The following is a 57,401-nucleotide window of genomic DNA, read 5'->3' as shown; positions in this document are numbered from 1 at the left end:
CACGATGCGGGCCTATGTCGACGCCCAAAGGGAATATTCTTCCGCCGACCACGACGATGACGGCGTCCTGGAATATGCCCAGAAACTGATCAGCAGCGACGGCAAAACTGACGGTCTCTACTGGTCGCCTGATCTCGGCGAGGGTGACAGCCCGGCGGGCAACGCCCTCGAAGACAATGCGGCGCTTGATAAAGCGAAGGCCGGCGAGGGCTATTACGGCTATCGCTACAGGATTATCGAAAGCCAGGGGCCGAACATCGCGGGCGGAAAGTTCGATTACGTGATCAACGGCAACATGATCGCAGGATTCGCACTGATCGCCTGGCCGATCCGGTATGGCGAAACCGGCGTGCACACGTTCCAACTGAATGCTAACGGCACGGTCTACCAGGCCGATCTCGGTCGGGAGACCGAAAAAATAGCCGCGGGCATCAGGAGCTTCAACCCGGATGACAATTGGGACGTGACTGATGATTGAACACGGTCGCTCGTGTTTGGAACCAAGTCCGCTCCACGTCGTTGCCGCTTCGTATCTGACAATGATGCAAAGGAGGAAACGATGATTTCCGCAGATCAGATCCGTGAACATATGGAAGTTCGGGCTGCCGACGGCACCCATGTCGGCACAGTCGATCATCTCGACGGCCCCACGCGCATCAAGCTGACGAAGACCGACTCGGGAGATGGCAAGCACCACTTGATCCCGCTCGATTGGGTCGACCATGTGGACGCCCACGTCCACCTGTCGAAGAACGCCAGGGATGTCCGAAGCCAGTGGGCCACCATCAACTGACAGCCTGTCGGCTGCGGCTCGCGGGCCGCAGCCTCCTTGAACAGAATGATCAGAGCATGATCTCGTCCGAAAACCGCTCACATTTTTCGGCATCAGGCACTTAACGGAGCCCGCCAAGCAAAAGGAGATCGATATGCCAGCCAAGTCCAAGGCCCAGCAGAAGGCGGCAGGCGCCGCGCTTTCGGCCAAGCGTGGCGAGACGCCCAAGAGCGAACTCAGAGGCGCCTCGAAACAGATGGTCGAATCCATGAGCGAGAAACAGCTCGAGGAATTTGCCTCAACCAAGAGGAAGGGCAAACCTCAGCACGTTTCGAAATGAGAGATGTGGAACCGCCGCCGGCGTGTCACCGTGAAGCTCATGTCGTGGTCGTCTTCATGGAGAAATCCGCGACCTCATGCGTGTTCGAAAGCGCGTTCAGGATCGCGCGTGCCGATGCGTCTGGGTCCCTGGCGAGCCATCGCAGCTCGAACGTCACCTCGGCGCCGCTATCGGCGGTTCGGTGGAGTGACAGGAGGCCTGCATGGCATCTGAGCGGATTCAGTACTCCCGATAGGTCGGGGATATTGCCGTTCGAGGCGCGGACGACAAGCGTCGCCTTCTGTTCGCAGCGCAGCCATGTGTCCAGCCGCTTCAAGGGCGACAGGACGATAAAGCCAACCGCCGTCGCCGCGATGCCGGTCAGGATCTGACCGCCGCCGAAACAGAGGCCCACCACCGTCATGAACCACAAGGTCGCCGCCGTCGTGACCCCGGTCAGTATGTCGCCGCGTTTGAGGATCGCTCCGCCGCCGATGAAGCCGACGCCCGTCAGGACGCCGAGCGGAAAGCGCAGCACGTCCATCTGCGTGAACGAGCCAGGCGTCTTTCCGTATGTCGACAGAAGAAGGTTTGCCTGGATCATCGCCAGGCAGGCGGCAAGCGCCACCAGGATCGTGGTTCTGAAACCTGCCGCATGACCGCCGCGCTCGCGATCAAGGCCGATGAGGCCGCCGGCAATCAATGTCAGCATGATCCGCGCGCCGATATCCCACCAGCCTGGCGTCAGCGGCATGGCATCCGTCAGGAGCGGAGGCATGTTTTGGTCCAGACTTTGTCCTGGCCCTCTCGCTGCTCGCCGGGCATTTGCTCCTCCTCGGCCGTGGTTATCAGAGTGTATACGATGCGCCACGGCGCACCGTGGTATAAACGCCATGCGGCGCAGGACGTTCCTAACGCTCCAAGTTGGGGGCGTGACAGGAAAAGCGGCCGTCGATGGGCCCGATTGGCGGTTCGTCTGCAGTCGGTGTATGGTTCCAACAGAGATCTGGGCAATCGCCCATCAGCTACGAGACCGCATCGCGCTAAAACGGAGTCCGAGATTGGCCGTCGCTTTCACCAAGGAAGAGAGTTTCGAAACCGCTTCGGAAACCCTGCTGCCCGATCGTCCGATCTCGCCGCATCCGAACCTCGTCACGGAAGCGGGATTGAAAGCTCTGGAATTGCAGTTCCAGCAGGCTCGCGAGGCCTATGATACTGCGACCCCAATCGAAGACGTGAACGAACGGCGGCGGCAGACGGCCAATCCCTTGCGTGATCTTCGCTACTTAGCCGCAAGACTTCGCACCGCTCAGCTCATTCCTGCCCCTACGTCAATCGATACCGTCGCCTTCGGCAGCACGGTGACTTTCCGTCGTGACGACGGGCGTGTGCAGACCTATCGCATCGTCGGAGAGGACGAGGCTGATCCGAAGGCCGGGTCCATTTCCTATGTCTCCCCGGTGGCGCGGCTCCTGATGGGCAAGGCTGTTGGGGATATGGTGGAGACAGGCGGCCAGGAACTGGAGATCATCGCCATAGCATAGGAGAGCGCTATTCGCGTAGAGACCTGCGAGTTCGGCAGCCGCACCGCTTACGTCTGACAAAAGCGCACTCGGTCCCCGAGATGAGTGACGCCTCAGAGATTGCGTTTCGCGACCTTGATGACCTCCCGTGTCAGCTCCGCCAAGCGATCGGCGGCAAAGCGGTTTATCTGCCAATAGAGCGGGACGTCCAACGGCGTATCGGGAACCAACTCCACCAGCCGTCCCGATAACAGATGCTCGCGGGTCAGCTGGGTCGGGTTCATTCCCCAGCCCATGCCGGAGAGGCTGGCCTCGACGAAACTTTGCGGCGACGGCAGCCAGTGGGTGGGGTGGTCGAGATCGTGTCCGAACATCCGCCTGATCCAGCTGCTTTGCAGCCTGTCCTTCTGATTGAAGGTTAGCGCCGGGGCGCTGCGGATTGCCTCTGATGTCACGCCATGCGGAAAGTGACGGGCGACGAAGTCGGGGGTTGCCGTCGCATGGTATCTGAGAACGCCGAGTGCAAAACGCCGGCATCCGCGGACCGGCTTTTCCAGGCTGGTGACGGCGGCGATCACACGCCCACGCCGCAGCCATTCGGCGGTATGGTCCTGGTCGTCGACGGCGACGTTCAGCAGATAGGAAGAGCTCCTGGTGAAATTCGCCATGGCCTCGACGAACCACGTCCCGAGGCTGTCGGCGTTCGTCGCGATTTGAAGCGTGACCCTTTGGCGGGGTTCGTCGGGATCGACGAGTGCCGGCAGCTGCCCGAAGAGTTCTGCTTCGAGCATGCTGACATTCTCCATATGGCGGCAGAGCCATTCTCCCTTTTCCGTCGCCGTGCACGGCGTGCCTCTGACGATGAGGACGACGCCGAGACGTTCCTCGAGCTGCTTCACGCGCTGGGAAATGGCCGAAGGCGTAACGTTCAGCACGGTCGCGGCTCTTTCGAAGCTGCCTGTCTGGACAATGGTCGCAACTGCGCGAAGAGCGGGATAGTCGAGCATGGATTAGTTTTACTTTATTGGAGTAAGGTGGATTAATTAGCCTAATTCTCCCAATCGCGATAGCGCAACATCACCGAAATGAGGGGCGTTGGCCGAAGCGATGAATTTTTCGATTTATGGAACCGGCCTGATGATGGGCCTCAGCCTGATTGTCGCCATCGGTGCGCAGAACGCCTTCATTCTCCGCCAGGGCTTGCGCAACGAACATGTCTTCGCCATCTGCCTCGCATGCGCGGTATCGGATGCCGCGCTGATCGTGCTTGGCGTGACCAGCCTTCAGCAAATCGCTGGGTTGATGCCCTGGCTCGATCCCGTCATGCGCTACGGCGGAGCCGTATTTCTGGTCTGGTACGGGGCAAGAAGCCTCTATTCCGCCTTGCGGTCGTCCACCGCTCTCACGGCCGCGGAAGCCAAGCCATTGAGCTTCCGGCAGGCGCTGGCAACCTGCCTCGCACTCACCTGGCTCAATCCGCATGTTTATCTCGACACGGTGGTGCTGCTCGGCACGATATCGACACGATATCCCGGAGAGCAGGCTTCTTTTGCGGCAGGGGCGGTGACGGGTTCTTTCCTGTTCTTCTTCTCGCTCGGATATGGCGCTACACGGCTGCGGCCGATCTTCTCGAAACCCTCATCCTGGCGCGTGCTGGAAACGCTCGTCGCTTTCACGATGTGGATCATTGCGTTCAAACTGCTGGGCGGGCTGTGATCGCCGTTCGGCCGCTGCGGCGCAGGTCGAGCGGACGTCGCAAGTGGACCGGCATCAATCTGGCCAGCTCAGCGAATTCAAAACGATGAAGCGTCTCTACCGCGTCCCATCGCATGCGCGGCGCTCCGGGAGGGTCAACTCCATTTCGCGCTGGCAATCCGCCAGCAGATGTGGCGGAAAGCGCCTTAACTCCCGGAGCGCATGCTCATGGTTGGCATCCCTGCGTCTCTGCGCCTTGAATGCGGAAAGGGCCTGTACGATATTCCACATGCTTGTTTGAGACATGTCGGGCCTCCTTGGCTGCATTTTGCTGCCGACACGCGAAATATCGGGTTCAATTGACATTCAATCAAACAAAATGATATGGGGTTATAAATCAGAAAAATTGAAAGATGCGACGATGAGCATTCCCTTTCGCCGTCCCATTCCGCTGCTCGACAACGATGTATTGCGCACCTTTGTTGCCATCGCCGAGACGGGCAATTTTTCGACCGCCGCCGAGGCGGTCTTCCGCACACCGTCGGCGGTGTCGATGCAGATCAAGAAACTTGAAGAGCAGCTTGGTGCGACACTGTTTCTGCGCGACGCACGCTCGGTTTCGCTGACGCGCCATGGCGAGATGTTGCTGTCCTATGCCCGCAACATCCTGGCGCTGTCGAACGAAGCGGTGTCGCGCTTCATCATGCCGGAGCTCAGCGGCGTCGTGCGGCTCGGCGCGCCGGAGGATATCGGCGAACGGCTGCTGCCGAGTATTCTGAAGAGTTTCGCCGAGAGCTATCCCGGCATCATGGTCGACGTGACGATCGACATGAGCATGGGGCTGAAGAAGCGCATGGAGGAGCAACGGCTCGACCTGGCGTTGATCAACTGTGCGACACGGCCGTTCCCGACGGGCGGTGAGGTGGTGTTCCGCGAGCGTCTGGTCTGGGCCGGCGCCAAGTGTGGTTCGGCGCATCGCCGCGATCCCCTGCCGATCTCGATCTGGGAGGATGGCTGCATCTGGCGCCAGGAAGCGCTCTCGCAGCTCGAACGCAACAAGCGGCATTATCGCGTCGCCTATCTCAGCGGCCACACGATGGCGCAGCGCGCCGCCGTGCTTTCCGATCTCGCCATCGCACCGTTGCCGCTTTCCTATGTCAACGAGGACATGGCGATCCTCGGGCCTCAGGAAGGGCTGCCGGAGCTCGGCGCCTTCGATATCCGCCTGCTGACCGCCTCGCAGGAATCGGGGCCGATCGAGACGGTGGCCGACAGCATTCGCGGCGCCTTTGCCGAGAGAGCGAAAGCGGTCGCCGCCTAGCAGCATCATAGCCAGTGAACCTTTTGGTTTGTCGTGCGTTATTGGCGCGGGACGGCAATTGTCGCCGTTCGGGGTTGATTTCAAACAAGGATATCCGAGATGACGACAACGGCCAAAATTGCCGCAGCCTTGATGGTTCTTCTTGCCCTTTCTTCCTGCGGCAACACGATCCGCGGCATAGGAAAGGATACGGCAAATACCGTGAACGCCACGCAGGATGCCGGCCGCTCGGTTGACCGCGCCGCGAAGAAGTAATGACGATTCAGCTTTCTTCCGAGGATTGCCGGATCAGATATTGACCGCGGGATCAGATATCGGCCGGGGCCGGATCAGATGACCGAGTTCGGATCATTCTAAGGGGTGACTGAGGGATAAGCCTTTTCCAGCCCGCCGGATCGGTCGAGACCGGTCCGGAAGGCCTGGTAGGCGGGATGCTGGCTGGAGCGGGCAGCTTCCGTCAGCCGGATCTGCAACCGTTCCGGCGCCTGGGTTCCGAGCCAGATTCCCAGATTTTCGAGCTTCAGCGAGTTCAGGAAACGCGATCCGGCGGCAAGATCGAGATGGCGGCGCAGGCCGTCGAGCAGGTTCTCGTCCTGGGCAGCGTTTTCCATGAGCAGCGCCAGATACGACTTGTCGGTCTCCGACAGCGCAGCGAGCTTTTCCGCAACGGTATCGCGGTCGGGAAAGGGAATCATCGAATCGTCCATGCTTGATCGTGTTCTTGCCGTTATAAGCTCGCCTTGACCTTCTCGGCTACATCGACCGGCACCCATTTGGTCCACAGACTCTCGTAATTGCGAAGAAAATAGATCGCGGCACCCTCATTGCTTTCGCGGTTTTCGTCCTGCCAGGCGAGCACCTGATTGATCGTCGCATTGTCCCATTTGCGGGTCTTGAGATAGGTCGTGACAGGCCCGGCGCGGCTGGCGAAGGACCTGGTCATCAGTGTGAAGGCGCGCGAGACGGGGTAGGAGTTGACCTCGGGCCTGGCGCAGCCGGCAACTGCGGTACAGTGGTCCCATTCGCTCTTGTTGTGGCCGACGCCGAAGCTCAGGCGCGTCATGTCGTATTTGCCGAGGATGGCGGTCGGCGCCCAGTAATAACCGAGCCAGCCGACCTTGTTGTCGAAGGCGCGGGCAATCGATGCATCGAGCCGTTCGGGACTGCCGGTCTCGACGAGCTCGAAGCCCTTCTTGTCGGCGGCAAGCGCCTTGAACAGATTTGTGGTCGATATCTGGCAGCTCCAGTCGGCGGGGCAGTTGTAAACTGCGCCTTTCGATGGGTCGTCCTCGGCGGGGAAGAGTTCGGGATGTTTCAGCGCGTCTTCGACCGAGCGGATGTCGGGGTGGGCGTCGGCGATAAATTTCGGAATCCACCAACCCTCGACGGCGCCGTCAGCCAGGATTTCGGCCCCCTCCACTAACCGGCCGCTGTTGACGGCCTGATCGAGCAGGGACCTGACGGAATTGATCCAGTATTCCGAGGCGATGTCGGGGGTGCCTTTCTCATTCATCGAGGCGAAAGTCGGCAGAGTGTCGCCATCGACAATGGTGACCGAACAGCCGTATCCCTTTTCCAGGATGATCTTGTCGAAGCTCGCCGCGATGCCTGCCGAGGCCCATTTCATTTCGGCGATCGAAACGCTGCCGCACTCAGCGGCTTCAGCCGGCGCGACGGTAGAAAGAGCCGCCGCAAAGACGGCCGGAATCAGAAACGTCTTCATCGTCATTCCCCGAATTCTTCTTAGGCGGACGCGCAGGCTCTGAAATCCACCGCCAAATCTCTCCGGCACCCGAAGGGACAATGCCTGCCGGGCGATACCGCGACAGGCTTTCCGGTTCATGGGCATGCCATGTTCAATAATGGAGCATTTTGATGAAGCCTACGCGTTCGCTCGCAGAAATCAACCATCTTCTGCTCATGGTTGCGTGACTAAATTATTGAATTCGAAGAATTTATGTCAGCATCCCGAAAATGGCGCCCTCCGGCGAAATACACGCTCTTCGCGACCGGCGGCGGATTTTCGGCAGATATTTTGGCGAGAATGTCAAAAAAGATCAAAATTAACATTTGCGTAAGCCTTCAATAACTCTCCGGTAAGAATGTGCCGTTATCAGTTGGGGCGTGGCAGCAATGACCGCCGCTTCTCCGGTTCAGGTAGTGCGTACCGGAGAAAGCGAGCTTCGCCGTGTAAGGGCGAAGACGCCTGAGTTTTCGGCAAACCGCGCAGAGCCAAGGCCATGCGCGGTTTTCGCGTTTGCGTGGGAACTTGCACCGAGCCAAGTCTTGCGCCGGGCCAAGTCTTGACCCGAGCCAAGCTTGACCCGAGGTTGCCGCCCATTGTAGGCCTCGCCTGAACGAGAGGCGAATGCGGGCCATCATGGCAAGAGCGATCATGCTGCAGGGGACCGGCTCCGATGTCGGCAAGACGGTTCTGGTTGCGGGCCTTTGCCGGTTGGCGGCCAATCGCGGGCTGACCGTCCGGCCGTTCAAGCCGCAGAACATGTCGAACAATGCGGCGGTCGCCGATGATGGCGGCGAGATCGGCCGGGCGCAGTGGCTGCAGTCGTTGGCCGCGCGGGCGCCATCCACAGTGCACATGAACCCGGTGCTGCTCAAGCCGCAATCGGAAAATGGCAGCCAGATCATCGTGCAGGGCAGGGTATTTGGGCAGGCGAAAGGACGCGATTATCAGCGGCTGAAGCCTCAGTTGCTCGGCGCCGTGCTCGAAAGCTTCGAAAGAGTGGCCGATGGCGCCGATCTCGTCATCGTCGAGGGCGCCGGATCGCCGGCTGAGATCAATCTCAGGGCCGGCGATATCGCCAATATGGGCTTTGCGACGCGTGCCCGCGTGCCGGTCGTGCTTATCGGCGATATCGACCGCGGTGGTGTCATCGCCTCGCTGGTCGGCACGCATGCGATCCTCGATGATGGCGACCGGGCGATGATTGCAGGCTATATCATCAACAAGTTCCGCGGCGACGTCTCGCTGTTTGACGAGGGCATCCGCGCCATCGAGGGTTTTACCGGTTGGCCGTGTTTTGGCGTCGTGCCGTGGCTGAGGGGGGCTGCGCGCCTGCCGGCCGAAGATTCGGTTGTGCTCGAACGGCTGGCGAGGGGCGGGGCGGGCGCGCTGAAGATCGCCGTGCCGGTGCTGCCGCGCATCGCCAATTTCGACGATCTCGATCCGCTGAGGACCGAGCCGGATGTCGAACTGGTGTTCGTGCGATCAGGCGAGCGGATACCTGCCGATGCGAGCCTCGTTGTGCTTCCCGGCTCGAAATCGACGATATCGGATCTCGCTGACTTCAGGGCGCAGGGCTGGGACCGCGATCTCCAGGCGCATGTCAGGCGCGGCGGCCGGGTGATCGGCATCTGCGGCGGCTATCAGATGCTCGGCCGCATGGTGCGCGACCCGCTCGGCATCGAGGGCGGGACGCTCGAGACGCCGGGGCTCGGGCTGCTCGACATCGAGACTGAGATGGCACCGGAAAAGACCGTGCGCAACAGCCAAGCCCGCTCGACCGAATATGACGCGCCGCTCGCCGGCTACCAGATCCATCTCGGCATCACCCGCGGCCCGGATTGCAATCGGCCTTCGGTAATCATCGACGGCGCGCCCGACGGGGCGCTGTCGGCCGACGGCCGGATCATGGGCACCTATCTGCACGGGCTCTTCGGCAGCGACGCCTACCGCGCCCGACTGCTTCAAAGCTTCGGCCTATCAGGCGAGCGGAGGAATTACCGCGAGAGCGTCGAGCAGGCGCTCGACGAGATCGCCGGAGAATTGGAACGTCTTCTCGATCCGCGCTGGCTGGCCGGGTTGATTGGCTAGGCTGGGTGTGTCGTGGGCGGCTGCCGCATCGTTCCTAGTCTGTGGGATGACAAAGATCGCGGCTGGCTCCCTCTTCCCCCCAGCGGGGAGAAGGTGGCCCGAAGGGTCGGATGAGGGGGCGATGCGGCACTACGTCATTGATTGCCCGTCGCTTTCGCTCAGCGCATTCGCGGCTCCGCCGCTCACCCCCTCAACCGCCTGCCGGCACCTACTCCCGATGGGGAGAAGAGAATCGTGGCGGCGCGCCGCGTTCCCCCTGCAGCAAAGAAGGGACTGACCAGACTGATGCGCGGCATGGCGGTCGAGTTCGGCCCGGACGGCATCACCAGCAACGCGATTGCGCCCGGCTGGTTTGCTACCGAGACGAATGCGGCGATGGCTGCGAACGAGGAATTGATGCCCTTCGTGCGCCAGCGCATCACGGTCCAGCGCTGGGGACGCCCAGACGAGATCGCCGGCGCGGCGCTGTTTCTCGCAAGCGCCGCCGCTTCCTTCGTCAACGGCGATGTGCTGACGGTCAACGGCGGCATGACGGTCAGGATGTGAGATATTCGTAGGCGCTACGGCACCGTCTTCATTTCTGCAGCACTCTCCGTTGCCCTTCGTCGGCAGGCGAATGACGGCAACGGCAGGTATCATTCCCTCTGGCCTGTGGTTGTCGTTGCCGGAGTCCGTGGCTAGAAATATCTGCCTGACTCGACTATTGGTTGACGTGCAACGCCCCCGTTGGTCATCGCCGTCCATTTGCCCGATTTCCGACGATAGACTGCGTCGGTCATGTGGAGATTCAAAAATTAACGATCATATTCAGTGGCTTATAGAACAGGGAATCACTAGTGAGCATATTGGCGATCTCGTCGCCGGCCTGTGCGACCGGTTGATCGCGGACGGCTTTCCCATCTGGAGGGCCAGCATCACTATGCCATCCATTCACCCTATGTATCGCGGCGTTTCGGCCAATTTCATCCGGGGCGGTGCAACGGTCCTTGAAAATGCGGCGCATGGCAGCGTGGAAGAGCGCAATTTCGAGAAAACGCCGATATTCTACCTGTTGAGCCGCGGCGAAAGAACGGGGCGTTGGATACTGGCGAAGGGTGAAGGTTTCGACTATCCGCAGCTCAAGGAATTCGCGCTCGCCGGCGGCACGGACCACGTGGTCAGCCTTTTCGAATTCCCGAAGGAAGTCGCGCTACGCGGGCTCGGCTTCTCGCTGACCAGCGATGCGCCGGGCGGATTTTCCGATGATCAGCTGGCAACAGTCAAAGCGCTTGTCCCAGCGCTGGGGCTGGCGGCTTACCGTGTGGCGGCATCGAAAACCGCCACCGATATCCTCGCGGTCTATACCGGCGCCAGAACGAGCGCGCGCATCCTGGCCGGGGAGACCCAGAGGGGAACGGGCGGTTCCATCAATGCCGCGATCCTGCTTGCGGACCTCAGAAATTTCACTGCCTTGACCGAGGTCTATCAACCCGGCGAGATCGTCGGGTTTCTGAACGAACATTTCGAGCTGATCGATCGGCATGTCGAGGAAAATTCCGGCGAAATCCTCAAGTTCATGGGCGACAGCGTGCTGGCGATCTTTCCGACCGACGCCGACGACCCACAGAAGGCTTGCATGGCCGCGCTGGCTTCCGCGAAGAATCTGCTGAAAGCAAACGAGGCGCTGAACCGCGAGCGGACGCAAAACGGCGGCCCCGATATCGGCGTCGATGTCGTCCTTCATCTCGGCGAGGTTTTCTACGGGAACGTTGGCGCCCGCGGCAGGCTCGATTTCACGGTGATCGGCAGGGCCGTCAACGAGGCCTCGCGGCTTGAAAAGCTCTGCGGCACGCTAGAGCAAGACCTGCTGATGTCGGAGAGCTTCGCGACCACCTGCGCCGTGGCCTGCGAGTATCTGGGTTCGTTTGAATTGCGCGGCGTTTCGAAGCGGGCAGAGGTGTTCAAGCTCGCCGGCCCCGGATCATAGCGGCTTAGATCTCGCCGGAGACCTCGCGGCGGCGGCGGTCGAGTTCTTCGCTGTAGCGGCGCAGCGTAAAGCTTTCGCTGAGCTGGCCGATCACCTTGCGTTCGATCAGGTTGTTGACGACGGCGAGCGCTTCGCTTTCGCTCTTGTCGAAGATCGCCGCCGCCTGTCTGGCATTCATCTGCGGCTGCAGGAAGTCGTTGCGGTAGTGGATGAAATCGGCAAGCGTCTTGCCCTCGTCCTGAGCGTCGGTCGGGTTGGCGTAAATCTCCGGCACCAGCACCAAGCCCGCATATTTGTCGCTCTCCTCGACGAGGATGACGCGCTGGGTCGAGCCGATCGGGAAGGCCTGCTTGAATTCCTCCAGCGTGATGCCCGCCTTCGCCTTTTTGACGTCGGCGCGCATCAGCTTGTCGACCGTCAGATTGCGGATCCAGCCGACGTCGTGGGCGCTGCGGATGCTTTCGCCGCGCAGATGGAACCGCCATGTGGCGAAGGAGTAGCCGAAGGTCGAGCGCACGACGAGGGAGGAGGTGATGACGGCAGCGAGCACCAGCGCCGTGATCGGAAAATCGCCGGTGATTTCGAGCGCCAGGAACGTCATGGTCAGCGGCCCGCCGATGACGGCGACGGCAAGCGAGCTCATGCCGACCACGGCATAGATGACGGGCGTCAGCGTCGCATCGGCGAAGTAGGGGCCACAATAGGCAAAGAGCTTGCCGAGCAGCGCGCCCATGAACAGCGAAGCGAAGAATAGCCCACCCCTGAAGCCGGAGCCGATCGAGATCGCCGAGGCGAAGGATTTCAAGAGGAAAAGGCCGATTAGCGTCGGGATTGCCACCTCACGGGAAAGATTGAGATGTAGCGCGCCGTGGCCGGCCGAGAGCACTTGCGGCGAGATCATAGCCAAGAGCCCGACGATGATGCCGCCGAGTGCCGGACGGAAGGGTGGGGCGATTGAGCTCTTGCGCGCCAGCTCCTCGACAAAAGCGACGCCCTGCATGATCAGGATGCCGACACCGGCGCAGAAAGTGCCGAGCAGCAGCGCTGGGATATAATCGGCCGGCACGACCGAGCCGAAGCTGCCGATATCGATGGTGAAATCGCTGCCGGCAAGCAGCCTTGCGATCAGAGTCGAGACAAGGGCGGAGACGACGACAGGCGTCAGCGAGACGATCGTATAGGAGCCGATGATCAGCTCGAAAGCGTAGAAAGCACCGGTCAGCGGCGCGTTAAAGGCGGCGGCGATGGCGCCCGCCGCGCCGCAGCCAACCAGGGTGCGCAGGTCCGAGCGGCGTAGCTGCAGCTTCAGGCCGAATTTCGAGGCGAGGCCGGCGGCAAGCTGGGTATAGCCGGCCTCCAGGCCGACCGAGGCGCCGAAACCGTTGGAGATCAGGTTCTGCACGGCAACGATGATGCTGTCGGTCAGGGACAGGCGGCCGCCATGCAGCGCATTGGCCTCGATCGGGTCGACCATCGGCTTCTTGCGCCGTTTCGCCAGCACTAGAAGCAACAGGCCGAGCAGGGCGCCGCCGATGACGGGGGCGGTGAGCAGCAGCATCTTGCTCTCGATCTCGGACGCGCTCAGCCGTTCGCTGTCGGCGATGCCGAAGACCAGCTGATGCAGCTCGTTGGAGACGTAGCTCATGCCGGTGACGGCAAGACCCGAGATGATGCCGACGACGGCGCCCGCCAGCGACAGGCCGACCTCGCTACGGCGGGTCAGCGCCCGCAGGCGTCCCGGATCGAAGAAAACACGCAGCGCGCGGAAACGGCGCCGATCCAATTTCATAAGCATGGCTAGACAACTAGGCGGGGAGAGGCCCGGTCAAGGGCGGAGATGATCGCGCAGTCCGCTTGCGACGCAATTGCGGCGAAAACTCGGCGGGCGGGATAAATATTTGTGACGTAAGTCTCTGATAAATGACGATGTTTAGGTAGAGTAAGTCGTGTTGGAGCAAGCATACCGGCTGGCCGTCAACTGGTCGACCGCCAAGGTCGGTTGACTTCACCCCTGCGCTTGCCTAACCATCCCGATAACGGATGGTCGATTGACCATCCTGACATAACGGATGGTTCCGGATCGGTGTTACGCCCTTCCGGATGAAAAGGGAATGTGACGGGGCGGACCCAAGCCGGGCGCCTTCATCACAGCCGACCCCGCGACTGTAGAGCGGTCAGGGTCTTCCATCCGGCACTAAGCCCTTCCGGCCGGCGGCTTGCAATCATGCAAGCGGGCAGGATAGGCGATATGCCGGAAAAGCCACTGGAAATGCATGGTGATCAACCGGGGTCGGACGCCTCTCAAGTCTACGAATCGTCCACCTTTTCACTGATGCGGCCGGGAAGGCGAGGATGATCCGCTGGCACGATCAGGGCGACCGGTTTCCGGTCTGCCCCGATCGCGGCCGATAACCGCGAGCCAGGAGACCTGCCATGCGTGCCGGGCGAGAAGCCCACACCTGGGCACTATGCCCGTTGCCAGCACGGAGGTTGTCTTGGCTGAACGATTGAATTCGGCGCGGCCTGGTGCGGCGCTATTTGCTTCCTCTTCTCCCCGGCGGGGAGAAGGTGGCCCGAAGGGTCGGATGAGGAGGCCGCACGGCACGCCCTTCATCATTGCCCTTCGCTTGCGCTCAGTGCATTCGCGGCTTCGCCGCTCACCCCCTCAACCGCCTGCCGGCACCTTCTCCCCGCTGGGGAGAAGAGATGTGCGGGGGCGCCTCGCTTCCTCTCATTCGCGAGGGGGGATCGAAAGACGGGTTGAGACCTGTGGCTCGGTGCATGTGCGAGGCACTTTCCTCTCCTCCCTCATTCCTGTGCTGGTCACAGGAATCCAGTGCGCCCAAGTCCTTGGGCGCGAAAGAATCATTTCACGACAGCACAGAGTCATTCACGGCGCGGACGCGCCGTGGCTGGATTCCTGTGACGAGCACAGGAATGAGGGAGCGTGGTGGAACGTTGCGTTTCCTCTGGAGGCCGCTTTCGCATGACGGCCTCCCCATCCAACACCGTCTTCATCCTCGGCGGCGCACGTTCCGGCAAATCCCGTTTCGCCGAAGACCTCGTCACCGCGACCGATCTGGATCGCCACTATCTCGCGACCGGCCGCGCGTGGGACGAGGAGATGCAGGCGCGCATCGCCCGACACCAGGCCGACCGCGGCCCGTCCTGGACGACGCATGAGGAGCCGCTCGATCTCGTCGGCAAGCTCACCGCCATTGACGGCGAGGGGCGCATCGTGCTCGTCGACTGTCTGACGCTCTGGGTCACCAATCTGATGATGGAGGAGCGGGACATGGCGGCGGAATTTGCTGCCCTTGCCGATTTTCTGCCTGCCGCGAAGGCGCGGCTCGTTTTCGTTTCCAACGAGGTCGGCCTCGGCATCGTGCCCGACAATCGCATGGCGCGGGATTTTCGCGATCATGTCGGCCGCTTGCACCAATCGATCGCGGCGAAGGCCGCCGAAGTTTATTTCATCGCGGCAGGCCTGCCGTTGAAAATGAAGGGTTAAGTCCGTGAACCAGCAGAAGATTCCCGCAACCGTGATCACCGGCTTCCTCGGCGCCGGCAAGACGACGCTGATCCGCAACCTGCTCACCAATGCCGGCGGCAAGAAGATTGCGCTTATTATCAACGAATTCGGCGATCTCGGCGTCGACGGTGATGTGTTGAAGGGGTGCGGTGCGGAGAATTGCACCGAGGACGACATCATCGAACTCACCAATGGCTGCATCTGCTGCACCGTCGCCGACGATTTCATCCCGACGATGACCAAGCTGCTGGAACGCGAACATCGGCCCGACCATATCGTCATCGAAACCTCGGGCCTTGCCCTGCCGCAGCCGCTGGTCGCCGCCTTCAACTGGCCCGATATTCGCACCCAGGTGACCGTCGATGGCGTCATTACGGTGGTCGACAGCGCCGCCGTCGCCGCCGGCCGTTTTGCCGACGACCATGATGCGGTCGATGCGCGCCGCGCGGAGGATGAATCGCTCGATCACGAAAGCCCGATCGAGGAACTGTTCGAGGATCAGCTCACCTGCGCCGACCTCATCGTGCTCAACAAGACAGACCTGATCGATGCTGCCGGCCTTATCAGGGTGCGCGACGAGGTCGCTTCCCGCACCGTCCGTAAGCCGGTCATGATCGAAGCACGGAATGGCGAGGTGTCGGCCGGCATCCTGCTCGGCCTCGGCATCGGCACGGAGGACGATGTCGCCAATCGCAAGTCGCATCACGAGCTGGAGCATGAGGACGGTGCGCCGCACGATCATGACGAATTCGACAGCTTCGTTGTCGAGCTTGCCTCTGTTGCCGATCCCGCTGGCTTCATCGAGTCCCTGAAGACTGTTATTTCAGCCCATGACGTGCTGCGCCTCAAGGGTTTCGTCGACGTCTCGGGCAAGCCGATGCGCCTGCAACTCCAGGCCGTTGGCAGCCGCATCGACCATTATTTCGACCGCGCCTGGGCAACTGGCGAAAAGCGCGCCACGCGGCTCGTCGTCATCGGCCTGCACGAAATGGATCAGGGCGCGGTGAGGGCGGCGATCGAAGCGCTGGCGTAACCCGATGCATCTGCTTCTGGCTCAACAAGGGACGATCAGCGACGGTGAGGAGGCAATCGACCTCGGGCAGTCCCCGGGCGATATCCTGTTTCTGTCGGCGGCCGACAGCGAGCTTGCCGCGATCGCCGCCGCCTATCGCGATCGCCGGACAGCACCTTCGCTGCGACTCGCCAGCCTGATGAGCCTCAAGCACCCGATGTCGGTCGACACCTATGTCGAGCGCACCGCGCGGCATGCGAAGATGATCATCGTGCGTGCGCTCGGCGGCGCCAGCTATTTCCACTATGCGCTGGAAGCGCTGCATGCGGCAGCCGCCCGCGCCGGTGCCCTGATCGCCGTGCTGCCGGGCGATGCCAGGCCGGATGCGGGGCTGGTGCCGTTCTCTAATGTTGATCTCGACGATCTCAATGCGCTCTGGGCCTATCTGATCGAGGGCGGCGATGCCAATACGCAGGCGTTTCTTGATTATGCCGAGGCGATGCTGGCGGATGGCGAAAAGCCGGCGCCGGCGGTGCCGCTGATGAAGGCAGGTATTTGGTGGCCGCGGCGGGGGGTGATCGGGGTCGAGGCGTGGCGGCGGACTGTTGCGACGCCTGCACAGATGTCTTTGGGTGTGGCACCCCCCTCTGTCCTGCCGGACATCTCCCCCACAAGGGGGGAGATCAGGGATGAGAAGTCTCGCTCCATCTCCTCGGCCGAAGGTGCGGCATCCTCCAACGTTTCTCTTGTGCGAAGCCCTAGCGACTTGCCGATCTCCCCCCTTGTGGGGGAGATGTCCGGCAGGACAGAGGGGGGTATCCCGAACCCGGTGGCAGACGCAGGATCCCAACCCATCGTCGCCATCAGCTTCTACCGCGCCCTCGTCCAAAGCGGCGAGACTGGGCCGATCGAAGCTCTGATCGAAGCGCTGATGACACTCGGCCTGCGGCCGCTGCCGGTCTTTGCCTATAGTCTCAAAGATCCGGTTTCGACAGGCATTCTCGAAAGCGTATTTTCGGCGCTGAAACCTGATGTCGTCATCAACACGACGGGCTTTGCGGTCTCGGCACCGGGGGCGGACCGGCAGCCGACGGTGCTGGAGGCGAATGAGGCGATCGTGCTGCAGGCGATCCTGTCGGCCTCGTCGAGGGAGGCATGGGCGGCTTCTTCGCAAGGCTTGTCGGCGCGCGATCTCGGCATGAACGTGGCGCTGCCTGAAGTCGACGGTCGGGTGCTGGCGCGGGCGGTCTCTTTCAAGACGGCGGCGCGCTACGATGCTGCCGTCGAGACGAATATCGTCGCCAGCCAGGCCGACGCCGGCCGTGTGCGTTATACGGCGGAGCTCGCCGGCAATTGGGCACGGCTGCGGAAGACTTCCGCCGGCGACCGGCGCATCGCGCTCGTCATGGCGAATTATCCGAACCGCGACGGTCGGCTCGGCAACGGCGTCGGCTTGGATACGCCAGCCGGCACCATCGAGGTGCTTCGCGCCATGCGGGCGGCGGGGTATCCGGTCGCCGAGATTCCCGCCGACGGCGATGTGCTGATCCGCCATCTGATGGAAGGGCCGACCAATTCCGGTTCCGACGGAAAGATCATCCGCGAGACGCTTTCCCTGAGTTCGTACCACAGCTTCCTGGAATCTCTTCCTAACAAGATTCAGAATGAGGTGAGAGCCCGCTGGGGAAGCCCGCAAGACGATCCGTATTTTCGCGAGGGCGTCTTCGCCCTGCCCTTCGCGCGCTTCGGCGAGGTCCTCGTCGGCATCCAGCCGGCGCGCGGCTATAATATCGATCCGAAAGAGAGCTATCATTCGCCGGATCTCGTGCCGCCGCACGGTTATCTCGCCTTCTACGCTTTCCTGCGCCGCGAGTTCGGTGCGCATGCCGTCATCCATATGGGCAAGCACGGCAATCTCGAATGGCTGCCGGGCAAGGCGCTGGCGCTGTCTGAAAGCTGTTATCCCGAGGCGATCCTCGGACCGCTGCCGCACCTTTATCCCTTCATCGTCAACGATCCGGGCGAGGGTACGCAGGCCAAGCGCCGAAGTGCTGCTGTGATCATCGATCATCTGACGCCGCCTTTGACGCGGGCCGAGAGCTATGGGCCGCTGAAGGATCTGGAGGCGCTGGTCGACGAATATTACGAGGCATCCGGCGGCGATCCCCGCCGCATCCGGCTGCTCAGCCGCCAGATCCTCGATCTCGTGACCGATATCGGTCTCGACCGGGATGCCGGTATCGCCAAGGGCGAAAGCGAGGGCGAGGCGCTGAAGAAGCTCGATGCCTATCTCTGCGACCTCAAGGAAATGCAGATCCGCGATGGGCTGCATGTGTTTGGGGTCTCGCCCGAGGGGCGGCTGCTGACCGACCTCACTGTGGCGCTGGCGCGGGTGCCGCGCGGGCTTGGCGAGGGCGGTGATGCGAGCTTGCAGCGGGCGATTGCTGGAGATGCGGTGAAAGATCTCTCCCAGCTGAAGGACCCCTCCCCAACCCCTCCCCACAAGGGGGAGGGACTTACCTCTGCGCTTGCTGCAGCCCGTATTGCCAAAGCGGATGTTGAGACGGGGCGCCCAGCAAGCCCCTCCCACCTGTGGGGAGGGGTTGGGGAGGGGCCTTCTTTCGACCCTCTCGACACCGACATGGCCGCCATCTGGACCGGGCCACGTTCTGAGATCCTCGCTGACCTCCTCGATACCCCATGGCGAACCAACGGCGACACCGTCGAGCGCATCGAACTGCTGGCGGCGAAGTTCGTTTCCGGCGAGAGCAAATGCCCCGAGGACTGGAAGGCGACACGGGTGGTGCTCTCCGAAATCGAAACCCGCCTCAAACCCTCCATTCTCGCCTGCGGCCCCGCCGAGATCGCAGGCCTGCTCGCCGGTCTCGACGGCCGCTTTGTCGCGCCCGGACCCTCCGGCGCGCCGACGCGCGGGCGGCCCGATGTGCTGCCGACCGGACGGAATTTCTACTCCGTCGACAGCCGCGCCGTGCCGACGCCGGCTGCCTACGAACTCGGCAAGAAATCGGCGGAGCTGCTGGTGCGCCGCTATGTGCAGGATCACGGCGAATGGCCTGTCTCCTTCGGGCTAACGGCCTGGGGCACGTCGAACATGCGCACCGGCGGCGACGATATCGCCCAGGCGCTGGCGCTGATCGGCGTCAAGCCGCTCTGGGACATGAGTTCGCGCCGTGTCACCGGCTACGAGATCGTTCCGCCGGCAATGCTCGAGCGGCCGCGCGTTGACGTGACGCTCCGCATTTCCGGCTTCTTCCGGGATGCCTTTCCCGAGCAGATCGCGCTGTTCGACAAGGCGATCCGCACCGTCGGCGCGCTGGAGGAGGATGCTGCCGACAATCCCATTGCCGAGCGCATGCGCGGCGAGGCGGCAAGGCTTGGTGCCGCCGGCCTCGACGAAGTCTCGGCAAAACGCCGGGCGGGCTACCGCGTTTTCGGCTCGAAACCCGGCGCTTACGGCGCCGGCCTGCAAGCGCTGATCGATGAAAAGGGCTGGGAGCGGCGCGCCGATCTCGCCGAGGCCTATCTTGTCTGGGGCAGCTATGCCTATGGTGCCGGCGAGGAGGGCAGGGCCGAACGCGGCCTGTTCGAGGAGCGGCTGCGCTCGGTGCAGGCTGTCATCCAGAACCAGGACAATCGCGAGCACGACCTGCTCGACAGCGACGACTATTACCAGTTCGAGGGCGGCATGGCCGCCGCCGCCGAGCAGCTCGCCGGCGCGCGCCCTTCGATCTATCACAACGACCATTCCAGACCGGAAAAGCCGGTAATCCGTTCGCTGGAAGAGGAGATCGGCCGCGTCGTGCGTGGGCGCGTCGTCAACCCGAAATGGATCGCGGGCGTCATGCGCCACGGCTACAAGGGGGCAGCCGAGATCGCCGCCACCGTCGATTATCTCTTTGCCTTCGCAGCAACGACAGGTGCGGTCGGCGAACATCATTTCGAGGCGGTTTACCAGGCCTTCGTCGCCGATCCCGGCGTGCGCGATTTCATGATCGAGAAGAACCCGGCGGCATTTGGCGAGATGAAGAAGCGGCTGCTCGAAGCGATCGACCGCAGTCTCTGGACGCCGCGCAGCAATTCGGCCCGGTTCGACTTAAATCAAAAAAATAGAGCATGATGTCGTCCGAAAACCGCTCACACTTTTCGGCATCATGCTCTAGCCAGACAACAGAATGAGGTGACCCAATGAGCGACGAGACCCCGGATAGCGAGATCGCAGAAGGCGGAGTTGGCAAGGACGACGCCCGCCATGCCGAGAAGATGGCGAAGAAGAAGGCCGCGCGCGACAAGATCATGGCGACCAAGACCGATGGCAAGGGCCTGATCATCGTTCACACCGGCAAGGGCAAAGGCAAGTCGTCTGCCGCCTTCGGCATGATCTTCCGCCATATCGCCCACGGCAAGCCGTCGGCCGTCGTGCAGTTTATCAAGGGCGCGATGTGGACCGGCGAGCGCGACCTGATCGAGAAGCATTTCTCCGATCTCTGCCAGTTCCACACGATGGGCGAGGGCTTCACCTGGGAAACCCAGGACCGCGCCCGCGATGTCGCCGCAGCGTCGGCTGCCTGGGAAAAGGCCAAGGAGCTGATCCGCGACGAGCGCAATTCCATGGTGCTGCTCGACGAGATCAATATCGCACTGCGCTACGACTACCTCGATATCAACGATGTCGTCGCCTTCCTGAAGAGCGAGAAGCCGGCCATGACACACGTCGTGCTGACGGGGCGCAACGCCAAGGAAGAATTGATCGACATCGCCGATCTGGTGACCGAGATGGAGCTCGTCAAACACCCCTTCCGCTCCGGCATCAAGGGCCAGCCGGGCGTGGAGTTCTGAACATCAGGACCGGCTCCCGTCGGCAAAGCGCGCGGGCAACGTTGTGGGCCTCGCGCTCTGCGCTAAACATTCACGTGAGAGAGTCTCTGTTGGAATCTTTGTGGGCTGTTCGTCATGGATGAAGTCCGATTCGACATCGTTCGGCGCCTGGTGCTCGGGCTCGGCTGCGAGCGTGGTGCACCGGCACAGGAGGTGCTGGCTCTAGCCGAACAGGCGCTTCGTAAGGCCGGGGTCAGCGGGGAGGCACTGGCGGCCGTTGCCTCGATCTATACCCGTAAGAACGAGCCGGCGGTGCTTGCGGTGGCGGCGCATTTCTCGGTGCCGGCGGTATTCTTTACCGCCGCACGGCTGGAAGGGGAGACGCCGCGGCTGAAGAACCCGTCGGAGATCGTCTTTGCCCGCGTCGGCTGCCATGGCGTTGCGGAGGCGGCAGCACTAGCGGCAGCGGGCGCCTCGGCCGAGCTTGCCGTTGCCAAGATCAAATCTGCGCATGCGACGGCGGCATTGGCGCAGCGGGTCGCAGAATCTGTATCAAATCAATAAAATAGAGGATGATGTCGTCTGAAAACCGCTCACACTTTTCAGCATCATTCTCTGGCGCTATGATGGCGCCAACGCGCGGCGCCGTCCGGCTGCTTCACGGTTCACATCTAGAGGATATCTCATGCACAAGGTCATTTATGACACTGACCCTGGCGTCGATGACGCCATGGCGCTTCTCTTCCTGCATCGTCATCCCGAAATCGACCTTCTCGGCATCACCACGGTTTTCGGCAACGCCTCGGTCGAGACGACGACGCGCAATGCGCTCTTCCTCAAGCGCGAATGGAATATCCCGGCACCCGTTTCCAAAGGCGCCAGCGTCACCATCGATTCCGCGCGCGCGGAGCGGCCATGGCCGGCCATGGTGCATGGCGAGAACGGCCTCGGTGGTATCGACGTGCCCGAGACGATCGACCTGCCGCTCGATCCGCGCCCGGCGCATCGCTTTATCATTGACACGGTGCGCGCCCATCCGGGCGAAGTGCGACTCGTCGCCGTTGGCCGAATGACCAACCTGGCGCTGGCGCTGAAGGAAGATCCCGAGATTGCGACGCTGGCCAAGGACGTCGTCATCATGGGCGGCAATTTCTATGTGCCGGGCAATGTCTCTCCGGTCGCCGAGGCCAATATCCACGGTGATCCCGAAGCTGCCGACATCGTCATGACCGCGCCCTGGAAGGTCGCCGTCATCGGCCTCGACGTCACCGCGATCACCACGATGAGCCGCAGCTATCTCGGCGAGATGGCGGCCAGGGGTGACAAAGCAGTCAAGCAGCTCGACGCGCTCTCGCAGTCCTACATCGATTTCTACAAGCACGCGGTTGAAGACGGCATGATGGTGCATGACAGTTGCGCCTGCGTCTATGTCGTGGTGCCGGAGCTGTTCTCGTCGATCTCGGGTGCGGTGCGCGTCGTCTGCGGCGGCATTGCCGACGGTCAGACGATCGTTAGGCCGGACGCCCGGCGTTTTCCGCCTGACGGCGCTTGGGATGGGCTGCCGAGCCAGGTCGTCTGCACCGGTATTGAATCGGAGAAGGTCCTCGACCTCATCCGCAACACGCTGCTTGCAGCCTGACGGATGGGAGAGCCGGCGCATCGCGCCGGCTTTCGATATACGATAATATATTCATATTGTTGTGCGGGTTTTTCGAGAATTCGAATCCGCCACTTCGCAAAGTGAGACATGGTCATCTCAGCAACTTCAAGTGAGGTGATGGGCGCGGCGTTGACCTTGGCCTTTGCGGGGCCTAGATCAGCAGAATGATCGATGCCGCATTCTCCCATCTTCCGGCGCTGGAGTCGGGCAGCGTCTGGCTCGTCGGCGCCGGCCCCGGCGATCCCGGCCTTTTGACGCTGCTTGCCGCCAAGGGGCTTTCCGAGGCCGACGTCATCGTCCACGATGCGCTGGTCAACGAGGAATGCCTGGCGCTGGCGCGGCCCGAAACGCTGGTGGAATATGCTGGTAAACGCGGCGGCAAGCCTTCGGCGAAACAGCGCGATATCTCGTTGCGGCTGGTGGAACTGGCGCGCGCCGGCAAGCGGGTGCTGCGGCTGAAGGGCGGCGATCCCTTCGTTTTCGGCCGCGGCGGTGAAGAGGCGCTGACGCTGGTCGAGCACAACGTCCCTTTCCGCATCGTTCCCGGCATCACTGCCGGTATCGGCGGGCTTGCCTATGCCGGCATCCCGGTGACGCATCGCGACATAAACCATGCCGTGACCTTCCTCACCGGCCATGATTCCTCCGGCATCGTGCCCGACCGGATCAACTGGGAGGCAATCGGCCGCGGCTCGCCCGTCATCGTCATGTACATGGCGATGAAGCATATCGCCGAGATCAGCGCCCGCCTGATGGCCGCCGGCCGGCTGCCGTCTGAGCCCGTTGCCTTCGTCTGCAATGCCGCCACCGGCCGGCAGCAGGTGCTGGAGACGACGCTCGGAGAGGCGACCGAGGCTGTGGCTGTCTCCGGGCTGGAGCCGCCGGCGGTGGTCGTCGTTGGCGAGGTGGTGCGGCTGAGGGCCTCGCTCGACTGGCTCGGCGCACTCGCTGGACGGCGGCTGCAGCCCGATCCGTTTCGCCGGCCCGGCAAGGTGCGGGCATGAGCGGCCTCCTGATCGCAGCCCCTTCCTCCGGCGCCGGCAAGACGACGGTAACGCTCGGGTTGCTCCGAGCGCTTCGCCGGCGCGGCATTGCGGTCGCGCCCGGCAAAGCCGGCCCCGACTATATCGATCCCGCCTTCCATGCGGCGGCGAGCGGCACGCTCTGCCTGAATTTCGATCCCTGGGCGATGCGTGGGGAATTGATCTCGGCCAATGCCGCCCTTCATCGTTCCGGCGACCGCATCCTCGTCATCGAGGCGATGATGGGGCTTTTCGACGGAGCCGCCGACGGAAGGGGAACTGCGGCCGACCTTGCCGCTCAGCTCGGGCTTTCGGTGGTGTTGGTCGTCGACGCCTCGCGCATGTCGCAGTCGGTGGCGCCGCTCGTTTCCGGTTTTGCCGGTTTCCGTGCCGATGTCCGCGTCGCCGGCGTCATCCTCAACAAGGTCGGCAGCGGCCGGCACGAAGCGATGCTGCGACAGGCGCTGGAGGCGATCCGCATGCCCGTCATCGCCGTCATCGGCAGCGACAAACGGCTTTCTTTGCCAGAGCGCCATCTCGGGCTGGTCCAGGCCGGCGAACATGCCACGCTCGACGCTTTCATCGACCATGCCGCGGATGCGGTCTCCGAGGAATGCAATTTCGAATTCCTGCTGCGCATTGCAAAGCAGGGGCTCAACCGGCCATCGGCCGCCAATATCGACCGGCTGCCGCCGCTGGGCGCACGCATCGCCGTGGCCCGCGATGTCGCCTTTGCCTTTTCCTACGAGCATATGCTGCTCGGCTGGCGCCGCCGGGGTGCTGCGATCTCCTTTTTCTCGCCGCTCGCCGACGAGGCGCCGGCTGGCGATGCCGATGCGATCTATCTGCCCGGCGGTTATCCCGAGTTGCATGCCGGGCAGCTGGCAGAGGCACAGAATTTCCGCACCGGCATGCTCGATGCGGCAGCGCGCGGCATCAGGATTTACGGCGAGTGCGGCGGCTACATGGTGCTTGGCGACGGGTTGATCGATGCGGAGAGCAAGCGCCATCAGATGCTCGGCCTGCTGCCGGTCGTCACCAGCTATGCGGAGCGAAAGCGCCATCTTGGCTATCGCCGAGTTGTGCCGCTCGACGGCGCCTTCTTCGCACGGATGATGACGGCCCATGAATTCCACTATTCCAGCGTCGTCTCAGAGGGCGAGGGCAAGCGGCTGTTTCAGGTACAGGATGCGCTCGGAACCGATCTCGGCATGGCCGGGCTGCGGCGCGAGCAGGTGGCGGGCTCCTACATGCATCTGATCGACCTTGCCGGAGCCTCCGCATGAGCGCACCGGTCGCCCATGGCGGCGGCATCACCGCCGCTGCCGCCGCCTTCGGCGGCAGGCCGGAAGACTGGCTCGATCTTTCCACAGGCATCAATCCGTGCCCCGTCGCGCTGCCTGACATTCCGGCGCGAGCCTGGCACCGCCTGCCGGACCGGCACCTCATCGATGAGGCAAGGCGCGCGGCGCGCGACCACTACGGCAGCGGCGAGATTCTGCCGCTACCAGTGCCCGGCACACAATCGGTGATCCAGCTTCTGCCACGCCTGGTCGAGGCGGGCAGGCTGGTTGGCGTCGCGGATGAGCAAGTCGATGTGACGGACAATAGGGTTGTCGCGACGGACGATAGGATCGCCGTGACGGACAATAGGATCGCCGTGGTATCGCCAACCTATGGCGAGTATGCGCGCGCCTTCACCTCGGGCGGCTTTACCGTCGACGCTGTCGATAATCTCGCCGCGATCGGGATCGAGCATAGGCTGGCCGTCGTCGTCAATCCGAACAATCCTGACGGACGGGTATGGCCGGCCGAAACACTGATTGCTCTGCACGACAGGATGAAGGCAGCAGGCGGGCTTCTCGTCGTCGATGAAGCCTTCGGTGATACGGATCCAGCGCTCAGTCTTGCATCCCGTGCGCCGCAGCTTACCAATCTCATCATCTTCCGCTCCTTTGGCAAGTTCTTTGGACTTGCCGGCCTCCGGCTCGGCTTTGCGATTGCGCGCGGCGATATTCTCGCGCGTTTCGAAGACTGGCTCGGACCTTGGGCGGTCTCCGGACCGGCCCTTTCGATTGCCGGTTCGCTGCTGCGATCGGACGTTTCTGCTATCCGCAGCCGCATCAATGAACGTTGCACCGGCCAGCATGCGGTGCTGAAGGGCGGGGGGGTGCGGATGGCTGGAGGAACGGCACTCTTCACCCTTGTCGCCGATGCGAGAGCCGGCGACATTTACATGCATCTCTGCCGCCATCATATTCTCGTCCGCAAGTTCGAGTATGCGCCGAATTGGCTACGTTTCGGGTTGACGCCCGATCCGGCGGCAGACAGGCGGCTTGGCGAAGCCCTTCAGAGATTTGAGCGATGACGATCGACGAAAACCTTCTCGTACTGCTTCTGGCGCTGCTGCTCGACCGGATCGTCGGCGATCCGCAATGGCTGTGGTCGCGGATGCCGCATCCCGTCGTCGTCTTCGGCGCGGCGATCTCCTATGCCGACCGGCAGCTCAACCCAGCAAGCCTCACGAGTTCGCAACGCCGAATGAACGGTATCGCCGCCATCCTGGCGCTGCTTCTTTTGACGGTGGCCGCAGGCTTTGTGTTCAACCGGTTCTTCGCGCTGTTCGGCCTTGTCGGCATCTTGCTGGAGACCGGGCTGGTGGCGATCTTCCTGGCGCAGAAAAGCCTTGCCGATCACGTCGCGGCCGTTGCCCTCGCACTGCGCGACGAGGGGCTTGCCGGCGGGCGGGCCGCCGTCTCCCGCGTCGTCGGACGCGATCCCGAGACGCTGGACGAGCCAGCCGTCTGCCGCGCGGCGATCGAAAGCCTCGCCGAGAATTTCTCCGACGGCGTCGTTGCGCCGGCGCTCTGGTATGCCGTCTTCGGCCTGCCGGGGCTCTTCGCCTACAAGATGCTGAACACGGCGGATTCGATGATTGGCCATAAGTCGGAAAAATACATCGACTTCGGCTGGGCTGCCGCCCGGCTCGACGACGTCGCCAACTGGCCGGCCGCGCGCCTCTCCATCCTGCTGATTGCCGCCGGCGCCTGGATCCGGCGGGGAACAAGCGCCGGCCGTGAGGCGATCCGCGTGGCGATGCGCGACGGGGCCTTGCACCGCTCGCCGAATTCCGGCCGGCCGGAGGCGGCCATGGCTGGCGCGCTGAACGTCCAGCTCGCCGGGCCGCGCATCTATGGCGGCGTCATCGTGCGCGAACCGATGATCAACGACGCCGGCCGCGACATGGCGACGTCGGGCGACATCGAGGACGGCGTATCGGTGTTTTATGCCAGCTGCATGGTACTCGCCGGCATCACCTTCGGGCTGTTTTTGTGTTTTCTGTAGTTTGATCCATGGGGCGGGATGTAGGGTTGTGCCGCGGCACCCCCCTCTGCCCTGCCGATCTCCCCCACAAGGAGGGAGATCGGCAGGAGGTTGGATCGTCGGTCACTTTCTGCCGGCAGAGAACGGCAATGCCGTCGTTGTTTGGGGAAACAGTTGCGCCCAGCCAATCTCCCCACCTGTGGGGGAATGCCCGGCAGGGCAGAGGGGGGCTCACACGGCACGCTCCCCGGTAGACAGCTCCCGCTCAAACGTTTATTCCAACCGCCTCCTACCTCCACCAGACCGGAAGCAGAGCGATGACAGTTCAGGTTGAATTACCGTGCCCGAAGTGCAAGAGCACCAAGATGAAGTTCGAGCGCCCCGAGATCCGGGAGACCGACATCATCACGTGTGCGGCCTGCGGGCATAATCTCGGCACGATGGCCTCGATCCGCGAGAAGATGAATAAGGCCTACCAAGGACTCAAGAAGCCTTCGTCGGCGCGCAAACTCCAGTGAGGCAGGCGCCGCTGTCTTCCGGCGCCAGCTCCCGCTTTTTGGTTCGTTAGAATTGTGATTACCATTCGGATTAAAGCAATATAATAAGTATTGCCGTAGTCTCTCTTTCGTGAGGGCGCAATTAAGCTGCGCGAATTCGAAGAGGGGTTATGATGAAGAAGATTTTGGCGGCCGCGGCCGCAAGTTTATTGCTGCAGTTTTCTCCCGTTGCCGCTGAGGCAGCAACGCTGGTCGCCAATGTCAGCATCGGCAAGCAGATGATGACCGTTTCCGAGAACGGCTTCGTCAAGTATCGCTGGAAGGTCTCGACCGCGCGCAACGGCTATATCACGCCAACCGGTTCGTGGAGCGCCAAGTGGCTGTCGCGCGATCATCGCTCGCGCAAATACGACAATGCGCCGATGCCGTTTGCGGTGTTCTTCAACGGCGGTTACGCCGTTCACGCCACCTTCGATTTGAAGCGTCTGGGTACGCCGGCCTCGCATGGCTGCGTTCGCCTGCATCCCGATAACGCCGCCCAGTTTTTCTCGCTGGCGCGACAGGCCGGCCTTGCCAATACCCGCGTCGTGATCACGCGCTGATCTCGGCTCAGCGCCAGACCCCGAATTCGGCATCTGATCCGTTTTGCGCGCTGATCCCGGATCCGCGTTCTATGCGCTGATCATTCGCTCCAGCTCATCCATGTCGGGCACGATGATATGTCGGAAGTTCTCGATGCGAATGACGCCGCTCTTGCGCAGCCTGGTCATCTGGCGGCTGACGGTTTCGATCGTTACCCCCAGAAAATCGGCAATCTCGGCGCGGGACAGCGGCAGGTCGAAATCGGTGCTCGTGGCGGTCTGCGGTTCGGCGTGTGTGGCGATCAGGTAAAGCAGGCTTGCGACTTTCTCGCCTGCGGTGCGCCGGCCGAGGGTCAGCATCCATTCGCGCGCGGCGTCCAGCTCCTTTAGCGCCTGATCGTGCAGACTGCGCTGCAGCTCCGGCGTCTCAGATATCATCCGGTCGAGCAGGTTGCGGGGAAAGACGCAGATTTCGGCATCGGTCGCAGCCTCAGCCGACAGCGAGCTTTCACGGATGAAGGGTCTGCCGACGAAATCTGGGGCGAATTGCAGACCGACGATCTGCTGGCGCCCGTCCTGCATCACCTTGCAGAGCTTCACCACCCCACGCACGATGTTCGAATAGAAAGAGCTTTCCGACCCTTGGGCGATGATCTCGCAGCCGGCCCCGATCTTGCGGCGCAGAGAGTGGCGGTTGAGCTCTCTCAATTGACCGCTCGACACGGCGCCGCAGACGGCGCCGTGCCGCGCCTGGCAGGAAGCGCAAGCGACGGGAGTGCCGGTCTCGAAAGGCTCGCTGCGGGCAATATCCATGTCCTGATCCCTTTTGAAATCTCGTATGGCTGGCACGACTGGCGCGTCCGGCATCGCCAGCATGCCCCAGCGCCGCTTGAGGATTATCAATTTTTCCGGGATCGCTGTTTGATCTAGATCAAAGCATGCCCGCCCGTGGGTTTTGTCGGGAACCGCGCTTGCCCCGGTGCGAGGGCCATCCATGGGTTTGATTCGGACGGCTTCTCCGATCTGCCGGCGGGCGGGCCTTCCACAGAGGCCTCGCCTTCCGCTTCGACGCCTGTTCGGGTGACGGCAAATGCCGGCATTCCATTGCTGTTTAGGCAACACCCAGCCGGCAAATTGCCGCAACGCCGGGATGAAAGCATTGGCTTTTGAAATGGATTTGCCTATGAGGGGGTTTAAATCGTCATTTCATGAGGTACAGCGCGTGACCGCTACATTCGACAAAGTTGCCGACATTATTGCAGAAACCAGCGAGATCGACCGCGCGACGATCACGCCGGAGAGCCATACGATCGACGACCTCGGTATCGACAGCCTCGATTTCCTCGACATCGTGTTTGCGATCGACAAGGAATTCGGCATCAAGATCCCGCTCGAAAAGTGGACGCAGGAAGTCAACGAAGGCAAGGTTTCCACCGAAGAATACTTCGTGCTGAAGAACCTCTGCGCAAAGATCGACGAGCTCAAAGCAGCCAAGGCCTGAGCGACATATCAGTCTTTTTTGAACGCCCTGCCGCCGTGAATATGGCGGCTGGGCGGTTTCGTTCCTAACTAGTGCGTGCCGCCCAAAAGTGCGCAGCGGTTTTGGGACAACGGCATGCATAAAAACAAAGACCTAAAGTGCGAACCAGACGCGCTTTAGGCGTCACCGGCGGGCGGATCTGGCCTGTCGGGCCGGAGGATCCGAATGCTGCTGGAATATTTCCAGATGATTGACCGCGTCGAAGCGGTGGACCTGAAGAAGGGCACGCTTAAGGCGCGATCCGTCGTGCCGGCCAAGAGCCCCGTCTTCGAGGGTCATTTTCCCGGCATGCCGCTCGTTCCCGGCGTGCTCCTGATCGAGACCATGGCGCAGGCCTCCGGCATGCTGGTGCTTGCCGTCACCAATTTTGCCGCCATGCCCTTCCTGATGACGGTCGACGGCGCCAAGATGCGCACTTTCGTCGAACCGGAAGCCGTGCTCGACATTGAGGCGGTGCTCGAGCATGACGGTTCGGGTTTCGCGGTCACCAAGGCTAAGATCACCAGCGGCGGCAAGAAGGTCTGCGATGCGCAATTGAAACTGCGCACCATGCCGTTTTCCGAGGTGCCGCTCGGCGATATCGTGAAGAAACGTGCCGGCGAGATCGGGCTTCTCGAAGCGATCGCGGCGCAGGGAGTGATTGGATGAGCAAGGCTGCAAACGACGTCGTCATCTCGGGCATCGGCATCGTCACCTGTCAGGGCGTCGGCAAGGACGCGCATATCGCGCTGCTTTCTGCCGCCAGTGCGCCTAGAGCGATCGTCGAGACCGAAAAGTTCAAGCCCTATCCGGTGCATCCGCTGCCCGAGATCGACTGGTCGCAGCAGATCGCCAAACGCGGCGACCAGCGGCAGATGGAGAACTGGCAGCGCATCGGCGTTTTCGCCGCCGGCCTTGCGCTCGACGATGCCGGCTTCAAGGATGATATCGAGGCCTGCGGCACGATGGATATGATCGTGGCGGCCGGCGGCGGCGAGCGCGATATCAATGTCGACACATTGATCGTCGATGAGGCGCTGAAGCGCAATGACCGCGAATTGCTGCTCAACGAGAAGCTGACGACCGAGCTAAGGCCGACGCTGTTCCTCGCCCAGCTTTCCAACCTGCTCGCCGGCAATATCTCGATCGTGCACAAGGTTACCGGCTCGTCGCGCACCTTCATGGGCGAGGAAGCAGCCGGCATATCCGCCGTCGAGACCGCCTTCTACCGCATCAAATCAGGCGAATCCTCGCATGCGCTTGTCGGAGGCGCCTTCGCGGCCGAGCGGCCTGATATGATCCTGCTCACCGAAGCGATCGGCGCCCATGCGCGCGGCGATTGGGTGCCGCTCTGGTCACGCAAGCCGAGCGACGGCGGCGGCATGATCACCGGTTCGGCAGGCGCCTTCCTGGTGCTCGAATCGCGCAAGCATGCTGAAGCCCGCGGCGCCCATATCTATGCCGTCATCGACGCGGTCGAGGGTGATCGCGGCAACCGCAATTCCGGCAATCTCGAAGTTCGGCTGGAGCGGCTTTTGGCACCGGCTGCCGGGCTTGCCACTGAGAGCACGGCGATCTTTTCCGGATCGACCGGCATGCATGATTTGGCGGCCCGTGAGCGGGCGGTGCTCGAACATCAATTGCCGGATGTTGCGATCCGTGGCTTCGGCGGCGTCACCGGCCATACGATCGAGACGCAGTTCACGCTGGGTCTGGCACTCGCAGCCCTTGCCGTCGATGGCAAAGCCAAGGTTCCACCTTTCGATGCCGCCCATGAGGCGCCGATGCGGGCAGGCGCCACCGCCGCCGTCGTGACCACGGTCGGACACCAGCGCGGCGAGGGCGTTGCCGTTCTTTCCGCAGATGCGTGAGGAGTGAGAGATATGACAGCTTCCGTTTATAGAGATCACCTCGGTCGTCCGATCGTGGCTGTTACCGGCATGGGCATCATCACCTCGCTCGGTCAGGGCCTCAGCGACAACTGGGCAGCGCTTTCGTCTGGCACGTCGGGCATCCACGAGATCAACCGCTTCCCGACCGAGGGCCTGTCGACGCGGATCGCCGGCACCGTCGATTTCATCGGCATCCCGGTGCCGAACGCCGTCGAGCGCTCCTATGCCTTTGCCCGCGAAACGACGATCGAGGCGCTCGCCGATGCCGGCCTTTCCGGCGATTTCAACGGCCCGCTATTCCTCGCCGCTCCGCCGATCGAGCCGGAGTGGAGCGCGCGCTTCGAACTTGCCGACCGTTCGCCGGGCTCCGACCATCCGGGTGACGCTTATGAGCGATTCCTGACGGCGCTGCGCCAGCGTCCGGACCCGGCCTTCCATGAGGCAGCACTGTTCGGCGCTATTTCCGAGCGCCTTGCCGACCGGTTCGGCACCCGCGGCCTGCCCGTGACGCTGTCGACCGCCTGCGCCTCCGGCGTCACGGCGATCCAGCTCGGCATCGAGGCAATCCGCCAGGGCCGCACGGATCGCGCGCTGACGGTCGCGACCGACGGGTCGCTGAGTGCCGAAGCTCTGATCCGCTTCTCGCTGCTGTCTGCCCTTTCGACGCAGAACGACCCGCCGACCAAGGCCTCCAAGCCATTCAGCAAGGATCGTGACGGCTTCGTCATCGCCGAAGGTGCTGCGACCCTGGTGCTGGAATCGCTGGAATCAGCGGTCGCCCGCGGCGCCAAGGTGCTCGGCATCATGAAGGGCGCCGGCGACAAGGCCGACAGCTTCCACCGCACCCGGTCTTCGCCCGATGGTGGCCCGGCGATCGCGACGATCCGCGCGGCGCTTGCCGATGCCGGCATCGACGAGAGCGGCATCGGCTACATCAATGCGCACGGCACGTCGACGCCGGAGAACGACAAGATGGAGTATGGGGCGATGTCGGCCGTCTTCGGCGAACGGATCGTCGGCATTCCGGTTTCGTCGAACAAGTCGATGATCGGCCACACGCTGACGGCGGCGGGCGCGGTCGAGGCAGTGTTCTCGCTGCAGACGATGTTGACCGGAACGCTGCCGCCGACCATCAACTACAACAACCCCGATCCTTCGATCGTTCTCGATGTCGTGCCGAACAAGAAGCGGGAAGCTCAGGTTTCAGCCGTGCTTTCCAACTCCTTCGGCTTCGGCGGGCAGAATGCCAGCCTTGTCATGGCGCTCGAACCGGCTTAAGCGGTTCCCGACAATTTTTATGACAAGAAGAACGCCTTCAAGGCGAGGGATTTTGCCATGCGCGCTTTGCAACTGATCGACGACCGCAAGCTTGAGATCACCGATCTGCCGGAACCGGATGCCCCAGGTGCCGGCGAGGTGACGCTGCGCGTCAAGGCGGTGGCGCTCAACCATATCGACGTCTGGGGCTGGCGCGGCATGGCATTTGCCAAGCGCAAGATGCCGCTCGTCATCGGTGCGGAAGCTTCCGGCGTCGTCGAAGCGATCGGACCGGGCGTGGCGAATGTGCTGCCGGGCCAGCTGGTGGCGATTTATGGCGCGCGCACCTGTGGCCTCTGCCGCCCCTGCCGCGAAGGCCGCGACAATCTCTGCGAACATGTCTCCGGCGTGCACGGCTTCCATCTTGACGGCTTTGCGCAGGAGAAGGTCAACCTGCCGGCGCGCCTGCTGGTGCCGGCCCCTCCCGGCGTCGACGCGATCGGCGCGGCCCTAGCGCCCGTCACCTTCGGCACGGTCGAGCATATGCTGTTCGACAATGCCAAGCTTGAGCCGGGTGAGACGATCCTCGTCCATGCCGGCGGCTCCGGCATCGGCACGGCGGCGATTCAGCTTGCCAAAAAGATCGGCTGCACCGTCATCACCACGGTCGGTTCGGACGACAAGATCGAGAGGGCCAAGGCGCTCGGCGCCGATCACGTCATCAACTACCGCACCGACCGTTTCGAGGGCGTGGTGCGCAAACTCACCAAGAAGAAGGGCGTCGACGTCGTCTTCGAACATGTCGGCAAGGACACCTGGGCGGGCTCGATGCTCTGCATGAAGCGCGGCGGGCGCCTCGTCACCTGCGGCTCGACCTCGGGCGTTTCCACAGAGATGAACCTGATGATGCTGTTCCAGCAGCAGCTGAAGCTCTTCGGCTCCTTCGGCTGCCGCATGGAGAACATGGCGGATGCGATGCAGAAGATGGGCCGCGGGCTCGTCCATCCCGTCATCGATACCGAGGTCAGCTTCAGCGATATCGACCGGGCGCTGGAGCGGATGGAATCGCGGCAGATCTTCGGCAAGATCATCCTGAAGATGGATTGACTGCGTGAAGCTCTTCATCACCCGGATCGTTCTGGCGCTCAGGAATTTCCAGCAATGGCTGGTGGCGCAAGTGATGTTCGGCTTCCTGAATTTCCTGAAGCTGTTTCCGGCCGACGGCGCGATCCGCTTCGCCGACAGGATGATGCGCCGCCTCGGCCGGCTGACCAGTCGCCACAGACTGATGCTGACCAATCTGCGCAACGCCTTCCCTGAGAAGAGCGAGGCCGAGATCGAGGAGATCGCGCTCGCCAGCTGGGGCAATATGGGCCGGCTTGCCGCCGAATACGTCTTCCTCGACCAGCTGTTCGACTATGATCCCGAAAAGTCGGAGCCGGGCAGGGTGGAGGTGTCGGGCGTCCCGATCTTCCTCGACCTGCGCGACAATCCGCGACCCTTCATCGTCTTTACCGGCCATACCGCCAATTTCGAGCTGCTGCCGGTGGCGGGTGCTGCCTTCGGGCTCACTGTGACCGTGCTCTTCCGGCCGCCGAACAATCCTTATGTCGCCAAGAAGGTGTTCGACTTCAGGAGCGCGCGCATGGGCAAGCTGGTGCCGTCGCATGCCGGCTCGTCCTTTGCGCTCGCCCGTCAGCTCGAAGCAGGACAGGGCGTGGGCGTGCTGGTCGACCAGAAATTCCGCAAGGGGCTGAAGGGCACCTTCTTCGGACGCGAGGTCAAGACCAATCCGCTGCTGCCGAAGCTGGTGCGCCAGTTCGACTGCGAGGTCTATCCGGCGCGCTGCATCCGGCTGCCGGGAAATCGCTACCGGTTGGAAATCGAGCCGCGGCTGGATATGCCGCGCGACGCCGTGGGTAATCTCGACCTGCCGGCCGCCGCCCAGTTGCTCAACGACAAGGTGGAAAGCTGGGTGCGTGAATATCCGGACCAGTGGCTCTGGTATCACGACCGTTGGCAGATCAAGCAGACGCTCGCGCCTTAGAACAGAATGATCTAAAATAATAGTTTGAGCGTGATGTCTGGCGAGAACCGCTCACACTTTCGGCATCATGCTGCAAAAACGCCCACCCTCATTTATCAGCGGTGAAAAGCGGCAGGTGCTCTCGGATTGAAACTGAGGGCGCTTCATGTTACTCGTCACCACCAAGACGCGAATAATGTCTACCGGAAGGCGCATTTTTGGGAAATGCAGCCATGTGAGGTTTCGGACTCGTCTCTTGGGACAATGGGAGTGGAGGCGTCTTGCTGGAGCTTTTTCGAGCTTTTTCTTTGCGTTGCGTGCAAATCGAGGAAGCCATACGCCTGGGCGACGACCGGCGCGTCACGGCGCTCGACCGTCATGTCGAGCCGCTGGTCGAGGCAATCCTCGCCTGCCGGGCAGTCAATCTGCTCGAAGTTTACATGCAGCTGCAGTTTGTGAGCCATCTGATCAGCCAGGATGCGGACGACAGCGCCAGCGTCACGGAGCACACGTCGGTGCTTTCCTACCTGCTCGACCGTTATTTCGGGGCGCATGGGCCGGACTGGCGCGTGCCTTCGCCGCAGGATGTGCGCATCGAGCCGCCGCCGGCCTATGTGCCGGATACCGATAACGGTCAGTTCCTCAACGCGGTGATCCTCGAGAGCCTGCCGGATCGCGTGGCGGTGCTGACCAGGGACTATCGCTACCTCTATTCCAATCCAGCCAACAGCACCCATCTCAACAGGAAGCCGATGGAACTCATCGGCCGCCACCTTTCCGAATTCATCGGCGAGGAGCGGTTTGCCGAATGCGCCAAGCACAAGCTCGACGCCTGTTTTGCCGGTGATCAGATCGACTATACCTATGAGCGCTCAGACAGCAGCGGCGGGTTGCGGCAGGTGCGCTGCCGCATGTCGCCGCTGCGCGATGCGGGCGGCACGGTAATCGGCGCCCTGCTCGTCATGGAAGATCTCGATCGGCTGTCGCAGGCTGCCTGATCCCGATCGGCGGCCTTAGGCAGCCTGACCAACTCGGCTACCTTGGGTAGTCTGGTTAAGCCGCCGCCCAGACGGCGAGCTCGTAACCATCGCGGTCGAGGAAGTGGAAGCGACGGCCGCCGGGAAAATCGGTGATCGGCCGGCAAATCGTGCCGCCGGCTCTTTCGACTGAGGTCAGCACTTCTTCCAGATCATTGGCATAGACGACGACCAACGGGCCGCCCCCCGTCCGCACCGGTCCGAAATCGGTAAAGCCTCCCTTCAGCCGGCCATCGTCGAATTCGCAATAATTCGGGCCGTAATCGGTGAAACGCCAGCCGAAGGCCGAGCCGTAAAAGGCTTTGGCGGCAGCGATGTCGGCGACGTTGAATTCGACATAATCGATGCGGCGGTCGTGGTTTTCTGTCTTCTCGGCCATCTATCTCTCCATCAGGGCTTTCAGCATGGCGAGATCCTTCTCGACATGGGCGGCATCGGCGGAAAACTGCGCGTCGGTCATGCCGGGCAGACGCAGCAGCGTGAACATGACCTCGCAGCCATCGCCGTTCGGCACGATGCGCAGCGCATTATAGACCCTGAGGCCGGATTCGATCGTCACTGTATGATCGATCACGCCGAATTCATTGGCAGGCACGAAGCTCACCTTGACGCTGCCGAGAGCGCCGTGGGCGATCCAGTCGGCGCCGTGCCGTTCGAGGCCGGTCGCAAGGCCGGAAGCCCAGAGCGGCATGTTCTCCGGTTTGCCGGCGAAGTCATAGACGTCGCGCCAGTCGCGCTCGATCGACAGGTGGATGATTTTCGCGGGCATTGTCGTCATCGGCTGCAGGTCCCTGTCATTTGCTTTCGTCAGAATAATGAACCGGCCGGCAGCGTCTTGAACAAAACGGTCAGTCGGCTCTTTGCCGCAAGCTGAGCTGGTCGAGAATGGCCGCGGGCGTCAGCGTCGAGAGCTCGCCGATCTCGCGCGTCATGTGGGACTGATCGGCAAAGCCCGCTTCGAGCGCAAGGCGGGCAAGCGGCATCGTCTCCGACCTGCGGCAGAGGTCGAGGAAACGCTGGAACCGGCGGATCCGTTCCAGCGTCTTTGCGCCATAGCCGAAATGCTGATGACAGCGGCGGCGCAGCTGCCTTTCGCTCATGCCGAGCTTGTCGAGCAGGCCGGATGCCGGGCGAGCGCTGTTGGCGGCGGCGAAGATCACGGCGGCGTCGCGGGCGGGCTCCTCCGCATCGCGCGCGGCCTCTTCGAGCAGGCGGCCAAACAGCGCCGTCGCGGCCGAGGGGCCGGGACAATCCGCAAGCTGCGCTTCGAATTCGGCGGTGTCCTTCCGGCCGATGTCGGCAAGGGGCACCGAGCAGCCGACCAGCGCCGAGAGTGGCGTCTTCAGCCAGGGTGCTGCGGCGCCGGGCGCAAAACGTGCGCCGATGACAGTCGCGCCCGGCCGAATGACGGGAAAGGCCGCCGTTCTGTCGGGACCGGCGACAAGTAGCCGGCCCTCGATCCAGAGGAGATCGCAATAACCGTCCGGCACGATCGCCACCATTGCCGGCGGTCCGTCATGCAGCGCATGCGACCAGAGTCGGCTGAAATGGCGTCGCAGCGCCGGCGGCGGCATAGACTCACGGTAGCAGCCGGCGCGGGCCGCCAGGAGAGCCGTCTCTTTTCGTTTTCCCGATGCCAATGCGATATCTCCCGATGCACTGATAATACCATGAGACGGGGCACCGCGGCAGGTCGCATGAAAAATTGCGGCTTCCGGATTGGGCGGCAGCTGGCGGGTTGTCGGACAAGCCGAGGTATTGCAAGCCTCATTTCATTGGCTTTTGCGAACCGATTAGACCCTTGCGAGACTTGCCGTTTGACCGAGACAGTGCCACAACACCGGTCCAAATGACACATCGGAGGTTTGTCGTGGAAAAGGCAGAAATCGGACTGATCGGCCTTGCGGTCATGGGCTCCAACCTGGCGCTCAACATCGCGGAGAAAGGCAATAAAATCGCGGTGTTCAACCGCACGCCGGAGAAAACCGACGAATTCTACGAAAGCGCCGGCGATCTGAAGAAGCAGATCATTCCCTGCAAGACCATCGAAGAGTTCGTCGATGCGATCCGGCCACCGCGTCCGATCATCATCATGATCAAGGCGGGTGAGCCCGTCGACCAGCAGATGGAGTTGCTGCGTCCGCATCTCTCCAAGGGCGACATTATGATCGATGCCGGCAACGCCAATTTCCGCGACACCGTCGCCCGCTTCGACCGGCTGAAGAATACCGATCTGACCTTCATCGGCATGGGTGTTTCCGGCGGTGAAGAAGGTGCGCGCCATGGCCCGTCGATCATGGTCGGCGGCACCGAAGAGTCCTGGAGGCGCGTCGAGAAGGTGCTGACCTCGATTGCCGCGCGCTACAATGACGAGCCCTGCGTCGCCTGGCTTGGCAATGACGGCGCCGGCCATTTCGTCAAGACCATCCACAACGGCATCGAATATGCCGACATGCAGATGATCGCCGAAATCTACGGCATCCTGCGCGACGGCCTCGGCAAGAGCGCCTCCGAAATCTCCGGCATCTTCGGCGAATGGAACAAGGGCCGCCTGAACTCCTACCTGATTGAAATCTCCGAGAAGGTGCTTGCGGCCACCGATCCGGTCTCCGGCGGACCGATGGTCGACATGATCCTCGACAAGGCCGGCCAGAAGGGCACCGGCAAGTGGTCGGCGATCGAGGCGCAGAACATGGGCATTCCGGCAACGGCGATCGAAGCCGCGGTCGCCGCCCGCAGCCTCTCCTCGATGAAGTCGCAGCGCGAAGCCGCTGAGAAGATCTTCGGGACGCAGGCTGTGTCCTTCCCGATCGCTTACGGCCCCGAGCTCAACAAGGATCTGGAACAGGCGTTGTTTGCCGCCAAGATCGGCGCCTATGCGCAGGGCTTCGCGGTGATGGCGGAAGCATCGCGCGAGTTCAACTGGTCGCTGCCGATGCCGACGATCGCGCGGATCTGGCGCGCCGGCTGCATCATCCGCTCGCAGTTTCTCGACGAGATCACCTCGGCCTTCACCAAGGCACCCGATGCTGCGAACCTCATCGTCACGCCGGCTTTCTCCGACATGGTCAAGGAATCGATTCCGGCGCTGCGCCGTGTCGTCGGGGCCGCGATTGCCGCCGGCCTGCCGGTTCCGGCACTGACCTCGGCGCTGACCTATTTCGACGCCTATCGCCAGGGCAGGGGAACGGCAAACCTCATCCAGGCGCAGCGCGACTTCTTCGGCGCCCACGGCTTCGACCGCTTGGACGGCAAGGATTTCCACCACGGCCCCTGGGGAAGCGGTGCGTCGACCTTCTGAGGTTCAGCCAGGTTTTCAAGGAGAGGCCCGGCCACTGCGCTGGGCCTTTTTGCTGAGATGCCGCGGCCGAGAAACCGGAGATCTAAGTGACGAGCACTCGGATAGCCGCCGCGCAGACGCCGGAATTTCGGGAGAATGTCCGGGCAGCGTTGGATTATGCCGTAAAGGTCGCAGCGCTTGCTGAGGCTGATGGTGCGGCCTTGCTGGTCTTTCCCGAAGGTTTTTTTGCAGGGCTACTTGGTCGATGAACCATCGGCGCGCCGCGTTGCTCTCGATTTCACATCCGCCGAGTTCGCCGCGGTCCTGGACCGGCTGCCGAAGTCGGGACCGGTGCTGGTCATGGGGCTCATTGAGGTCGATGACGGGCGATTGTTCAACACCGCTGTTGTCATCGAGCGCGGCGTTCTCCTCGGCCGCTACCGGAAAGCCCACCTGCTGCGCGGCGAACGGGCTTTCGAGGCGGGAAAGGATAGCCCGCTCTTTGCGATCGGTGCTCTGCGCGTCGGGATCAACATCTGCTACGACACGAATTTTCCCGAAGCAGCGGCAAAGGTCGCCGCGTCTGGCGCGTCGCTGATCGTATGCCTCTCCAACAACATGATGCCACGGGAAAAGGCGGAAATATTCAAGCAGATGCATAATGCCGTTCGCGGCGAACGATGCCGCGAAACCGGTCTGTGGCTGATCTCGTCCGACGTGACAGGCGAGCGTGACGGGCGCATCGCCTGGGGACCGACGGCGGTGCTGAACCGGCAAGGGCAGGTCGTGGCGCAACTGCTGCTGGAGGAGCCCGGCTTGCTGGTCTTCGATTTTCCTTGCATTGAACCTGTGGCGATTGAGGATTGATGGACATGCTTATCCGAGACGAAACGCCGGAGGATATCGACGCGATCCATGATCTGACCTGGACCGCCTTCAAGTCGATGCCTTACAGCGACGGGACGGAAGCGGAGATTGTCCGAAGACTTCGCGAAAACGGCGATCTAACGATATCGCTGGTGGCCGAGCAGGACGGCGAGATTCTCGGCCATGTGGCGTTTTCGCCGGTGACGATCGAGGGCGCGCATGACGGCTGGTTCGGGCTGGGGCCGATATCGGTCAAGCCGGAGAGACAGCGGCAGGGTATCGGCAAGGCGATGATTGCACGGGGTCTCGAACTGCTGAAAGAGCGCGGCGCCAGCGGATGCGCCCTGATCGGCAATCCCGAGATCTACAGCCGTGTCGGTTTCAGCAGCGACGGACAATTGAAGTATCTCGACCTCGATACGCGGCTCGTGCAGAGGATTGTCTTTCGGGGATCTCCGCCAAGCGGGACGTTGCAATTCGCTCCCGCATTTGAAAGCTAGAATAGTCCGTTCAACGGCCGAAACTCCAAACCGAAGCTGACAGGGAAGGTGACGACATGTCCGAAGCGGGCACGGTGACCATTCGAACCGAGCGTCTCAAGCTCCGCATGCCTGATATCGGCGATTTCGCCGCCTAGGGCGCACTGCGATTGGTTGCAGACGTCTCAGTTCTTACATGTTGATCAGCTACTGCCTAGTTCACAGTGCTACAGCGTTCTTTGCGCGTCTGAAAAGACGCTCGGCGCTGTAGGATATCGGGCTCGGCAAGAGATGGGGATATCGGATGACAGGCGAGAAGCGGGAACACTGGGACGAGGTCTACCGCACGAAATCTGCCGACAGCGTCAGCTGGTATCAGCCGATGCCCGGGCCTTCCTTGCGGGCGCTTGACGAGCTGCAACTGCCGGTCACGGCCTCGCTGATCGATGTGGGCGGCGGCGCATCGAGCCTTGTCGACTGTCTTGTCGAGCGCGGGTGGTCCGACCTCACCATCCTCGACATCGCCGCGCCGGCGCTCGAAGTCGCCAAGGCGCGGCTGCGGGATGAAGCCGCCCGCATCGCCTGGGTGGTTGCCGACGTCACGTCATGGCAACCCGACCGCCACTACGATGTGTGGCACGACCGCGCCGTTTTTCACTTCCTCACCGAGCCCGAGCAGCGGCTGGCCTACCGCCGCGCGCTCGAAAGCGGCACAGCGCCAGGCAGCGTCGTGATCATCGCGACTTTCGCGCCGGACGGGCCGGAACGGTGCAGCGGATTGCCGGTCCAGCGTTACGACGCGGTGGCGCTTGCGACCGAATTCTCGTCCACCTTCGCGCTTCAGCGTGACTGGCGGGAGGAACACACGACACCCGGCGGCGGCCGGCAGTCGTTCCAGTGGTGCATTTTTCGCAGGCTCTAACGATCTCGTCTACTGCTGCTTCGGTTCCCGAGAGAGGCAGTCGAGGATGAAATCCGCCCGGTCGGCGACCGCGATTTTCGGCAGCATGACGATGTCGTAGCCGAGCGTCGGATAGACGGCGGCAAGTCGATCATATTCGGCGACCGCCTCGTCGAAGCCATGGCGCCGCTCGGGGTCGGTCGTGTAGATTTCGGGCCATGGCGGCGTGAGAAAAACCCTCGGGTGATAGCGGTGGGCGGCGCTCAATTTCTCCAGGACCGGTTCTCCGGTCAGGTGCTGCAGCGCTACCGCCGCATCGATCAGCCCACGATCGAAAAACGTCCAGCCCGGCTGCTCACGCGCCGCTGTGTGGTCGGCCATCGCCATCTCGATTGCGCGGCGGGCAAAGGCCGCCATGTCGACCCAGGGCAGGGCTGCGCCGTCGCCCTCCAGTTCCTGGCTGACGATCCGCCGGCCGGGCTCTTCGACGATGGCATGACCGCGGGCGGCAAGTTCCGCAAGCAGTGTCGATTTTCCACCGCCGGAACATCCCGAAATCAAGACCGACCTGTTCATGATCAAGCTTCCGTCTCAGGCGGCCCGTCGGGCGCGCGCCAGGCCGTGATCTACCAGGCGGTCGATGATTTCGGCGTAGGTGACGCCGCTTGCCGCCATAGCCTTGGAATACATGCTGATATCGGTAAAGCCGGGGATGGTGTTGATTTCGTTGACGAGGAACTGCATGTCATCCGTCAGGAAGAAGTCGATGCGGGCCATGCCATCGCAGCCGACCGCCCTGAAGGCTCTTGCGGCTACGTCGCGCATGGCGGTCTCGACCTCCTGCGGCAGTTCGGCCGGCACTTTCAGCACCGCACCTTTCTCGTCGATATATTTGGCATCGTAGCTATAGAAACCGTGGCTTTCCGCCGGCACGATCTCGCCCGGCCTGGAGACGAAGAGTTCTCCTGCTGGATCTTCCAAGACGCTGAATTCGATCTCGCGGCCGCGCACGAATTCCTCGGCGAGCAGCGTGCGATCGTGGCGGAAGGCCTCAGCAAGGGCAGGCGCGAATTCCTGGCTGGCATGGACCTTGGCAACGCCGACCGACGATCCCTGGCGCGCAGGCTTGATGAAGAGCGGCAGGCCGAGCTCGCCTTCCAAGGCTGCCAGTGAAGGGGCGGCACCCTCATGGATCGTCACCGCGCGCGCCACCGGCAGGCCCGCCGCCCTCAGCAGGCGCTTGGCGATGTCCTTGTCGAGGGCTGCGGCGGAGCCGAGGATGCCGCAACCGGCGAGTGGAACGCGGGCCACCTCCGCCGCACCCTGCACCGATCCGTCCTCGCCATGCTGGCCGTGGAGGACAGGAAACAGAATGTCGACCTTTGGCAGGTCATGCGGCGCCCCATGAGCTGGGATTGCCAGCACGCGCCCGCGCCCACCCGGCACCAGGCAGATTTCCATGCCCGATGAAGGCATCGCCAGTATGCCGTCCTCGAAACTGCTCAGCAGCCATTGCCCCTCGCGGGTGATGAATACAGGGATGGCGTCGTATTTTTCGGGCTTGAGTGCGCCCATGACATTGGTTGCCGAGAGTACGGAAACTTCATGCTCGGCCGAGCGGCCGCCGAAGAGCACGGCAATGCGCAGCCTGTTTGGGGATGGGGTCATGAAAGCCTCCGAAACGATCTCGTGTTGAATAGGTCAGGCGTCGACCGATATGCCGCGATTGGCGAAGAAGCGGTCGAAGACCGCAAGCGGCAGAGTCACATCGGCCTGGCTCGCTTCGTTGTGGCCGGACGGGTTGTGAAAGCGAATCGTCTCCTGTGAGGCTGAAGTCACCAGCACCAGGTGTCCGCCTTTCGAGGGCGGCTCGCGCTCCGGCCAGCGGATGCCCGAGTTCACCGAGGCGATGAAGAACCGGCGCTTCGACAGCAGCCCGGGAATGGCCGATGTCTCGACGCCGGTCACCGTCTCGGCGCCAAGGCCGAAACGGTCGGCGGCGAAGCGGACGAAGGGCGCATAGATCAGCCCTTTGATCGAGGCATCGATCTCGTTGACGACATAACCGCCATAGGCGGTGCAGGCGCGGGCAAGCTCGAGTGTCGGATGGATCTCGCCGCGGGCAGCAAGGATCATTTTCAGGCAGGCCATGCCGCAGACATTGACAGCCCAGCGCGCATATTCCTCGATCGTCGCGGCTCCCGAATGGCGCCAGAGCGGATCGCCAAGCAGGGCCTGCGATCCCTCGGCAAGCACCGGCAATGTCATACCGGGTGTTTCCCATTGACTGAATAGGGCACGCCGCTCTGCTGCATCCTGTCGATATCCCCGTGACTCGTCTGTGAGATGGCGGGCAATCTGGGCTTTTTCGAGCCGATGCACGCTGACGAGACCAAGGGTATGGTGCAGTTTTCATCAGGTCTACTTAATTAAAATAAGGATATAGGTTAGAAATTATGGCCTATCGATCAACTGAGGGAACCCGATTTGGATTTTTTCCGATTACGGACGCTTCGCGAGCTTTCGAGCCGCGAGACGATGGCGGCGGTGGCCGATGCTGTCGGCATTTCGTCGTCGGCGGTTTCTCCGCAGATCGCCCAGTTGGAGGACGAAATCGGCATTGCGCTCGTCGAGCGACGCGGGCGAGGGGTGACGCTGACACCGGCCGGCCAGCGGCTCGTTGTGCATGCCGAGCGGATCTTCGGTATTGTCGAGGAAGCCAAGACCGATATTGCCGAGCTGCAGAATATCGTTGCCGGCGACCTGAGGATCGCCACCCAACCTTCCGCGGCCTCGTCCTTCATTCCCGCTGCGATGCGCCAGCTCGCCATCGACCATCCGCATCTCGACATCGGCATGATGACGATGGGGCCTGCCGAAGGCGTGGCGGCACTCCGGGCCTGGCAGGCCGATATCGTCATTGCCGACGACATATCGTTCGATCCACATACGCTGGAGGGCGCGGCCGACGCGCTGTTTCTGTGCCGCGACCAGCTCTTCGCGCTTCTGCCCGCTGGCCACAGGCTGGAGGGCGAGCCCGTCATCGAACTCGCACAGCTGAGGGATGAACATTGGGCGCTCGACGTCGCCTCCAGCGCCTATTCTATGGCCATCCGCAAGGCTTGCCGCGACATCGGTTTCGAGCCCGTCATCAACGGCTTCAGCGACAGTTTCGAAGTGGTTTTCGCGCTTGTCGAAGCCGGTTGCTCGATTTCAGTGATGCCCGGACTGGCGCTTCGAGATTTTGGCGAAGGCCTGACCGTCAAGCCGCTGGCGCCATCCACCTACCGGAGCATCTATGCGATTACCCGGCGCGGCGAGGTGCGCAACCCGAAGATTGCGGCGGTGCTCGATCAGTTGGTAAAGAGCGCGCCGCGGAATTGAACAGATCCTGATTTCGCGCGAATGCCCTCTTGGCAGAAGCGATCATATCGGGCACTCTTGGTTCATGGTTATGGCAACTCAAGCAGCAGACGTTCGCGCACGCGACGCACGACTTACCACAGCGGCTTCCTGATCGGAGCCGGGTTAACAGTGTCGTTTGCTTTCTCTTTATTTGCCTTGAGCCACCGCCCATGAACACCAGATCAAAGCCACATCGCGCTGTTTTCGTGCGGACGTCCTGCGTCGCAACTCCGCACGCGATTCGACTTAGCCGCGGCTGCCGGACGTCACCGGAGCACCGGCAGCCGTAGCTGCTCCTGAACCAAAGAACGCCTCCATTTTCAGGACATGCCGCCGCAAAGCCGGCCGGCGCCAGGAGTGATGCATGCCTTATGATCCCAACACGATCGAACCGGAGTGGCAGGCCTATTGGGCCGACCACCATATCTTCCGAGCGGAAATCGATCCGGCCAGACCGAAATTCTACGCACTCGACATGTTCCCATATCCTTCCGGTGCGGGCCTGCATGTCGGCCATCCTCTCGGCTATACGGCCACTGATATAACGTGCCGCTACAAACGCATGCGCGGCTTCAATGTCTTGCATCCGATGGGATGGGACAGTTTCGGCCTGCCGGCGGAGCGCCACGCGATGCGGACTGGTGTGCATCCCGATATCGACGAAGCGCAATATCGAGACGTTTCGCGGGCAGGTGCAGAGGTTGGGTTTCTCCTATGACTGGAGCCGCGAGTTCGCGACGACCGACCCCGCTTATGTGCGTTGGACGCAGTGGATCTTCCTGAAGCTGTTCGAGAAGGGGCTCGCCTATCAAGCCGAGGTCGCGGTCAACTGGTGCCCGGCCCAGAACGCGGTGCTCGCCGACGAGGAGGTCAAGGACGGGCGTTACGTCGAGACCGGCGATCCCGTCATCCGCCGCAGGATGCGCCAGTGGATGCTGCGCATCACGGCCTATGCCGATCGGCTGCTGCAGGGACTGGACGGCCTCGACTGGCCCGAAAACCTGAAAACCATGCAGCGCAACTGGATCGGACGCTCCGAGGGCGCCGAAATCCGGTTTCCGCTCGAGCACGGCAAAGAGGTCATCACCGTCTTCACGACGCGCCCCGAGACCCTGTTCGGAGCAAGCTATATCGTGCTCGCGCCGGAACATCCGGCAGTTGCCGCCATCGTCACGCCGGAAATGCGCGAGGCGGTGGCCGCCTATATTGCCGAGGCCGAAGGATTGGAAGAGACGGCGCGGGCCGATGCCGGGCGCGAGAAAACGGGCGTCTTCACCGGCGCCTATGCGATCAACCCTGCCAGCGGAGCCCGGCTGCCGGTTTGGGTGGCCGATTACGTGCTGGCTGGCTACGGCACCGGCGCCCTGATGGCGGTGCCGGCTCATGAGGCGCGCGACCACGCTTTTGCCTGCGCGCAGGGCCTGCCGATCATTCGCGTGATCGACAGTGCCGACGATATCGAAAAGACGGCGTTTGAGGGCGAGGGGAGGATGGTCAATTCCGGCTTCGTGAATGGTCTGGCCTCGCCGGAGGCTAGGAAAGCGATGATCGCTTGGATGCAGGCGAGCGGCGCAGGCTGGCCTAAGGTCACCTATCGCCTGCGTGACTGGCTGTTCTCCCGCCAGCGCTACTGGGGCGAGCCGATCCCGGTGCTGCATCTGGCGGACGGCTCGGTGATGCCGCTGCCCGAGGAATGCCTGCCGCTGCTGCCGCCTGAACTGGACGACTACGCTCCGACGCCGGATGGCGAACCGCCGCTTGCCCGTGCGCCGGCCTGGGTCGAAACGATCGTGCCGGGCACCGACATTCGGGCACGGCGGGAGACCAACACGATGCCGCAATGGGCGGGGTCCTGTTGGTATTATCTCAGATTCCTCGATCCGGAAAACGCCAGCGAACCCGTCGGGCGCGAGGCCGAGCGCTATTGGATGCCGGTCGATCTCTATGTCGGCGGCGCCGAACACGCGGTCCTGCATCTGCTCTATGCCCGCTTCTGGCATAAGGTGCTCTACGACATCGGCGTCGTTTCGACGGAAGAGCCGTTCCAGCGGCTGTTCAACCAAGGCATGATCCTTGCTCATTCCTACCGCGACGCGGCGGGCCGGTATTACGAGCCGTCTTCCGTCGTCGGCGAGGAGGGTAGATGGTTCGCTGGGCCGGTCGAGGTGCAGCGCGCCGTCGAGAAGATGTCGAAGTCGCAGCTGAACGTTGTTAATCCAGACGATGTCGTCCATCAGTTTGGGGCCGACGCCTTGCGCCTGTACGAGATGTTCATGGGACCTCTGGACGCGGCAAAACCCTGGCAGACCGCTGGCTTGATCGGCGTGCGTCGGTTTCTGGAGCGTGCCTGGCGTATTGTCTGCGACGAGAGCGACGGATTGTCTCCAGTGGTGCTGGAGGCGGCCCCCAGCCCGCAGCTTCTTCGCTTGCGCCACCAGACGGTGAAGTCCGTGACGGCGGATATCGAAGCAATTCGGTTCAATACCGCGATTTCCCGGCTGATGGAACTGGCCAACGCACTGACGGCGGAAGCAGTGCGTCCGCGCGAAGTGGTGGAGACATTCGTGCTGTTGCTCGCACCCTTTGCGCCTCACATTGCGGAGGAGTTATGGAGCAAGCTTGGTCACGGGGAAACACTGACATGGGTTTCCTGGCCCACCTTCGATCCTGCAATGATCGAGATGGAGACCCGCGAATATGTCGTGCAGATCAACGGCAAGGTTCGCCACCGCTTCGAAGCCGCCGCCGATCTCGGCGAGGCGCTGCTTGCAGCGGCGCGATCCGAACCTTCCGTCATGGCCTTGCTCGACGGCAAAACGGTGGTTAAGGAAGTTCTGGTCCCGGGGCGACTGGTGAATTTCGTCGTCGACGACCTGTGATGATCCAAAGCCGATCGTCGGGATTTGCGCCCGACGATCCGTTCCCTCAACCGACCGCCTACCTGCCGCTCTCCGGCCAGGTCGGCTGGCTTACGCTCTGCAGCAGTTCCGGTTCGACGCCGTCGATGCGGGCAATGACGGCTTTGGCCATTTCGCGGCCGGCTTGGCGCACGTCTTCCTGGGCGGTGATGATCTCGGGGCGGATCCAGTTCAGGATCGGAACCGATTGCTTGGAAACCATGTCGAGATCGCGGCCGAGCGCCTTGCCGGCGGCCTCGATGCCGGCATTGACGGCGATTGCAGCACTGCCGGCCGAACAGACGATGCCGTCGGGGGCGTTGGCCGAGCGCATCATCACCTCGACGATGTCGCGGATGTCGGCGAGCGGTGCGTCGGTGTTGACGCGCAGCGGCACTTCCTCGGCGCCATAATCATGCAGGCCGGTCTGGAAGCCGATGCGGATATGGGCGTAGTAGGTGAGCTTGCTCGGCGGCTGCAGCAGGGCAATGCGGCGCCGGCCGCGCTTGACGAGCTTTTCCACCGCCTGGTGGGCGAAGGCCTCGTTGTCGAAATCGTGGAAGGGGTGCGTCAAGCCCGCATCGGTGCGCCCATGCGTGGCAAAGGGCATGCCGCGCTCCGTCAGCAGCCGCACGCGCGGATCGTCCGGCTCGATACGCGAGATGATGACGCCGTCCGCCGAGCCGGTATCGAGGATATAGCGCACCGGCAGCATCGGGTCCTTGCTGTGGGAATGGGGCGTGATGACGATATGATAGGGCGTGCCGGATAGCACCTCGGAGATGCCGAAGACCATCTGGCTCGAGAAGCCCATGATCTCCTCGTCGATGCTGAGAACGAGGGCGATGACGTTGGTCTTGCCGGTGCGCAGGCGCACACCTGCCCTGTTCGGCTGGTAGCCGAGCTGGCGGGCGACCATGCGCACTCGCTCCTTGGTTTCCGCCCCAATATCCGGCGCATCCTTCAGCGCGCGCGACACCGTCGTCACGCCAAGGCCGGTCATGAAGGCGATCGTCTTCAACGTCGGGCGCTCGCGCGCTGCCGGCGTCGATGCCGCGTTCCCAAAATTTCCCTTGTTTTCCATCCCTTTAGGCCGTCCTGCGCGAATTGGTGACGCTTATAGAGGCTTTTTCCAGCGTCGTAAGCCCGCCGCATGCCAAAATCGCACCTCCCTGAGGAATGCAATCTGTAACGATACAGTAGAAATGTCGAGTGCTTTTTGTTGTGTGCATTGCAGCATGATACGCATAGGTTGAATCGGCAATTCGCGCTCTGTTTTTTTGCGATTGCGAAGAGGCTGTATCGTGCAGCTAAATCTATTACAAAAAAATACTATTCAAATTCAAATAGATAAATTGAAAGTGCATGTGCGAGAACGGCCGACTGAATATCGCTTCAGCGGATGCGGAGCTTCTGATGGAAACAGGCAGAAGTAGCATTTCGCGTTATCGCGGAAAAATTTGCGTGCGGGCAGTTGCGTGGAGAAATCGATTGATCTAAGTTTTTCCGGCAACGTTTCAGTGAGGGAGGAGAACTCATGAAAATCCGTATATTGGCGGCCGTGCTTGCCGCCTCGGTCGCGCTTCCGTTCGGCGCCGCCAACGCCACCGATCTCGAAGTCACGCACTGGTGGACTTCGGGCGGTGAATCCGCTGCCGTCGCCGAGCTGGCAAAGGCATTCGACGCCACCGGCAACCACTGGGTCGACGGTGCTATCGCCGGTTCCGGCGGCACTGCCCGTCCGATCATGATCAGCCGCATCACAGGCGGCGATCCGATGGGCGCCACTCAGTTCAACCATGGCCGCCAGGCCGAGGAACTCGTTCAGGCCGGCCTGATGCGCGACCTGACCGATGTGGCGACCGCCGAGCACTGGAAGGATATCATTCGTCCGTCGAGCCTGCTCGATTCCTGCACCATCGACGGCAAGATCTACTGCGCTCCCGTCAACATCCACTCCTGGCAGTGGCTGTGGCTTTCGAACGCCGCCTTCAAGAAGGCCGGCGTCGAAGTTCCGAAGAACTGGGATGAGTTCGTCGCTGCGGCTCCGGCTCTCGAAAAGGCCGGCATCATTCCGCTCGCCGTCGGCGGTCAGCCGTGGCAGGCGACAGGCGCCTTCGACGTGCTGATGGTTGCGGTCGCCGGCAAGGACACCTTCAACAAGGTCTTCAAGGACAAGGATGCGAAAGTTGCCGCCGGTCCCGAAATCGCCAAGGTGTTCAAGGCGGCCGACGACGCTCGGCGCATGGCCAAAGGCAGCAACGTCCAGGATTGGAACCAGGCCACCAACCTTGTCATCACAGGCAAGGCCGGCGGCCAGATCATGGGCGACTGGGCGCAGGGTGAGTTCGCGCTCGCCGGTCAGAAAGCCGGTACCGACTATACCTGCCTGCCGGGCCTCGGCGTGAACGAGATCATCTCGACTGGCGGCGACGCCTTCTACTTCCCGCTGCTGAAGGACGAAGAAAAGTCCAAGGCGCAGGCCGTGCTTGCCAAGACCCTGCTCGATCCGAAGACCCAGGTTGCCTTTAACCTGAAAAAGGGTTCGCTGCCGGTTCGCGGCGACGTCGATCTCGCTGCCGCCAACGACTGCATGAAGAAGGGTCTCGACATCCTGGCCAAGGGCAACGTGATCCAAGGCACCGACCAGCTACTTTCGGCCGACAGCCAGAAGCAGAAGGAAGACCTTTTCTCCGAATTCTTCGCCAATCCGTCGATGACGCCGGAAGACGCCCAGAAGCGTTTCGCCGGGATCATCGCTTCTGCTGACTGATCAGCAGATTCGCTGCCCTTGCGGTCCGGCTCCCATAGGAGCCGGATCGTTCCGGACGGTCGGTGATGGTCCGGCGGGCGGCGGCGTCTCTCTGATATCTTCAGCAGGTCTCAGAGGTGGAGACGACAGGCGGCGCCTTGCCGTTCTGTTAGTTGTCGCAGTTGCGATTGAGGAGAAGTGTTTATGACGGGTCAAGCGCGAGCAGGCCGGCCAAACAAGTTGCTGCGCAATCTGAATGCCAAGATTGCGTCTATCCCGATGATCCTGACAGCGCTGGTGATCTTTGTCGGTGGCACGTTTTGGACGGTCTTTTATTCTTTCACCAATTCCAAGCTCCTTCCGCGGTTGAGCTTTGTCGGCTTCGATCAGTACCAGCGCCTCTGGGCGGCACCCCGCTGGGTGACGGCGATCGAGAATCTGGCTGTCTACGGCATCCTCTCGCTGATCTTCAGCCTGGTCATCGGTTTCATGCTCGCCGCGCTGATGGACCAGAAAATCCGCTTCGAAAACACCTTTCGCACCATCTTTCTCTATCCCTTCGCGCTGTCCTTCATCGTGACGGGCCTCGTCTGGCAATGGGTTCTGAACCCCGATTTCGGCATTCAGGCGGTGGTCCGCTCGATCGGGTGGACGAGTTTCACCTTCAATCCGCTCTATACGCCTGAAATCGTCATCTACGGCATTCTGATCGCGGCGCTGTGGCAGGGAACGGGTCTCGTCATGTGCCTGATGCTTGCCGGCTTGCGTGGGATCGACGAGGACATCTGGAAAGCGGCGCGCGTGGACGGCATTCCGATGTGGAGGACCTATCTCTTCATCGTGATCCCGATGATGCGGCCGGTCTTTATCACGACGATCGTGATCATCGCCTCCGGCATCGTCAAGGTCTACGACCTCGTGGTCGCGCAGACATCGGGCGGACCGGGCATCTCTTCGGAGGTGCCGGCGAAATATGTCTACGACTACATGTTCCAGGCGCAGAACCTGGGGCAGGGCTTTGCCGCCTCGACGATGATGCTCGTCACTGTCGCGATCATCATCGTTCCATGGGCTTATCTGGAATTCGGCGGAGGGCGCAAACGTGGCTGATATAGAAACGCTCAACACGGTTGTTGCCGGGATGGACGCCGTTGCACCAAAACTCGGCGAAGGCCCCAGCGGCCCCCGGCCACGCCCGGCGCTGTCGGCGCGCAACATCATGCTCTACGGCACGCTGATCGTTGCAGCGCTTTACTACCTGCTGCCGCTCTATGTGATGGTAGTGACTTCGCTGAAGGGCATGCCGGAAATCCGGCTCGGCAACATCTTTTCGCCGCCGGTGGAGATCACCTTCGAACCCTGGGTGAAAGCCTGGGCGCAGGCCTGCACCGGCCTCAACTGCGATGGCCTGTCGCGCGGTTTCTGGAATTCGGTGCGCATCACGGTGCCGTCGGTCATCATCTCGATCGGGATCGCCTCGGTGAACGGCTACGCGCTGGCAAATTGGCGCTTCAGAGGCTCTGAGCTTTTCTTCTCGATCCTCATTATCGGGGCATTTATTCCCTATCAGGTGATGATCTATCCAATCGTCATCATCCTGCGTGAAATCGGCATCTACGGCACACTGACCGGCCTCGTCATCGTGCATTCGATCTTCGGTATGCCGATCCTGACGCTGCTCTTCCGCAATTATTTCGTGTCGCTGCCGGAGGAACTGTTCAAGGCGGCGCGTGTCGACGGGGCGGGCTTCTGGCAGATCTTCCTGCGGATCATGCTACCGATGTCGCTGCCGATCTTCGTCGTTGCGATGATCCTGCAGGTGACCGGCATCTGGAACGACTTCCTGTTCGGCGTGGTCTTCACCCGGCCGGATACTTATCCGATGACCGTGCAGCTCAACAACATCGTCAATTCCGTCCAGGGCGTGAAGGAATACAACGTCAACATGGCGGCAACGATCCTGACGGGTCTCGTGCCGCTCATCGTCTACTTCGTGTCGGGACGGCTGTTCGTCCGCGGCATCGCCGCCGGCGCAGTGAAGGGTTGATCTCATGAATGTGAATGCAAGCGTCTCCATCAAGGATCTGTCCCTGAACTTCGGTGCGGTGAGCGTGCTGAAGGATCTCAACCTCGACATCAATGACGGCGAATTTCTCGTGCTGCTCGGCTCGTCCGGCTGCGGCAAGTCGACCTTGCTGAATTGCATCGCCGGCCTGCTCGATGCCTCGGAAGGGCAGATCTTCATCAAGGGCAAGAACGTTACCTGGGAAGAGCCTAAGGACCGCGGCATCGGCATGGTGTTCCAGTCCTATGCGCTCTATCCGCAGATGACCGTCGAGAAGAACCTGTCCTTCGGTCTTCGCGTTGCCAAGGTTCCGCAGGCAGAGATCGACAAGCGGGTGGCGCGTGCCTCCGAAATTCTGCAGATTCAGCCGCTGCTGAAGCGCAAGCCGGCCGAGCTTTCCGGCGGCCAGCGCCAGCGTGTGGCGATCGGCCGGGCACTGGTGCGCGATGTCGACGTCTTCCTGTTCGATGAGCCGCTGTCCAATCTCGACGCCAAACTCCGCTCGGAGCTGCGCGTCGAAATCAAGCGCCTGCACCAGTCGCTGAAGAACACGATGATCTACGTCACCCACGACCAGATCGAGGCGCTGACGCTCGCCGACCGTATCGCCATCATGAAGAGCGGCATCATTCAGCAGCTCGACGATCCGACGACGATCTACAACAGGCCGCGCAATCTGTTCGTCGCCGGTTTCATCGGCTCGCCGTCGATGAATTTCCTGCACGGCGAGCTGGTCAAATCAGGCGGCGGCATTGCCTTTTCAGCCAACGGCGTCATTTTCTCGCTCGCTGCCTACGACGCCAGCGAGATGCTGCAGCCCGGCCGCAAAGTGGTGCTCGGCGTTCGTCCAGAACACATCAAGGTCAACGAGAATACCGGCGGCGAAGAACATGACGCCACCGTCGATATCGAGGAGCCGATGGGCGCGGACAATCTGCTGTGGCTGAAACACGCCGGTCACACGATGTCGGTACGTGTCAACGGCGCACGCCGCTTCAACGTCGGAGCCAAGGTGAAGCTCAGCTTCGACATGACGGTCGCCTCGGTCTTCGACGCCGAAACGGAGGACAGGATTTAATTGGCCGTCGGGCCTCCCACCGCTCCTGTCCGATCCCCTGGCTCCGGCGGAGAAAAAGGGGACCGAGGCTCTGCTACACATCTCTTCTCCCCAGCGGGGAGAAGGTGCCGGCAGGCGGTTGAGGGGGTGAGCGACGACAGGAGCGAATGCACTGAGCGGAAGCGAAGGGCAATGAAGGGTGTGCCGTATGGCCCCCTCATCCGACCCTTCGGGCCACCGACCAGGGTCGAGCCGCGGGTCTCGACCCGTCCTCCGGACCCCCGCTGGGGAGAAGCGGGGAGCCAAGCCGGAACCTCAGTCATCCACCGGACCCTGCCGAACAACAGCTAGCGGACGACGACCAAGCGCCGTCTCTTTCAAAATCATAAATCGGAAGCGATATCGTGACGCATCGATCAACTACTCCCAACATCGACCTTTCCGGTTCGTGGCAGCTCGCCTCCGTCGACGGCGAGATCCGCACCGCGATCATGCTGCCGGGTGACGTGCATACGGCGCTGCACCGGGCAGGACTGATCCCCGATCCCTATTTCGGCCGCAACGAGGAAAAGGTGCAGTGGGTCGCGGAACGCGAATGGGCTGTCGAGCGCAGCTTCACGCTTCCTGAGGTCGAGGGCGACTGGTATCTCGATATCGACTATCTCGACACGGTCGCCAGCGTCCACGTCAACGGCTTCCTGGCGCTCGAAGCCGATAACAGCTTCCGCCGCTACCGGCCCGATGTCTCCAGCATGCTGAAATCAGGCGACAACAGCATCCGCATCGTCTTTGCCTCCAACATCGCCGTCGGCGCCGCGCGACAGAAACAGCAGCCCTTCTACATTCCCTACAGCACCGGTAATTCGCCAATCCCCGACGGCAACATGCTGCGCAAGCCGCAATGCCATTTCGGCTGGGACTGGAACATCGCCATTGCCCCGCTCGGCCTTTATGGGACGATCGCGCTGAAGAAGCTCGAAACCGCGCGCATCGAACATGTGGTCACCCGCCAGACCCACAATAATGACGGTTCGGTGGACCTCAAGGTGACGGCGACGCTATTTTCCAAGGGACCAGACATTGCCCAGGTCTATTTCGAGCTCGACGGCGAGCGCGTGCGCCTGGATGTCGGCGTCAATGGCGAGACCCATGTCAACCACCTCTTCCATATCGACAATCCGCGCCTCTGGTGGCCCTCCGGCAGCGGCGAGCAGGCGCTCTACAGGCTTTCCGTCGAATTGCCGACGGATGAGGTGACCAAGCAGATCGGCCTTCGCACCATCGAACTGATCACCACGCCGGATGCGTCAGGCAGCCGCTTCGCCTTCAAGGTCAACGGCCGCGAGATTTTCTGCCGCGGCGCCAACTGGATCCCGGCCGACGCGCTGTTTTCGCTGTCTTCACCTGAGAAGACCGAGGATCTGCTGCAATCGGCCAAAGCCGCCAATATGAACATGATCCGCGTCTGGGGCGGCGGCTTCTACGAGCAGGATCATTTCTACGATCTCTGCGACCGGCTAGGCCTCATGGTCTGGCAGGACTTCATGTTCGCCTGCAACCTCTACCCCTCGACCGAGGACTTCCTCGACAATGTAACGATCGAGGTCGATTACCAAGTGCGCCGGCTTTCCTCGCATCCGTCGATCGCGCTCTGGTGCGGGGACAACGAGCTGGTCGGGGCGCTGACCTGGTTCGAGGAATCGAGGAAGGACCGCGACCGCTATCTCGTCTCCTATGATCGGCTCAACCGCACGATCGAGCAGGCCGTGAAGAAGGCGCTGCCCGGCGCGCGCTGGTGGCCGTCGAGCCCGGCGTCCGGCTATCTCGATTTCGGCGATGCCTGGCATGCCGACGGTTCCGGCGACATGCATTACTGGTCGGTCTGGCACGAGAACAAGTCGTTCGACAATTACCGTTCGGTGCGTCCGCGCTTCTGCTCGGAATTCGGCTTCCAGTCCTATACCTCGCTGCCTGTGATCAGGACCTATGCCGAGGAGAAGGACATGAACGTCGCTTCCCCCGTCATGGAGCTGCACCAGAAGAATGCCGGCGGCAACGAGCGCATCGCCGCCACGATGTTCCGTTATTTCCGCTTCCCCAAGGATTTTCCGAACTTCGTCTATCTGTCCCAGATCCAGCAGGGGCTGGCGATCAAGACGGCGGTGGAATACTGGCGGTCGCTCAAACCCCATTGCATGGGTACGATCTACTGGCAGCTCAACGACACCTGGCCGGTGGCCTCCTGGTCGAGCCTCGATTACGGCGGCCGCTGGAAGGCGATGCACTACCTCGTCAAGCGCTTCTTCCAGCCGGTCGCGGGCGCTGCCATTCCTTCCGATGACGGAGAGACGATCCGCCTCTCGCTGGTCAATGATACGCTTGCCGATGTCAGCGTTGATCTTGCAGTCTCGATTCTGACGGTAAAGGGCGAACGCCGGCACCTGAAGGACGTGCAGGCTGTGTGTTCGCCGGATGCGGCCGTCACTGCCACGAGCATTGACGTCTCCGATATTCCCGAGGGAACGCTGCTTGCCTGGCACTTCACCGCGTCGAACGGTACGGGCGGCGAGGGGCATTACGTCAACGGCACATACAAGGCGCTGGAGCTGGAGCCCTCGGGCCTGACAGTTACCCACGAATATGTCGAGGAGAATGGTTCCGTCGACATCAACGTCACCGCTAGTGGACTTGCGCTTTTCGTGATGATCGAAACCGAGACCGACGGCAAATATTCCGACAACGCCTTCGATCTTGCGGCCGGCGAGAGCCGCCGCATCACCTTTACCCCGGCACGGCCGCTTGATCGTGGCGCGCTTCCGGAGTTCCGGTTCTACGACCTGTATTCCTGCCAGTCGGCGGATTGATCTTGCAAGAATGGGCACGAGGCCCAAGGAGAACATGATGACGAAACTCAGCTACCAGCTCTATAGCGCCCGCAACTTCCAGCCCTATTCTGTGATTTTCGAAAAGCTCGGCAAGGCTGGCTATGCCGAAGTCGAAGGCTTCGGCGGCATCTATGCCGATCTCGACGATGCCGGGCTGAAGAGCCTTCGCGCCGATCTCGACAAGAATGGCTTGGTCATGGCGACCGGCCATTTCAGCCCTGATTTTCTGGAGAAGGAAGTCGAGAAGTCGCTTGATATTGCCAAGATCCTCGGCATGGATTCGATCTATGCGCCACATCTGGCGGCCGAGGAACGCCCGTCCGACGCTGCGGGCTGGGTCGCCTTCGGCAAGCGCCTGCAGGAGATCAGCAAGCCTTATAAGGCTGCCGGCTACGAATTCGGCTGGCACAATCATGATTTCGAATTCTTCAAGCTGCAGGACGGCTCGCGGCCGATCGAGCACATCTTCGAAGGCGCGCCCGATATTTCCTGGGAAGCCGACATTGCCTGGGTCATCCGCGGCGGCGCCGACCCCTTCGCCTGGATCGAGAAGCTTGGGTCCCGCATCACCGCCGTGCACGTCAAGGACATCGCGCCGGCTGGCGAGGCGACGGATGAGAGCGGCTGGGCCGATGTCGGTCACGGCAAGGTCGAGTGGGCCAGGCTGATGACGGCGTTGCGTGCCACCAAGGCCAAGCACTACGTCGTCGAACACGATAACCCGAATGACATCGATCGCAACATCAGCCGCTCGATCGCATCCTTCCAGACCTACTGAGGCTTCATCATGACCAAGGAACTTGGCGTCGGCATCATCGGATGCGGCAACATCTCCACCACTTATTTCTCGCTGGCACCGCTCTTCAAGGGGTTGAAGGTGCTCGCCTGCGCCGATATCAACGTGCAGGCGGCCGAGGCGCGGGCCGAGGAATATGGCGTCAAAGCGCAGACGATCGACGAGCTTCTCGTCAATGACGAGATCGACGTCGTTGTCAACCTGACGATCCCGGATGCGCATTTCCGGGTATCGAAGGCGATCCTCGAGGCCGGAAAACACGTCTATTCCGAAAAGCCGCTGGTGCTTTCGCTCGAAGAGGGCGAGGAGCTTCGTCGCATCGCCAAGCAGAAGAACCTCGCCGTCGGCTGCGCCCCCGACACGTTCCTCGGCGGCGCCCATCAGCTCGCCC

General features: G+C 62.1%; 53 protein-coding genes, 3 pseudogenes and 1 riboswitch (2 of these 57 cut by a window edge). Of the genes and pseudogenes, 42 read left to right on the top strand and 14 right to left on the bottom strand.

The genetic code is table 11. The features are described 5' to 3' along the window. From ACIPSK_RS11240 to ACIPSK_RS11230, 3 genes are all read left to right on the top strand, one after another. Nucleotides 1-478, top strand: partial view of a DUF2950 domain-containing protein gene (locus ACIPSK_RS11240; protein ID WP_162117294.1) — the 3' portion only. It extends 479 nt beyond the left edge of the window; 478 of the gene's 957 nt are visible here — the last part of the coding sequence; its start codon lies beyond the left edge, outside the window; it ends in the stop codon at nt 476-478. 81 nt (nt 479-559) lie between these two features. Next, complete coding sequence (locus tag ACIPSK_RS11235; RefSeq protein WP_017964693.1) at nt 560-793, top strand: DUF2171 domain-containing protein; 234 nt, start codon at nt 560-562, stop codon at nt 791-793. Between the two features lie 133 nt (nt 794-926). Continuing rightward, on the top strand, nt 927-1,112 hold the full coding sequence (locus tag ACIPSK_RS11230) for a DUF3008 family protein (protein WP_017964692.1): 186 nt from the start codon (nt 927-929) through the stop codon (nt 1,110-1,112). 37 nt (nt 1,113-1,149) lie between these two features. Here the strand turns inward: ACIPSK_RS11230 and ACIPSK_RS11225 are convergent, their stop codons facing one another. After that, nucleotides 1,150-1,869 carry an MgtC/SapB family protein gene (locus ACIPSK_RS11225; RefSeq protein ID WP_162117293.1) on the bottom strand — a complete coding sequence of 240 codons (720 nt, stop codon included), beginning with the start codon at nt 1,867-1,869 and terminating at the stop codon, nt 1,150-1,152. A gap of 283 nt (nt 1,870-2,152) precedes the next feature. On the opposite strand from ACIPSK_RS11225, the gene greA reads away from it, so the two are divergent. Further along, nucleotides 2,153-2,635: a transcription elongation factor GreA gene (greA, locus tag ACIPSK_RS11220; RefSeq protein ID WP_162117292.1), complete on the top strand. Its 483-nt coding sequence runs from the start codon at nt 2,153-2,155 to the stop codon at nt 2,633-2,635. Nucleotides 2,636-2,727: 92 nt separating this feature from the next. Here greA and ACIPSK_RS11215 read toward each other — a convergent pair whose 3' ends face one another. Beyond that, entirely contained in the window at nt 2,728-3,621 is an 894-nt protein-coding gene (locus ACIPSK_RS11215) for a LysR family transcriptional regulator ArgP (protein WP_162117291.1), read from the bottom strand. Between the two features lie 100 nt (nt 3,622-3,721). Between ACIPSK_RS11215 and ACIPSK_RS11210 the strand changes: the two genes are divergently transcribed. Next, nucleotides 3,722-4,330, top strand: coding sequence for a LysE/ArgO family amino acid transporter (locus tag ACIPSK_RS11210; protein ID WP_162117290.1), 609 nt, complete (start codon nt 3,722-3,724; stop codon nt 4,328-4,330). 96 nt (nt 4,331-4,426) lie between these two features. Here ACIPSK_RS11210 and ACIPSK_RS11205 read toward each other — a convergent pair whose 3' ends face one another. Then, nucleotides 4,427-4,615: a hypothetical protein gene (locus ACIPSK_RS11205; protein ID WP_162117289.1), complete on the bottom strand. Its 189-nt coding sequence runs from the start codon at nt 4,613-4,615 to the stop codon at nt 4,427-4,429. A gap of 73 nt (nt 4,616-4,688) precedes the next feature. On the opposite strand from ACIPSK_RS11205, the gene ACIPSK_RS11200 reads away from it, so the two are divergent. Next, on the top strand, nt 4,689-5,630 hold the full coding sequence (locus ACIPSK_RS11200) for a LysR family transcriptional regulator (RefSeq protein ID WP_210254188.1): 942 nt from the start codon (nt 4,689-4,691) through the stop codon (nt 5,628-5,630). 99 nt (nt 5,631-5,729) lie between these two features. Continuing rightward, on the top strand, nt 5,730-5,885 hold the full coding sequence (locus tag ACIPSK_RS11195; protein ID WP_003540537.1) for an entericidin domain-containing protein: 156 nt from the start codon (nt 5,730-5,732) through the stop codon (nt 5,883-5,885). A gap of 98 nt (nt 5,886-5,983) precedes the next feature. Here the strand turns inward: ACIPSK_RS11195 and ACIPSK_RS11190 are convergent, their stop codons facing one another. After that, entirely contained in the window at nt 5,984-6,337 is a 354-nt protein-coding gene (locus tag ACIPSK_RS11190) for a hypothetical protein (RefSeq protein ID WP_162117287.1), read from the bottom strand. 20 nt (nt 6,338-6,357) lie between these two features. Further along, nucleotides 6,358-7,359, bottom strand: coding sequence for a glycine betaine ABC transporter substrate-binding protein (locus ACIPSK_RS11185; RefSeq protein WP_210254187.1), 1,002 nt, complete (start codon nt 7,357-7,359; stop codon nt 6,358-6,360). Nucleotides 7,360-8,010: 651 nt separating this feature from the next. Between ACIPSK_RS11185 and ACIPSK_RS11180 the strand changes: the two genes are divergently transcribed. The 3 genes from ACIPSK_RS11180 to ACIPSK_RS11170 all read left to right on the top strand — a co-directional run bounded on the left by ACIPSK_RS11180 (nt 8,011) and on the right by ACIPSK_RS11170 (nt 11,431). Beyond that, nucleotides 8,011-9,465, top strand: coding sequence for a cobyric acid synthase (locus ACIPSK_RS11180; protein ID WP_162117413.1), 1,455 nt, complete (start codon nt 8,011-8,013; stop codon nt 9,463-9,465). Between the two features lie 198 nt (nt 9,466-9,663). Continuing rightward, nucleotides 9,664-10,011, top strand: coding sequence for an SDR family oxidoreductase (locus ACIPSK_RS11175; RefSeq protein ID WP_281410324.1), 348 nt, complete (start codon nt 9,664-9,666; stop codon nt 10,009-10,011). Between the two features lie 331 nt (nt 10,012-10,342). Continuing rightward, nucleotides 10,343-11,431: an adenylate/guanylate cyclase domain-containing protein gene (locus ACIPSK_RS11170; protein WP_032985101.1), complete on the top strand. Its 1,089-nt coding sequence runs from the start codon at nt 10,343-10,345 to the stop codon at nt 11,429-11,431. Between the two features lie 4 nt (nt 11,432-11,435). Here ACIPSK_RS11170 and ACIPSK_RS11165 read toward each other — a convergent pair whose 3' ends face one another. Next, nucleotides 11,436-13,226, bottom strand: a complete 1,791-nt coding sequence (locus ACIPSK_RS11165) for a chloride channel protein (RefSeq protein ID WP_162117285.1) — start codon at nt 13,224-13,226, stop codon at nt 11,436-11,438. Between the two features lie 258 nt (nt 13,227-13,484). Further along, nucleotides 13,485-13,881: riboswitch (cobalamin riboswitch) on the top strand. Nucleotides 13,882-14,417: 536 nt separating this feature from the next. Between ACIPSK_RS11165 and cobU the strand changes: the two genes are divergently transcribed. From cobU to ACIPSK_RS11105, 12 genes are all read left to right on the top strand, one after another. After that, a complete protein-coding gene (gene cobU, locus ACIPSK_RS11160; RefSeq protein WP_162117284.1) occupies nt 14,418-14,942 on the top strand; it encodes a bifunctional adenosylcobinamide kinase/adenosylcobinamide-phosphate guanylyltransferase in 525 nt (174 codons plus the stop codon). A gap of 4 nt (nt 14,943-14,946) precedes the next feature. Then, a complete protein-coding gene (gene cobW, locus ACIPSK_RS11155; protein ID WP_162117283.1) occupies nt 14,947-15,996 on the top strand; it encodes a cobalamin biosynthesis protein CobW in 1,050 nt (349 codons plus the stop codon). 4 nt (nt 15,997-16,000) lie between these two features. Then, complete coding sequence (cobN, locus tag ACIPSK_RS11150) at nt 16,001-20,113, top strand: cobaltochelatase subunit CobN (protein ID WP_446532927.1); 4,113 nt, start codon at nt 16,001-16,003, stop codon at nt 20,111-20,113. A gap of 68 nt (nt 20,114-20,181) precedes the next feature. After that, a complete protein-coding gene (gene cobO, locus ACIPSK_RS11145) occupies nt 20,182-20,832 on the top strand; it encodes a cob(I)yrinic acid a,c-diamide adenosyltransferase (protein WP_017964674.1) in 651 nt (216 codons plus the stop codon). Between the two features lie 114 nt (nt 20,833-20,946). Beyond that, nucleotides 20,947-21,375, top strand: a complete 429-nt coding sequence (locus ACIPSK_RS11140) for a cobalamin biosynthesis protein (RefSeq protein ID WP_017964673.1) — start codon at nt 20,947-20,949, stop codon at nt 21,373-21,375. 121 nt (nt 21,376-21,496) lie between these two features. Then, on the top strand, nt 21,497-22,450 hold the full coding sequence (locus ACIPSK_RS11135) for a nucleoside hydrolase (protein ID WP_162119647.1): 954 nt from the start codon (nt 21,497-21,499) through the stop codon (nt 22,448-22,450). 185 nt (nt 22,451-22,635) lie between these two features. Then, the gene (cobA, locus tag ACIPSK_RS11130; RefSeq protein ID WP_162119648.1) at nt 22,636-23,475 is read left to right on the top strand and encodes a uroporphyrinogen-III C-methyltransferase; all 840 of its coding nucleotides are present in this window, start codon (nt 22,636-22,638) and stop codon (nt 23,473-23,475) included. Then, a complete protein-coding gene (locus ACIPSK_RS11125; protein ID WP_162119649.1) occupies nt 23,472-24,779 on the top strand; it encodes a cobyrinate a,c-diamide synthase in 1,308 nt (435 codons plus the stop codon). The genes cobA and ACIPSK_RS11125 overlap by 4 nt, the downstream gene beginning before the upstream one ends. Then, entirely contained in the window at nt 24,776-25,861 is a 1,086-nt protein-coding gene (locus ACIPSK_RS11120; RefSeq protein ID WP_446532926.1) for a threonine-phosphate decarboxylase, read from the top strand. Before ACIPSK_RS11125 ends, ACIPSK_RS11120 begins: the two co-directional genes overlap by 4 nt. After that, on the top strand, nt 25,858-26,838 hold the full coding sequence (gene cbiB, locus ACIPSK_RS11115) for an adenosylcobinamide-phosphate synthase CbiB (RefSeq protein WP_017964668.1): 981 nt from the start codon (nt 25,858-25,860) through the stop codon (nt 26,836-26,838). Before ACIPSK_RS11120 ends, cbiB begins: the two co-directional genes overlap by 4 nt. Nucleotides 26,839-27,134: 296 nt before the next feature. After that, nucleotides 27,135-27,335 (top strand): ECs_2282 family putative zinc-binding protein, encoded by a 201-nt coding sequence (locus tag ACIPSK_RS11110; protein WP_017964667.1) that lies wholly within the window; start codon nt 27,135-27,137, stop codon nt 27,333-27,335. 149 nt (nt 27,336-27,484) lie between these two features. Next, nucleotides 27,485-27,916: a L,D-transpeptidase gene (locus ACIPSK_RS11105; protein WP_017964666.1), complete on the top strand. Its 432-nt coding sequence runs from the start codon at nt 27,485-27,487 to the stop codon at nt 27,914-27,916. Between the two features lie 69 nt (nt 27,917-27,985). On the opposite strand, the gene ACIPSK_RS11100 is transcribed toward ACIPSK_RS11105, so the two are convergent. Beyond that, the gene (locus ACIPSK_RS11100) at nt 27,986-28,708 is read right to left on the bottom strand and encodes a Crp/Fnr family transcriptional regulator (protein WP_162117674.1); all 723 of its coding nucleotides are present in this window, start codon (nt 28,706-28,708) and stop codon (nt 27,986-27,988) included. A gap of 409 nt (nt 28,709-29,117) precedes the next feature. Between ACIPSK_RS11100 and ACIPSK_RS11095 the strand changes: the two genes are divergently transcribed. The 7 genes from ACIPSK_RS11095 to ACIPSK_RS11065 all read left to right on the top strand — a co-directional run bounded on the left by ACIPSK_RS11095 (nt 29,118) and on the right by ACIPSK_RS11065 (nt 35,587). Further along, complete coding sequence (locus ACIPSK_RS11095; RefSeq protein ID WP_003540486.1) at nt 29,118-29,396, top strand: acyl carrier protein; 279 nt, start codon at nt 29,118-29,120, stop codon at nt 29,394-29,396. Nucleotides 29,397-29,600: 204 nt separating this feature from the next. Then, the gene (locus ACIPSK_RS11090) at nt 29,601-30,083 is read left to right on the top strand and encodes a 3-hydroxyacyl-ACP dehydratase FabZ family protein (RefSeq protein ID WP_003540474.1); all 483 of its coding nucleotides are present in this window, start codon (nt 29,601-29,603) and stop codon (nt 30,081-30,083) included. After that, on the top strand, nt 30,080-31,285 hold the full coding sequence (locus tag ACIPSK_RS11085) for a beta-ketoacyl-ACP synthase (protein WP_162117675.1): 1,206 nt from the start codon (nt 30,080-30,082) through the stop codon (nt 31,283-31,285). Before ACIPSK_RS11090 ends, ACIPSK_RS11085 begins: the two co-directional genes overlap by 4 nt. 12 nt (nt 31,286-31,297) lie before the next feature. After that, nucleotides 31,298-32,584, top strand: a complete 1,287-nt coding sequence (locus tag ACIPSK_RS11080; protein ID WP_162117676.1) for a beta-ketoacyl-ACP synthase — start codon at nt 31,298-31,300, stop codon at nt 32,582-32,584. 57 nt (nt 32,585-32,641) lie between these two features. Continuing rightward, nucleotides 32,642-33,670, top strand: a complete 1,029-nt coding sequence (locus ACIPSK_RS11075) for a zinc-binding dehydrogenase (protein WP_138390969.1) — start codon at nt 32,642-32,644, stop codon at nt 33,668-33,670. A 4-nt stretch (nt 33,671-33,674) separates the two neighbouring features. Then, complete coding sequence (locus ACIPSK_RS11070; RefSeq protein ID WP_162117677.1) at nt 33,675-34,610, top strand: lipid A biosynthesis lauroyl acyltransferase; 936 nt, start codon at nt 33,675-33,677, stop codon at nt 34,608-34,610. Nucleotides 34,611-34,870: 260 nt separating this feature from the next. After that, nucleotides 34,871-35,587, top strand: coding sequence for a PAS domain-containing protein (locus ACIPSK_RS11065; protein ID WP_162117678.1), 717 nt, complete (start codon nt 34,871-34,873; stop codon nt 35,585-35,587). A 55-nt stretch (nt 35,588-35,642) separates the two neighbouring features. Here the strand turns inward: ACIPSK_RS11065 and ACIPSK_RS11060 are convergent, their stop codons facing one another. From ACIPSK_RS11060 to ACIPSK_RS11050, 3 genes are all read right to left on the bottom strand, one after another. Further along, on the bottom strand, nt 35,643-36,005 hold the full coding sequence (locus ACIPSK_RS11060) for a VOC family protein (protein WP_017964658.1): 363 nt from the start codon (nt 36,003-36,005) through the stop codon (nt 35,643-35,645). Continuing rightward, complete coding sequence (locus ACIPSK_RS11055; RefSeq protein WP_017964657.1) at nt 36,006-36,404, bottom strand: polyketide cyclase; 399 nt, start codon at nt 36,402-36,404, stop codon at nt 36,006-36,008. Between the two features lie 70 nt (nt 36,405-36,474). Then, nucleotides 36,475-37,266: a helix-turn-helix domain-containing protein gene (locus tag ACIPSK_RS11050; protein WP_162117679.1), complete on the bottom strand. Its 792-nt coding sequence runs from the start codon at nt 37,264-37,266 to the stop codon at nt 36,475-36,477. A 209-nt stretch (nt 37,267-37,475) separates the two neighbouring features. Between ACIPSK_RS11050 and gndA the strand changes: the two genes are divergently transcribed. From gndA to ACIPSK_RS11030, 4 genes and pseudogenes are all read left to right on the top strand, one after another. Continuing rightward, a complete protein-coding gene (gndA, locus tag ACIPSK_RS11045; protein ID WP_168724842.1) occupies nt 37,476-38,927 on the top strand; it encodes an NADP-dependent phosphogluconate dehydrogenase in 1,452 nt (483 codons plus the stop codon). An 86-nt stretch (nt 38,928-39,013) separates the two neighbouring features. After that, nucleotides 39,014-39,773: pseudogene (locus ACIPSK_RS11040) on the top strand (carbon-nitrogen hydrolase family protein). 5 nt (nt 39,774-39,778) lie between these two features. Further along, nucleotides 39,779-40,273, top strand: coding sequence for a GNAT family N-acetyltransferase (locus tag ACIPSK_RS11035; RefSeq protein ID WP_162117681.1), 495 nt, complete (start codon nt 39,779-39,781; stop codon nt 40,271-40,273). Nucleotides 40,274-40,556: 283 nt separating this feature from the next. Next, on the top strand, nt 40,557-41,174 hold the full coding sequence (locus ACIPSK_RS11030) for a class I SAM-dependent methyltransferase (RefSeq protein WP_162117682.1): 618 nt from the start codon (nt 40,557-40,559) through the stop codon (nt 41,172-41,174). A gap of 9 nt (nt 41,175-41,183) precedes the next feature. Here the strand turns inward: ACIPSK_RS11030 and ACIPSK_RS11025 are convergent, their stop codons facing one another. From ACIPSK_RS11025 to ACIPSK_RS11015, 3 genes and pseudogenes are all read right to left on the bottom strand, one after another. Continuing rightward, a complete protein-coding gene (locus tag ACIPSK_RS11025; RefSeq protein ID WP_162117683.1) occupies nt 41,184-41,729 on the bottom strand; it encodes an AAA family ATPase in 546 nt (181 codons plus the stop codon). Between the two features lie 15 nt (nt 41,730-41,744). Continuing rightward, on the bottom strand, nt 41,745-42,821 hold the full coding sequence (locus ACIPSK_RS11020; RefSeq protein ID WP_162117684.1) for a D-alanine--D-alanine ligase family protein: 1,077 nt from the start codon (nt 42,819-42,821) through the stop codon (nt 41,745-41,747). Nucleotides 42,822-42,854: 33 nt separating this feature from the next. Continuing rightward, a pseudogene (locus ACIPSK_RS11015) lies at nt 42,855-43,468 on the bottom strand (C39 family peptidase). 172 nt (nt 43,469-43,640) lie between these two features. On the opposite strand from ACIPSK_RS11015, the gene ACIPSK_RS11010 reads away from it, so the two are divergent. Continuing rightward, entirely contained in the window at nt 43,641-44,537 is an 897-nt protein-coding gene (locus tag ACIPSK_RS11010) for a LysR substrate-binding domain-containing protein (protein ID WP_162117686.1), read from the top strand. 385 nt (nt 44,538-44,922) lie between these two features. Further along, nucleotides 44,923-47,437, top strand: a pseudogene (gene leuS, locus ACIPSK_RS11005) (leucine--tRNA ligase). Nucleotides 47,438-47,495: 58 nt separating this feature from the next. Here leuS and ACIPSK_RS11000 read toward each other — a convergent pair. After that, entirely contained in the window at nt 47,496-48,539 is a 1,044-nt protein-coding gene (locus ACIPSK_RS11000; RefSeq protein ID WP_162117688.1) for a LacI family transcriptional regulator, read from the bottom strand. A 453-nt stretch (nt 48,540-48,992) separates the two neighbouring features. Here ACIPSK_RS11000 and ACIPSK_RS10995 point away from each other — a divergent pair, with 453 nt between their 5' ends. The 7 genes from ACIPSK_RS10995 to ACIPSK_RS10965 all read left to right on the top strand — a co-directional run. After that, the gene (locus ACIPSK_RS10995) at nt 48,993-50,228 is read left to right on the top strand and encodes an ABC transporter substrate-binding protein (RefSeq protein WP_017964645.1); all 1,236 of its coding nucleotides are present in this window, start codon (nt 48,993-48,995) and stop codon (nt 50,226-50,228) included. A 183-nt stretch (nt 50,229-50,411) separates the two neighbouring features. Beyond that, nucleotides 50,412-51,317: a carbohydrate ABC transporter permease gene (locus ACIPSK_RS10990; protein ID WP_017964644.1), complete on the top strand. Its 906-nt coding sequence runs from the start codon at nt 50,412-50,414 to the stop codon at nt 51,315-51,317. Next, nucleotides 51,310-52,254, top strand: coding sequence for a carbohydrate ABC transporter permease (locus ACIPSK_RS10985; protein ID WP_162117689.1), 945 nt, complete (start codon nt 51,310-51,312; stop codon nt 52,252-52,254). The genes ACIPSK_RS10990 and ACIPSK_RS10985 overlap by 8 nt, the downstream gene beginning before the upstream one ends. 4 nt (nt 52,255-52,258) lie before the next feature. Then, on the top strand, nt 52,259-53,350 hold the full coding sequence (locus ACIPSK_RS10980; protein ID WP_162117690.1) for an ABC transporter ATP-binding protein: 1,092 nt from the start codon (nt 52,259-52,261) through the stop codon (nt 53,348-53,350). Nucleotides 53,351-53,733: 383 nt separating this feature from the next. Further along, on the top strand, nt 53,734-56,193 hold the full coding sequence (locus ACIPSK_RS10975; protein WP_162117691.1) for a glycosyl hydrolase 2 galactose-binding domain-containing protein: 2,460 nt from the start codon (nt 53,734-53,736) through the stop codon (nt 56,191-56,193). A gap of 37 nt (nt 56,194-56,230) precedes the next feature. After that, the gene (locus ACIPSK_RS10970; protein WP_162117692.1) at nt 56,231-56,992 is read left to right on the top strand and encodes a sugar phosphate isomerase/epimerase family protein; all 762 of its coding nucleotides are present in this window, start codon (nt 56,231-56,233) and stop codon (nt 56,990-56,992) included. A gap of 9 nt (nt 56,993-57,001) precedes the next feature. After that, nucleotides 57,002-57,401, top strand: partial view of a Gfo/Idh/MocA family protein gene (locus ACIPSK_RS10965; RefSeq protein ID WP_162117693.1) — the beginning only. Its footprint extends 734 nt past the window's final position; only the first 400 of its 1,134 coding nucleotides appear in the window; it begins with the start codon at nt 57,002-57,004; its stop codon lies off the right edge, out of view.

This window comes from Rhizobium sp. LARHSG275, from assembly GCF_052871115.1.
Note: the sequence above shows the minus strand (reverse complement) of the source record. Positions and strands in the feature narration are given on the sequence as shown.

Coding starts and splice junctions, on each gene's coding strand:
- ACIPSK_RS11235 (WP_017964693.1), top strand. CDS start 560: ATGATTTCCGCAGATCAGATCCGTGAACATATGGAAGTTCGGGCTGCC.
- ACIPSK_RS11230 (WP_017964692.1), top strand. CDS start 927: ATGCCAGCCAAGTCCAAGGCCCAGCAGAAGGCGGCAGGCGCCGCGCTT.
- ACIPSK_RS11225 (WP_162117293.1), bottom strand. CDS start 1,869: ATGCCTCCGCTCCTGACGGATGCCATGCCGCTGACGCCAGGCTGGTGG.
- ACIPSK_RS11215 (WP_162117291.1), bottom strand. CDS start 3,621: ATGCTCGACTATCCCGCTCTTCGCGCAGTTGCGACCATTGTCCAGACA.
- ACIPSK_RS11210 (WP_162117290.1), top strand. CDS start 3,722: ATGAATTTTTCGATTTATGGAACCGGCCTGATGATGGGCCTCAGCCTG.
- ACIPSK_RS11205 (WP_162117289.1), bottom strand. CDS start 4,615: ATGTCTCAAACAAGCATGTGGAATATCGTACAGGCCCTTTCCGCATTC.
- ACIPSK_RS11200 (WP_210254188.1), top strand. CDS start 4,689: ATGATATGGGGTTATAAATCAGAAAAATTGAAAGATGCGACGATGAGC.
- ACIPSK_RS11195 (WP_003540537.1), top strand. CDS start 5,730: ATGACGACAACGGCCAAAATTGCCGCAGCCTTGATGGTTCTTCTTGCC.
- ACIPSK_RS11190 (WP_162117287.1), bottom strand. CDS start 6,337: ATGGACGATTCGATGATTCCCTTTCCCGACCGCGATACCGTTGCGGAA.
- ACIPSK_RS11185 (WP_210254187.1), bottom strand. CDS start 7,359: ATGACGATGAAGACGTTTCTGATTCCGGCCGTCTTTGCGGCGGCTCTT.
- ACIPSK_RS11180 (WP_162117413.1), top strand. CDS start 8,011: ATGGCAAGAGCGATCATGCTGCAGGGGACCGGCTCCGATGTCGGCAAG.
- ACIPSK_RS11165 (WP_162117285.1), bottom strand. CDS start 13,226: ATGCTTATGAAATTGGATCGGCGCCGTTTCCGCGCGCTGCGTGTTTTC.
- cobU (WP_162117284.1), top strand. CDS start 14,418: ATGACGGCCTCCCCATCCAACACCGTCTTCATCCTCGGCGGCGCACGT.
- cobN (WP_446532927.1), top strand. CDS start 16,001: ATGCATCTGCTTCTGGCTCAACAAGGGACGATCAGCGACGGTGAGGAG.
- cobO (WP_017964674.1), top strand. CDS start 20,182: ATGAGCGACGAGACCCCGGATAGCGAGATCGCAGAAGGCGGAGTTGGC.
- ACIPSK_RS11140 (WP_017964673.1), top strand. CDS start 20,947: ATGGATGAAGTCCGATTCGACATCGTTCGGCGCCTGGTGCTCGGGCTC.
- ACIPSK_RS11135 (WP_162119647.1), top strand. CDS start 21,497: ATGCACAAGGTCATTTATGACACTGACCCTGGCGTCGATGACGCCATG.
- cobA (WP_162119648.1), top strand. CDS start 22,636: ATGATCGATGCCGCATTCTCCCATCTTCCGGCGCTGGAGTCGGGCAGC.
- ACIPSK_RS11125 (WP_162119649.1), top strand. CDS start 23,472: ATGAGCGGCCTCCTGATCGCAGCCCCTTCCTCCGGCGCCGGCAAGACG.
- ACIPSK_RS11120 (WP_446532926.1), top strand. CDS start 24,776: ATGAGCGCACCGGTCGCCCATGGCGGCGGCATCACCGCCGCTGCCGCC.
- cbiB (WP_017964668.1), top strand. CDS start 25,858: ATGACGATCGACGAAAACCTTCTCGTACTGCTTCTGGCGCTGCTGCTC.
- ACIPSK_RS11110 (WP_017964667.1), top strand. CDS start 27,135: ATGACAGTTCAGGTTGAATTACCGTGCCCGAAGTGCAAGAGCACCAAG.
- ACIPSK_RS11105 (WP_017964666.1), top strand. CDS start 27,485: ATGATGAAGAAGATTTTGGCGGCCGCGGCCGCAAGTTTATTGCTGCAG.
- ACIPSK_RS11100 (WP_162117674.1), bottom strand. CDS start 28,708: ATGGATATTGCCCGCAGCGAGCCTTTCGAGACCGGCACTCCCGTCGCT.
- ACIPSK_RS11090 (WP_003540474.1), top strand. CDS start 29,601: ATGCTGCTGGAATATTTCCAGATGATTGACCGCGTCGAAGCGGTGGAC.
- ACIPSK_RS11085 (WP_162117675.1), top strand. CDS start 30,080: ATGAGCAAGGCTGCAAACGACGTCGTCATCTCGGGCATCGGCATCGTC.
- ACIPSK_RS11080 (WP_162117676.1), top strand. CDS start 31,298: ATGACAGCTTCCGTTTATAGAGATCACCTCGGTCGTCCGATCGTGGCT.
- ACIPSK_RS11075 (WP_138390969.1), top strand. CDS start 32,642: ATGCGCGCTTTGCAACTGATCGACGACCGCAAGCTTGAGATCACCGAT.
- ACIPSK_RS11060 (WP_017964658.1), bottom strand. CDS start 36,005: ATGGCCGAGAAGACAGAAAACCACGACCGCCGCATCGATTATGTCGAA.
- ACIPSK_RS11055 (WP_017964657.1), bottom strand. CDS start 36,404: ATGACGACAATGCCCGCGAAAATCATCCACCTGTCGATCGAGCGCGAC.
- gndA (WP_168724842.1), top strand. CDS start 37,476: ATGACACATCGGAGGTTTGTCGTGGAAAAGGCAGAAATCGGACTGATC.
- ACIPSK_RS11035 (WP_162117681.1), top strand. CDS start 39,779: ATGCTTATCCGAGACGAAACGCCGGAGGATATCGACGCGATCCATGAT.
- ACIPSK_RS11030 (WP_162117682.1), top strand. CDS start 40,557: ATGACAGGCGAGAAGCGGGAACACTGGGACGAGGTCTACCGCACGAAA.
- ACIPSK_RS11025 (WP_162117683.1), bottom strand. CDS start 41,729: ATGAACAGGTCGGTCTTGATTTCGGGATGTTCCGGCGGTGGAAAATCG.
- ACIPSK_RS11020 (WP_162117684.1), bottom strand. CDS start 42,821: ATGACCCCATCCCCAAACAGGCTGCGCATTGCCGTGCTCTTCGGCGGC.
- ACIPSK_RS11000 (WP_162117688.1), bottom strand. CDS start 48,539: ATGGAAAACAAGGGAAATTTTGGGAACGCGGCATCGACGCCGGCAGCG.
- ACIPSK_RS10995 (WP_017964645.1), top strand. CDS start 48,993: ATGAAAATCCGTATATTGGCGGCCGTGCTTGCCGCCTCGGTCGCGCTT.
- ACIPSK_RS10990 (WP_017964644.1), top strand. CDS start 50,412: ATGACGGGTCAAGCGCGAGCAGGCCGGCCAAACAAGTTGCTGCGCAAT.
- ACIPSK_RS10980 (WP_162117690.1), top strand. CDS start 52,259: ATGAATGTGAATGCAAGCGTCTCCATCAAGGATCTGTCCCTGAACTTC.
- ACIPSK_RS10970 (WP_162117692.1), top strand. CDS start 56,231: ATGACGAAACTCAGCTACCAGCTCTATAGCGCCCGCAACTTCCAGCCC.